The sequence below is a fragment of the Dickeya fangzhongdai genome (genome assembly GCF_002812485.1).
Taxonomy (GTDB): Bacteria; Pseudomonadota; Gammaproteobacteria; order Enterobacterales; family Enterobacteriaceae; genus Dickeya; species Dickeya fangzhongdai.
The window spans coordinates 747,137-804,807 of the sequence record NZ_CP025003.1 but is presented as its reverse complement, the minus strand read 5'-3'; the positions used below and the strand labels follow the sequence as shown (position 1 = coordinate 804,807).

52 protein-coding genes, 5 tRNA genes and 1 CRISPR repeat array (2 of these 58 running past the window's edge) are annotated in these 57,671 nt (G+C 57.9%); of the genes, 18 read left to right on the top strand and 39 right to left on the bottom strand.

Going from position 1 to position 57,671, the window contains the following annotated elements; all coding sequences use genetic code 11:
* The 3 genes from recJ to xerD all read right to left on the bottom strand — a co-directional run.
* On the bottom strand, positions 1–1,131 hold the 5' portion of the coding sequence (gene recJ, locus CVE23_RS03840) for a single-stranded-DNA-specific exonuclease RecJ (protein WP_100848935.1). It extends 600 nt beyond the left edge of the window; the window shows 1,131 of its 1,731 coding nt (coding positions 1–1,131); the start codon lies at positions 1,129–1,131; its stop codon lies off the left edge, out of view.
* 23 nt (positions 1,132–1,154) lie between these two features.
* On the bottom strand, positions 1,155–1,871 hold the full coding sequence (dsbC, locus tag CVE23_RS03835) for a bifunctional protein-disulfide isomerase/oxidoreductase DsbC (RefSeq protein WP_038917847.1): 717 nt from the start codon (positions 1,869–1,871) through the stop codon (positions 1,155–1,157).
* 88 nt (positions 1,872–1,959) lie between these two features.
* Complete coding sequence (gene xerD, locus CVE23_RS03830; RefSeq protein ID WP_038917846.1) at positions 1,960–2,859, bottom strand: site-specific tyrosine recombinase XerD; 900 nt, start codon at positions 2,857–2,859, stop codon at positions 1,960–1,962.
* A gap of 262 nt (positions 2,860–3,121) precedes the next feature.
* Between xerD and CVE23_RS03825 the strand changes: the two genes are divergently transcribed.
* Both CVE23_RS03825 and fldB read left to right on the top strand, forming a co-directional pair.
* Positions 3,122–4,447: an MFS transporter gene (locus CVE23_RS03825; protein ID WP_038662304.1), complete on the top strand. Its 1,326-nt coding sequence runs from the start codon at positions 3,122–3,124 to the stop codon at positions 4,445–4,447.
* A 128-nt stretch (positions 4,448–4,575) separates the two neighbouring features.
* Complete coding sequence (fldB, locus tag CVE23_RS03820) at positions 4,576–5,094, top strand: flavodoxin FldB (protein WP_038662307.1); 519 nt, start codon at positions 4,576–4,578, stop codon at positions 5,092–5,094.
* Between the two features lie 99 nt (positions 5,095–5,193).
* On the opposite strand, the gene CVE23_RS03815 is transcribed toward fldB, so the two are convergent.
* Both CVE23_RS03815 and sdhE read right to left on the bottom strand, forming a co-directional pair.
* On the bottom strand, positions 5,194–5,625 hold the full coding sequence (locus CVE23_RS03815) for a protein YgfX (protein WP_049854564.1): 432 nt from the start codon (positions 5,623–5,625) through the stop codon (positions 5,194–5,196).
* Positions 5,606–5,872, bottom strand: a complete 267-nt coding sequence (sdhE, locus tag CVE23_RS03810) for an FAD assembly factor SdhE (protein ID WP_023637600.1) — start codon at positions 5,870–5,872, stop codon at positions 5,606–5,608. The genes CVE23_RS03815 and sdhE overlap by 20 nt, the downstream gene beginning before the upstream one ends.
* A 310-nt stretch (positions 5,873–6,182) precedes the next feature.
* On the opposite strand from sdhE, the gene ygfZ reads away from it, so the two are divergent.
* A complete protein-coding gene (gene ygfZ, locus CVE23_RS03805) occupies positions 6,183–7,163 on the top strand; it encodes a tRNA-modifying protein YgfZ (protein ID WP_100848934.1) in 981 nt (326 codons plus the stop codon).
* A gap of 89 nt (positions 7,164–7,252) precedes the next feature.
* Here ygfZ and trhA read toward each other — a convergent pair whose 3' ends face one another.
* Positions 7,253–7,903: a PAQR family membrane homeostasis protein TrhA gene (trhA, locus tag CVE23_RS03800; protein WP_038917842.1), complete on the bottom strand. Its 651-nt coding sequence runs from the start codon at positions 7,901–7,903 to the stop codon at positions 7,253–7,255.
* Positions 7,904–8,113: 210 nt separating this feature from the next.
* Here trhA and CVE23_RS03795 point away from each other — a divergent pair, with 210 nt between their 5' ends.
* The gene (locus CVE23_RS03795) at positions 8,114–8,722 is read left to right on the top strand and encodes an HD domain-containing protein (protein WP_100848933.1); all 609 of its coding nucleotides are present in this window, start codon (positions 8,114–8,116) and stop codon (positions 8,720–8,722) included.
* Between the two features lie 70 nt (positions 8,723–8,792).
* Here CVE23_RS03795 and CVE23_RS03790 read toward each other — a convergent pair whose 3' ends face one another.
* The 4 genes from CVE23_RS03790 to gcvT form a co-directional block, all read right to left on the bottom strand.
* Entirely contained in the window at positions 8,793–9,443 is a 651-nt protein-coding gene (locus CVE23_RS03790; protein ID WP_038917839.1) for a LysE family translocator, read from the bottom strand.
* A gap of 177 nt (positions 9,444–9,620) precedes the next feature.
* Entirely contained in the window at positions 9,621–12,494 is a 2,874-nt protein-coding gene (gcvP, locus tag CVE23_RS03785) for an aminomethyl-transferring glycine dehydrogenase (protein WP_100848932.1), read from the bottom strand.
* A 169-nt stretch (positions 12,495–12,663) separates the two neighbouring features.
* On the bottom strand, positions 12,664–13,071 hold the full coding sequence (gene gcvH / locus CVE23_RS03780; protein WP_100848931.1) for a glycine cleavage system protein GcvH: 408 nt from the start codon (positions 13,069–13,071) through the stop codon (positions 12,664–12,666).
* 31 nt (positions 13,072–13,102) lie between these two features.
* Positions 13,103–14,203: a glycine cleavage system aminomethyltransferase GcvT gene (gene gcvT / locus CVE23_RS03775; protein ID WP_038917837.1), complete on the bottom strand. Its 1,101-nt coding sequence runs from the start codon at positions 14,201–14,203 to the stop codon at positions 13,103–13,105.
* Between the two features lie 652 nt (positions 14,204–14,855).
* Here gcvT and fucO point away from each other — a divergent pair.
* Positions 14,856–16,007 carry a lactaldehyde reductase gene (fucO, locus tag CVE23_RS03770; protein ID WP_100848930.1) on the top strand — a complete coding sequence of 384 codons (1,152 nt, stop codon included), beginning with the start codon at positions 14,856–14,858 and terminating at the stop codon, positions 16,005–16,007.
* 305 nt (positions 16,008–16,312) lie between these two features.
* Here fucO and alsS read toward each other — a convergent pair whose 3' ends face one another.
* Both alsS and budA read right to left on the bottom strand, forming a co-directional pair.
* Positions 16,313–17,992 carry an acetolactate synthase AlsS gene (gene alsS, locus CVE23_RS03765; RefSeq protein WP_100848929.1) on the bottom strand — a complete coding sequence of 560 codons (1,680 nt, stop codon included), beginning with the start codon at positions 17,990–17,992 and terminating at the stop codon, positions 16,313–16,315.
* Between the two features lie 55 nt (positions 17,993–18,047).
* Positions 18,048–18,836: an acetolactate decarboxylase gene (gene budA, locus CVE23_RS03760; RefSeq protein WP_087881257.1), complete on the bottom strand. Its 789-nt coding sequence runs from the start codon at positions 18,834–18,836 to the stop codon at positions 18,048–18,050.
* 111 nt (positions 18,837–18,947) lie between these two features.
* On the opposite strand from budA, the gene CVE23_RS03755 reads away from it, so the two are divergent.
* The gene (locus CVE23_RS03755; protein WP_038917832.1) at positions 18,948–19,841 is read left to right on the top strand and encodes a LysR family transcriptional regulator; all 894 of its coding nucleotides are present in this window, start codon (positions 18,948–18,950) and stop codon (positions 19,839–19,841) included.
* A 128-nt stretch (positions 19,842–19,969) separates the two neighbouring features.
* Complete coding sequence (locus CVE23_RS03750) at positions 19,970–20,254, top strand: DUF1435 domain-containing protein (RefSeq protein ID WP_013316348.1); 285 nt, start codon at positions 19,970–19,972, stop codon at positions 20,252–20,254.
* A gap of 116 nt (positions 20,255–20,370) precedes the next feature.
* On the opposite strand, the gene CVE23_RS03745 is transcribed toward CVE23_RS03750, so the two are convergent.
* From CVE23_RS03745 to CVE23_RS03730, 4 genes are all read right to left on the bottom strand, one after another.
* Positions 20,371–20,456, bottom strand: a tRNA-Leu gene (locus tag CVE23_RS03745).
* Between the two features lie 91 nt (positions 20,457–20,547).
* Positions 20,548–20,633 (bottom strand) — tRNA-Leu (locus CVE23_RS03740).
* A 32-nt stretch (positions 20,634–20,665) separates the two neighbouring features.
* Positions 20,666–20,751 (bottom strand) — tRNA-Leu (locus CVE23_RS03735).
* A 116-nt stretch (positions 20,752–20,867) separates the two neighbouring features.
* Entirely contained in the window at positions 20,868–21,773 is a 906-nt protein-coding gene (locus tag CVE23_RS03730) for a LysR family transcriptional regulator (protein WP_100850401.1), read from the bottom strand.
* Positions 21,774–21,885: 112 nt separating this feature from the next.
* Here CVE23_RS03730 and CVE23_RS03725 point away from each other — a divergent pair, with 112 nt between their 5' ends.
* Complete coding sequence (locus CVE23_RS03725; protein ID WP_100848928.1) at positions 21,886–22,881, top strand: aldo/keto reductase; 996 nt, start codon at positions 21,886–21,888, stop codon at positions 22,879–22,881.
* A gap of 37 nt (positions 22,882–22,918) precedes the next feature.
* Here CVE23_RS03725 and rsmC read toward each other — a convergent pair whose 3' ends face one another.
* On the bottom strand, positions 22,919–23,947 hold the full coding sequence (gene rsmC / locus CVE23_RS03720) for a 16S rRNA (guanine(1207)-N(2))-methyltransferase RsmC (RefSeq protein WP_038662357.1): 1,029 nt from the start codon (positions 23,945–23,947) through the stop codon (positions 22,919–22,921).
* A 162-nt stretch (positions 23,948–24,109) separates the two neighbouring features.
* Between rsmC and CVE23_RS03715 the strand changes: the two genes are divergently transcribed.
* From CVE23_RS03715 to CVE23_RS03690, 6 genes are all read left to right on the top strand, one after another.
* A complete protein-coding gene (locus CVE23_RS03715) occupies positions 24,110–24,523 on the top strand; it encodes a DNA polymerase III subunit psi (protein WP_100848927.1) in 414 nt (137 codons plus the stop codon).
* Complete coding sequence (rimI, locus tag CVE23_RS03710) at positions 24,492–24,935, top strand: ribosomal protein S18-alanine N-acetyltransferase (RefSeq protein WP_100848926.1); 444 nt, start codon at positions 24,492–24,494, stop codon at positions 24,933–24,935. Before CVE23_RS03715 ends, rimI begins: the two co-directional genes overlap by 32 nt.
* A 118-nt stretch (positions 24,936–25,053) precedes the next feature.
* Positions 25,054–25,593: a sigma-70 family RNA polymerase sigma factor gene (locus tag CVE23_RS03705; protein ID WP_100848925.1), complete on the top strand. Its 540-nt coding sequence runs from the start codon at positions 25,054–25,056 to the stop codon at positions 25,591–25,593.
* Complete coding sequence (locus tag CVE23_RS03700; protein WP_100848924.1) at positions 25,590–26,573, top strand: FecR domain-containing protein; 984 nt, start codon at positions 25,590–25,592, stop codon at positions 26,571–26,573. The genes CVE23_RS03705 and CVE23_RS03700 overlap by 4 nt, the downstream gene beginning before the upstream one ends.
* A gap of 93 nt (positions 26,574–26,666) precedes the next feature.
* On the top strand, positions 26,667–29,135 hold the full coding sequence (locus CVE23_RS03695) for a TonB-dependent siderophore receptor (protein WP_100848923.1): 2,469 nt from the start codon (positions 26,667–26,669) through the stop codon (positions 29,133–29,135).
* A 31-nt stretch (positions 29,136–29,166) separates the two neighbouring features.
* Positions 29,167–30,849, top strand: a complete 1,683-nt coding sequence (locus tag CVE23_RS03690) for an ABC transporter ATP-binding protein/permease (RefSeq protein ID WP_100848922.1) — start codon at positions 29,167–29,169, stop codon at positions 30,847–30,849.
* A gap of 70 nt (positions 30,850–30,919) precedes the next feature.
* Here CVE23_RS03690 and deoD read toward each other — a convergent pair whose 3' ends face one another.
* The 4 genes from deoD to deoC all read right to left on the bottom strand — a co-directional run bounded on the left by deoD (position 30,920) and on the right by deoC (position 35,359).
* A complete protein-coding gene (gene deoD / locus CVE23_RS03685; protein WP_038917824.1) occupies positions 30,920–31,645 on the bottom strand; it encodes a purine-nucleoside phosphorylase in 726 nt (241 codons plus the stop codon).
* Positions 31,646–31,747: 102 nt separating this feature from the next.
* A complete protein-coding gene (gene deoB / locus CVE23_RS03680; protein ID WP_038917821.1) occupies positions 31,748–32,971 on the bottom strand; it encodes a phosphopentomutase in 1,224 nt (407 codons plus the stop codon).
* Positions 32,972–33,143: 172 nt separating this feature from the next.
* Positions 33,144–34,517, bottom strand: a complete 1,374-nt coding sequence (gene deoA / locus CVE23_RS03675) for a thymidine phosphorylase (RefSeq protein ID WP_049854655.1) — start codon at positions 34,515–34,517, stop codon at positions 33,144–33,146.
* Between the two features lie 62 nt (positions 34,518–34,579).
* A complete protein-coding gene (deoC, locus tag CVE23_RS03670) occupies positions 34,580–35,359 on the bottom strand; it encodes a deoxyribose-phosphate aldolase (RefSeq protein WP_100848921.1) in 780 nt (259 codons plus the stop codon).
* Between the two features lie 183 nt (positions 35,360–35,542).
* A CRISPR array of direct repeats spans positions 35,543–36,610; the repeat unit is 29 nt; unit sequence CGGTTTATCCCCGCTGGCGCGGGGAACAC.
* A 205-nt stretch (positions 36,611–36,815) separates the two neighbouring features.
* Between deoC and CVE23_RS03665 the strand changes: the two genes are divergently transcribed.
* Positions 36,816–37,118, top strand: coding sequence for a GIY-YIG nuclease family protein (locus CVE23_RS03665; protein ID WP_038917819.1), 303 nt, complete (start codon positions 36,816–36,818; stop codon positions 37,116–37,118).
* Here CVE23_RS03665 and CVE23_RS03660 read toward each other — a convergent pair.
* Both CVE23_RS03660 and ubiT read right to left on the bottom strand, forming a co-directional pair.
* The gene (locus CVE23_RS03660) at positions 37,105–37,608 is read right to left on the bottom strand and encodes a GNAT family N-acetyltransferase (RefSeq protein ID WP_100848920.1); all 504 of its coding nucleotides are present in this window, start codon (positions 37,606–37,608) and stop codon (positions 37,105–37,107) included. The genes CVE23_RS03665 and CVE23_RS03660 overlap by 14 nt on opposite strands.
* Positions 37,602–38,126: a ubiquinone anaerobic biosynthesis accessory factor UbiT gene (gene ubiT / locus CVE23_RS03655; protein WP_038917817.1), complete on the bottom strand. Its 525-nt coding sequence runs from the start codon at positions 38,124–38,126 to the stop codon at positions 37,602–37,604. The genes CVE23_RS03660 and ubiT overlap by 7 nt, the downstream gene beginning before the upstream one ends.
* Before the next feature lie 319 nt (positions 38,127–38,445).
* Between ubiT and ubiU the strand changes: the two genes are divergently transcribed.
* The 3 genes from ubiU (at position 38,446) to CVE23_RS03640 (ending at position 41,479) form a co-directional block, all read left to right on the top strand.
* Positions 38,446–39,444, top strand: coding sequence for a ubiquinone anaerobic biosynthesis protein UbiU (ubiU, locus tag CVE23_RS03650; RefSeq protein ID WP_038917815.1), 999 nt, complete (start codon positions 38,446–38,448; stop codon positions 39,442–39,444).
* Positions 39,445–39,464: 20 nt separating this feature from the next.
* Positions 39,465–40,343, top strand: a complete 879-nt coding sequence (locus CVE23_RS03645; RefSeq protein WP_100848919.1) for a U32 family peptidase — start codon at positions 39,465–39,467, stop codon at positions 40,341–40,343.
* A 116-nt stretch (positions 40,344–40,459) separates the two neighbouring features.
* Entirely contained in the window at positions 40,460–41,479 is a 1,020-nt protein-coding gene (locus CVE23_RS03640; RefSeq protein ID WP_038917813.1) for a luciferase-like monooxygenase, read from the top strand.
* Positions 41,480–41,558: 79 nt separating this feature from the next.
* Here the strand turns inward: CVE23_RS03640 and CVE23_RS03635 are convergent, their stop codons facing one another.
* From CVE23_RS03635 to ftsH, 16 genes are all read right to left on the bottom strand, one after another.
* Positions 41,559–43,439 carry a DEAD/DEAH family ATP-dependent RNA helicase gene (locus CVE23_RS03635; protein ID WP_038917812.1) on the bottom strand — a complete coding sequence of 627 codons (1,881 nt, stop codon included), beginning with the start codon at positions 43,437–43,439 and terminating at the stop codon, positions 41,559–41,561.
* A gap of 12 nt (positions 43,440–43,451) precedes the next feature.
* Positions 43,452–43,511 (bottom strand): protein YrbN, encoded by a 60-nt coding sequence (gene yrbN / locus CVE23_RS23220; RefSeq protein ID WP_107760761.1) that lies wholly within the window; start codon positions 43,509–43,511, stop codon positions 43,452–43,454.
* A 108-nt stretch (positions 43,512–43,619) separates the two neighbouring features.
* Entirely contained in the window at positions 43,620–44,504 is an 885-nt protein-coding gene (gene nlpI / locus CVE23_RS03630; RefSeq protein ID WP_013316326.1) for a lipoprotein NlpI, read from the bottom strand.
* Between the two features lie 127 nt (positions 44,505–44,631).
* Positions 44,632–46,752, bottom strand: coding sequence for a polyribonucleotide nucleotidyltransferase (pnp, locus tag CVE23_RS03625; protein WP_049854582.1), 2,121 nt, complete (start codon positions 46,750–46,752; stop codon positions 44,632–44,634).
* Positions 46,753–47,002: 250 nt separating this feature from the next.
* Positions 47,003–47,272, bottom strand: a complete 270-nt coding sequence (gene rpsO / locus CVE23_RS03620) for a 30S ribosomal protein S15 (protein ID WP_012771120.1) — start codon at positions 47,270–47,272, stop codon at positions 47,003–47,005.
* Positions 47,273–47,379: 107 nt separating this feature from the next.
* Positions 47,380–48,336 (bottom strand): tRNA pseudouridine(55) synthase TruB, encoded by a 957-nt coding sequence (truB, locus tag CVE23_RS03615; RefSeq protein ID WP_100848918.1) that lies wholly within the window; start codon positions 48,334–48,336, stop codon positions 47,380–47,382.
* Positions 48,336–48,737 (bottom strand): 30S ribosome-binding factor RbfA, encoded by a 402-nt coding sequence (gene rbfA / locus CVE23_RS03610; protein WP_100848917.1) that lies wholly within the window; start codon positions 48,735–48,737, stop codon positions 48,336–48,338. Before rbfA ends, truB begins: the two co-directional genes overlap by 1 nt.
* A gap of 74 nt (positions 48,738–48,811) precedes the next feature.
* The gene (gene infB, locus CVE23_RS03605; RefSeq protein ID WP_038917810.1) at positions 48,812–51,526 is read right to left on the bottom strand and encodes a translation initiation factor IF-2; all 2,715 of its coding nucleotides are present in this window, start codon (positions 51,524–51,526) and stop codon (positions 48,812–48,814) included.
* A gap of 25 nt (positions 51,527–51,551) precedes the next feature.
* Entirely contained in the window at positions 51,552–53,042 is a 1,491-nt protein-coding gene (nusA, locus tag CVE23_RS03600) for a transcription termination factor NusA (RefSeq protein WP_038917809.1), read from the bottom strand.
* A gap of 21 nt (positions 53,043–53,063) precedes the next feature.
* A complete protein-coding gene (gene rimP / locus CVE23_RS03595; RefSeq protein WP_013316320.1) occupies positions 53,064–53,516 on the bottom strand; it encodes a ribosome maturation factor RimP in 453 nt (150 codons plus the stop codon).
* A gap of 218 nt (positions 53,517–53,734) precedes the next feature.
* Positions 53,735–53,811: transfer RNA gene (locus CVE23_RS03590), tRNA-Met, on the bottom strand.
* Between the two features lie 59 nt (positions 53,812–53,870).
* Positions 53,871–53,957 (bottom strand) — tRNA-Leu (locus CVE23_RS03585).
* Positions 53,958–54,012: 55 nt separating this feature from the next.
* Positions 54,013–54,348 carry a preprotein translocase subunit SecG gene (gene secG / locus CVE23_RS03580; RefSeq protein ID WP_038662423.1) on the bottom strand — a complete coding sequence of 112 codons (336 nt, stop codon included), beginning with the start codon at positions 54,346–54,348 and terminating at the stop codon, positions 54,013–54,015.
* Between the two features lie 299 nt (positions 54,349–54,647).
* The gene (gene glmM / locus CVE23_RS03575; RefSeq protein WP_100848916.1) at positions 54,648–55,985 is read right to left on the bottom strand and encodes a phosphoglucosamine mutase; all 1,338 of its coding nucleotides are present in this window, start codon (positions 55,983–55,985) and stop codon (positions 54,648–54,650) included.
* 8 nt (positions 55,986–55,993) lie between these two features.
* Positions 55,994–56,827: a dihydropteroate synthase gene (gene folP, locus CVE23_RS03570; protein WP_038917807.1), complete on the bottom strand. Its 834-nt coding sequence runs from the start codon at positions 56,825–56,827 to the stop codon at positions 55,994–55,996.
* 107 nt (positions 56,828–56,934) lie between these two features.
* Positions 56,935–57,671, bottom strand: the end of a protein-coding gene (gene ftsH / locus CVE23_RS03565) for an ATP-dependent zinc metalloprotease FtsH (RefSeq protein ID WP_071605151.1). 1,216 nt of this gene lie beyond the right edge of the window; only the last 737 of its 1,953 coding nucleotides appear in the window; the start codon falls outside the window, past its right edge — the gene reads right to left on this strand; its stop codon occupies positions 56,935–56,937.

Here is a 57,671-nt window from a genome sequence, read left to right as displayed (position 1 = left end):
CTTGATGCGCGACGCCAGAATCCCCACCACGCCCTGATGCCACTCCGGGTGGTACATCGCCAGCCCCAGCGGCAGCGTGTCGCGGCTGCGCTCCAGTTGTTCGCACAAATGCAGCGCTTCCACCTGCATGCCGGCTTCGATTTCACGGCGACTTTGGTTCAGCGCATCCAGATCGCTGGCCAGCATCCGCGCTTGCACGATGTCGTTGCATAACAACAGTTCTACGCCGACGGACATGTCGTCCAGCCGTCCCGCGGCATTAAGACGCGGCCCCAGCGCAAAGCCCAAATCGCTCGCCACCAGTTGAACGGCGTCGCGGTTGGACACTTCCAGCAGGGCGCGAATCCCCGGTCGGCATTTGCCGGCGCGAATCCGGCTTAATCCCTGCGAAACCAGAATACGGTTGTTGGCATCCAGCGGCACCACATCCGCCACCGTGCCCAGCGCCACCAGATCCAACAGTTCCGTCAAATTGGGGACGGCGAGACCGCGTTCGGCAAACCAGCCGGCGTCGCGCAGGCGCACGAACAGCGCCATCATTAAATAGAACGCCACCCCGACGCCCGCCAGCGCTTTCGACGGAAACGCGCAATCCGACAGGTTGGGGTTGATCATCGCCTCGGCCGCCGGCAGGGTTTCCCCCGGCAGATGGTGGTCGGTCACCACCACCGCGATGCCGCGCCGGTGCGCATCGTCCACCCCGGCGTGCGACGAAATGCCGTTATCGACGGTCACGATCAGCTCCGCGCCTTTGGCGGCGGCCTGCGCCACCACTTCCGGGCTGAGCCCGTAGCCGTCCTCAAACCGGTTGGGCACCAGATACTGAATCTCGCGGCCGCCCATGCTGCGCAGCGCCAGCACCGTAAGCGCGGTGCTGGTGGCGCCGTCGGCGTCGAAATCGCCGACGATCACGATGCGACGGTTGTCCGCCAGCGCCTGACGTAACACCTCTACCGCCTGCTCAATGCCGCCAAGCAGACGGTAATCCAGCAGACCGCGCAGACTGCGCTCAAGCTCCTGCATCTGTCGTACGCCGCGCTGGGCGTATAAACGACGCAGCAAAACGGGGAGGGAGTCGGGTAACTCTGTCTCCGTCGTCGGGCGACGACGGAGTTGGGTAACAACATTCACGCTTGATTAACCACTCGATTCAATTAACCGCCTGATTTCAGCGAGGCTTTGTGCGCATCCAGCATCGCCATCATCTCTTTTGGCGGCTGATACCCCGGCACCACCGTGCCGTCTTCCAGCACGATCGCCGGCGTACCCTGCACGCCAAACAGCACGCCCAGTTGATAATGGGCGCCGATGTCGGTTTTACAGGTGGCGGGCGACACGTCATCGCCTTTCATGGCGGCGTCAAACGCCTTGTTGCGATCCGCCACGCACCAAATCGACTGCATGTCTTTCGCCGCCTGAGAGTTCATGCCCTGACGGGGATACGCCAGATAACGCACGGTAATGCCGAGCGCGTTGTAGTCTTTCATCTGCTCGTGCAGTTTGTGGCAGTAACCGCAGGTGATGTCGGTAAACACGGTAATGACATGTTTTTCCTGCGGCGCTTTATAGACGATCATCTGGTCTTTTAACGCATCCAGACGCTCGTTCAGAATATGGTTGGTGACATTCACCGGGTTCTTGCCGCTGACGTCATACAGCGGCCCCTGCAGCAGGTGCTTGCCGTCTTCGGTGATGTAGAGCACGCCATTCTCGGTCAGCAGGGTTTTCATCCCGCTGATAGGGGAATCCTTCACTTCCGCGCTCTGCAAGCCCAGACGGTTTATGGTCTGCTTGATTGCGGCATCATCCGCGCGCGCCGCGCCGCTCAGGGCCAGAGTCAGCAATGAAAAGAGTACTACACGTTTTTTCATGGAATTATCCTGTTATCAGGGCGCAAGCGCCGTGCTTATCCATCATTGGCGGGGAACCCGCCATGACATCCTGTCAGCCCGCCGGACATCATGCCCGGGGATGGTGCTGTTGATGCAGCTGTCGCAGCCGCTCCGTCGCAACGTGGGTATAAATCTGCGTAGTGGACAGATCGCTGTGGCCCAATAACATCTGCACCACTCGCAAATCCGCACCGTGATTCAGCAGGTGGGTTGCAAAGGCATGACGCAAAACATGCGGAGAAAGTTTATTGCTGTCAATAGACGCCAGTGTCGCATAGTGCTTGATGCGGTGCCAGAACGTCTGGCGCGTCATCTGCTGGGCGCGGTTGCTTGGGAACAATACATCCAGCGTCTGGCCGTTCAGCAGCCAGGGGCGGCTGTACTCCAGATACTGCTCCAGCCAGTACACCGCCTCTTCTCCCAGCGGCACCAGCCGCTCCTTGTTGCCCTTACCTATCACGCGCACCACGCCCTGCCGCAGGCTGACATCGCTGATGGTCAGCCCCACCAGTTCCGATACGCGCAGGCCGGTGGCGTACAGCAGTTCCAGCATCGCTTTGTCGCGCAGTTCAAGCGGCTGATCGGTAACCGGCGCCGCCAGCAGTGCTTCCACCTGCGCTTCCGTCAGATCCTTCGGCAGCCGCTGCGGCAGTTTCGGCGACGACAGCGGCGCGCTCGGGTCGTCGGTTCGCTGCTTTTCCCGGTACAGGTACTGAAACAAGCGCCGCATCGCGCTCAGCAAACGAGCTGAACTGGTGGCCTTGTAGCCGCCTTCCAGGCGTTCAGCCAGAAAGTCCTGCAAATCCGACGGCTGCGCCTGCAACAGGCTACTGTCGTGATGAGCCAGCCAGTCCGCCAGCGAACGCAGGTCGTTGCGATAGGACGACAGCGTATTTTCCGCCAGATTGCGCTCCAGCCACAGGGCATCCAGAAACTGCTCGATTAACGTCTGATCCTGTTTCTGCATCACTCTCTCCCGTCATGCCGCCAACGGCTCCATCCCGCCATTATGCCTCACAGAGTATGTTCGGGGTACAATTCGGTAATCATTCTCAACTTCATCACATCCTGTGGCAAAACGAAGCGCGGAAGGGATTATATTTTCTTATTCCAGCGTATCCCGGAATGCCTTTGCCGCAAGGGCCGGCGTCAGTCGCGGCGCTGGTTTGAAAAGAACTTTTTTCTATGCATAGAATGCGGGTCCGTGTGTTACAAAAAAGCAAAAAACTATGCAAGCCTCCATCTCATCCACTATTGATAATCAAACACCAGATGCGCCGGTAAACTCGCGCAATAAAGTGGTGGTCGCCTCGCTGATCGGCACCGCCATCGAATTCTTCGATTTTTACATTTATGCTACCGCTGCCGTGCTGATCTTTCCGCACATTTTCTTCCCGCAGGGTGATGCTACCGCCGCTACGCTGCAATCGCTGGCGACCTTCGCCATCGCGTTTGTGGCGCGCCCGATCGGCTCCGCGCTATTCGGCCACTTCGGCGACCGTGTCGGCCGCAAAGTGACGCTGGTCGCGTCGCTGCTGACCATGGGTATTTCCACCGTCTTGATCGGCCTGCTGCCGAGCTATGAAACCATCGGCGTACTGGCTCCGCTGCTGTTGGCGCTGGCCCGCTTCGGCCAGGGGCTTGGCCTCGGCGGCGAATGGGGCGGCGCGGCGCTGCTGGCGACCGAAAACGCCCCGGCCAACAAACGCGCGCTGTACGGCTCCTTCCCGCAGTTGGGCGCGCCGATCGGCTTCTTCTTCGCCAACGGCACCTTCCTGCTGCTGTCCTGGGTGCTGACCAACGAGCAATTCATGAGCTGGGGATGGCGTGTGCCGTTCATCGCCTCCGCCGTGCTGGTGATCATCGGTCTGTACGTGCGCGTATCGCTGCACGAATCGCCGGTATTCGCCAAAGTCGCCAAAGAAGGGAAACAGGTGCGCGTGCCGCTGGGCACCCTGCTGAGCAAACACGTGAAAGCCACCGTTCTCGGCACCTTCATCATGCTGGCGACCTATACCCTGTTTTACATCATGACCGTCTACTCCATGACTTACGGCACCACCCCGGCGCCGGTCGGGCTTGGTATTCCACGCAACAACTTCCTGTGGATGCTGATGATGGCGGTGATTGGTTTCGGTCTGACGATTCCGGTGGCGGGCTATCTGGCTGACGCCTTCGGTCGTCGCAAGACCATGATCACCGTGACCTGCATCATGCTGGTGTTCGCGATGGCGTTCCCGTCTTTGCTGGGCTCCGGCAACCAGACGCTGATTATGGCGTTTCTGGTATGCGGCCTGAGCCTGATGGGGCTGACCTTCGGCCCGATGGGCGCGCTGCTGCCGGAACTGTTCCCGACCGAAGTGCGTTATACCGGCGCGTCGTTCTCCTATAACGTCTCTTCTATTTTGGGCGCGTCCGTGGCGCCGTACATCGCCGCCTGGCTGACCAGCCACTACGGGCTGTTCTACGTGGGCGTTTACCTCGCCGCGATGGCATCACTGACGCTGATTGCCTTGCTGCTGACGAAAGAAACCCGCCACCAGTCTCTCGGTTAAGTCTTTTAGGGATGAAGGCATCGCCTTCATCCCTTCTTCCGCTCCCGCCCTGTACGACCCTGTTATATTCCGTTAGGCTAAACGCTCTGCGATACCGCCTTTATTGATGCAATCACGATCAGACACTTATGAAGATAGGACTTTTTTACGGCACCAGCACCTGCTACACCGAAATGGCGGCGGAGAAAATCCGCGACATTCTGGGCGAGGAACTGGTAGACCTGCACAACGTGAAAGACGTTGCGCCCCAGGAAATGGAAAACTACGAGATGCTGATTCTTGGCATCCCCACCTGGGACTTCGGTGAAATTCAGGAAGACTGGGAAGCCGTCTGGGCGCAACTGTCGACGCTGAACCTGAAAGGCAAGATTGTCGCGCTGTATGGCATGGGCGACCAGTTGGGGTACGGCGAATGGTTTCTGGATGCGCTCGGCATGTTGCATGACCAGCTCAAGCCGCTGGGCGTGAGTTTTATCGGCTACTGGCCGACCGAAGGATACGATTTCACCAGCCCGAAACCGGTTACGGAAGACGGTAAGCACTTTGTTGGTCTGGCGCTGGATGAAGTGAATCAGTACGACATGAGCGACGAGCGGATTCAACAGTGGTGCGAGCAGATCCTGCACGAAATGGCGGAGTTACTCTGACGCGCTACGCCAGGGGCGGCGTTCAGGCGTTGCGTGCATGCCATTCGTGACATTAATGCAACGCCTGATGCCGATTCGATGCGGCTCCCGCCGGCAGCCTTAATGATGGCGGGAGGATTCCGTGCCCTGCAGCGGATGCTGCAGCAACAGTTGGCGCAACAGCCGCCACTCTTCATTGCCCATACTGTCTGACGCCAGCCACAAGCGCTGATGCCCTTTGCCGGTCGTCGCCCGCAACGACAGCAACACGCCGTTGCGCATCACCCACGGTCGCCGGGCTATCTGCCAGTCACGCTGTTGCCAGTGCAGTTGGTTTTCCCCATGCAGGGAAATTTCCCCCTGACGCGACTTGATGATGCGCTGACTGCGCACGAAACCGAACACCACCAGCGTCACCAACCCCAGCCACAGCGGCGCATAGCCGTCCGGCCAGGGAGCCAGCAGGATCATCAGCACCAGGAACCCGTGCGTCAGCAGAGAAAACAACTGCATGCGCCAGGATACACGCAAATCACATTGCCACTGGGCCACGGTCTTTATTTCGCGTCTGAATAAGGGAAACCATGCGCTTCAGCTCCGGATCCACCGGCTCGCCGTGGTTCATCAGCCAGTTGAACAAGTCGGGATCGTCGCACTGCAACAGACGGATGAAATGCTGCTTGTCGTCGTCGCTCAGCGTGTCGTACTCATGCTCGAAAAACGGCATGATGGAAATATCCAGTTCACGCATTCCGCGTCTGCACGCCCAGTGAATGCGTGATTTGTTATTGATGTCCATGTTCATTTCGCCCACTTCTCTGTATGGTTATCCGCGCAGGGTGATGATGACCGTCGGTGTAACCCTATTCTACCTGATGGCCTTCTACTAATAGTAACACTTTGACATATTTTCGCGTATTACCGCGTGTACTATTTCACGGATGCGCAGCATATCGCACGATTAGACTATCCTTTTGCCTTCTCGCCCCCGCCTTCTATTCCCCCCGTTCGCCGCCTTATGGCGGAACACAGCCTAAACTGCTTGCAAACCGTTGTCGCTCTTTTACCATTGGGTCATTCGCTGACATTACGCATCGCAGGATTGTAATATGGCTCATCCGTTTACCGCACAACCGCTGTTTTCTTCTGCTCAACTCCCCGCCACCCTGATAGCGCTGGATGACTGGGCGCTGGTCACCCTTACCGGCCCGGACACGGTCAAATACCTTCAGGGCCAGCTTACGGCCGACGTCGATGCCTTGCAGGCCGATCAGCACGTGCTCTGCGCCCACTGCGACGCCAAAGGGAAAATGTGGAGCAATGTGCGCCTGTTCCATTATGGCGACGGACTGGCTTATCTGGAGCGCCGCAGTGTGCGGGATAGCCAGTTGACTGAGCTGAAAAAATACGCGGTCTTCTCCAAAACCACCATCGCGGCCGACGACAACGTGGTGCTGTTGGGCGCCGCGGGCCTCGACATTCGTTCGCATCTGGCCCCCCTGTTCGATGTGCTGCCCGACGCCGATAACGCCGTGGTGCAGCAACCGGGAGCGACGCTGTTGCATCTGGCCCACCCCACCGAACGTTTCCTGCTGGTGCTGGATGCGCAACGCGCCGCCGCGCTCATTGAAACGCTGCAAGCCAGCGTCAAGCTCAACGACAGCCGCCAATGGCAAGCGCTGGATATCGCGGCCGGGCTGCCCATTATTGACAGCGCCAACAGCGCACAGTTCATTCCACAAGCCACCAATTTACAGGCGTTACAAGGCATTAGCTTCACCAAAGGGTGCTATGCCGGTCAGGAGATGGTCGCGCGCGCCAAATACCGCGGCGCCAACAAACGCGCGCTGTACTGGCTGGCGGGCACCGGTGCGCAGGCCTCCGCGGCAGGCGATGAGCTGGAACTGAAACTCGGCGATAACTGGCGCCGTACCGGCACCGTGCTGGCGGCCAGCCAGTTGCATGACGGCACGTTGTGGGTTCAGGCGGTGCTGAACAACGATCTGGAGGCTGACAGCGTGCTGCGGGTGCGCGACGACAGCGGCAGCCAGCTCGCCATTCAGCCATTGCCTTATTCTTTGGAAGAGTAACCGGTCTGGAAGAGTAACCGGTCCCGCAAAGCATCGGGGATGCCCCGGCTCCCTGATGCTTATCCGGCTGACGGCGATATCTGCACCGGTTATCCCACGTACAGATAGATCGCCAAAAAGTGGCACACACTGCCTCCCAGCACAAACCCATGCCAGATGGCGTGATTGAACGGTATACGCTTGCAGACGTAAAACACCACGCCCAACGTATATACCGCGCCGCCGATCGCCAGCAGCGTCACTCCGCCGACGGACAGTTTCATCGCCAGTTGGTAAATAACAATCAGCGATAGCCAGCCCATCACCAGATAGGTCATCAGCGACAGCATTTTAAACCGGTGCGCAAACGCCAGCTTGAATATGACGCCCAGCAGCGCCAGGCTCCAGATGGTGATCATCAGTCCGCGCGCCAGCGGCGAGTTAAGGCCCACCAGCAGAAAAGGCGTATAGGTTCCGGCAATCAGCAGATAGATGGCGCAGTGATCAAATTTCTTCAGCCAGCGTTTTGCGCGCTGATGAGGAATGGCGTGATACAACGTCGATGCGAGAAACAGTAAAATCAGGCTGCCGCCATACAGACTATAACTGGTGATAGCCAGAGACGTGGCGCCATTGTCCAGCGCCTGCACCAGTAATAACACCAGCCCGACAATCCCAAAGATAAAACCAATTCCATGGCTGATACTGTTGGCGACTTCTTCCGCCAGCGTATACCCCGATTCCCCCATTTTTTTCTTCATGCAAACCTCTTGTCCCACACTTACCCCTATGCTCGCACCGGCGGCCTTCCCTGCCACGCTGAGCAAGCTTTGAGCAGCTTAACTGAGAACAATTCCAGTGTACACCTGTACGCTAAAATAAAAATCAGCGGCTTTCAGACGGTATTCTTGCATGTTCATCTTATGGCGCATCCCCTACAATAGAGCCTCTTTATTGCAGGAGATTAACGGATGTCGTTCGCTTTACCCGTACTGGATTTCGGCCCCATGACCGATATCGTCCGGTTTCTGATGGAAATCGACAAACTCAAGAGCGTTCAGCGCCGTTCCAAGGTGATTGGCACCGATCGTCAGGAAGACTCTGCAGAGCACAGCTGGCATTTTGCGGTCGCGGTGATGAGCCTGGCGCCTTATGCCGATGACGGTATCGATATCACCCACGTGCTGAAAATGGCGCTGATTCACGACATCGTGGAGATCGACGCCGGAGACGTGCTGGTGTATGACCTGAAAGCCCGCGAAGCCATTCAGGAACAAGAGCAAGCCGCCGCGGCGCGCATTTTCGGCCTGCTGCCGCAACCGCAGCACGACCAGTTTCTGGCGTTATGGCACGAATACGAAGCCGGAGATACCGCCGAAGCACGTTTCGCGCTGATGATCGACCGTGTAATGCCGGTGCTGATGAACCTGCACAACGGCGGCCAAAGCTGGGTGGAACACGGTATCCGGCTGGAGCAGGTGTTGAGCCGCAACGCCTTTATCAGCGACGTCAACCCGGCGCTGTGGAGCTATCTGAAACAGCACCTGGAAGAGGCGCAGGCGAAGGGCTGGTTGAAATAGCCGACGATCGTCAACCGCATGAGCGGCGCCAGAGGCCGCTCATATCGGCGAACAAAAATGTCTGTATCGGTCAGTTTTTTGCCGTCATCGCCAGCTTCACGCCCAGTGAAATAAACAGCACGCCAATGGTTTTATTCAGCCAGAAGCGCACCATTTTGCTGACTTTCAGCTTGCTGCTGGCCAACGCGGTCGACGCGGCCAGAAAGTGACACCACAGCATGCCGTTGAAATTGAAGATCAATCCCAGAACGATAAACGCCAGCGCTTTCTGCGGCGCCTGCGGGTCAATGAACTGAGGCACGAACGCCAGAAAGAACAGCGCTACTTTCGGGTTTAACACGTTGGTGAGGAACCCCTGCCAGTAGATTTTCCGCATGGAAAGCACAGGCCGGTTGGCCGGCAGAGCACCGCTGTCGGCATTAGCGCGGTGAGCGGATTTATCCAGCAACGCTTGCACGCCCATATACACCAGATAGACAGCCCCCAGCACTTTCACCACCGTAAACGCGGTGGCCGAGGTAGCCAGAATGGCGGACAGCCCCAATGCCGCGGCCAGAACATGCACCAGCGTGCCGGAACCGATGCCCAGCGCCGCAGCCGAGCCCGCGCGCCATCCCTGCGACGAACTCTTGGTCATAATCAGCAACGAATCCGGTCCCGGCATGATGTTGAGCAAAATGCCGGACAGGATAAACAGTGAAATATCGTGAATGCCTAACATGATTTTCCCGCCATCTATTAATATTAATTCTGCTTCGGCTCCCGCTTCATTTTTCAGGGGGAGAAGCGACCACTCTACCACGCCGGACAAAAAAAACGGGTGCCGCTCACGCTGCACCCGTTTGTATCAGGAGGCTCTCGAACCACCTCCCAATTATTCACACTGTAAAAACCGCGCTTACTGATATTCGCTCATCGGCACGCAGGAGCAGAACAGATTACGGTCGCCGTACACGTCATCCAGACGTTTCACCGCCGGCCAGTATTTGTGGGTCTGTCCGGCCGGGAATACCGCCAGCTCGCGGCTGTACGGATGCGACCAGTCGGCTGCCAGCTCAGTCTGGGTGTGCGGCGCATTTACCAGCGGATTGTCTTCGTGCGGCCATTCGCCCGCCGCCACGCTGTCGATCTCGGCACGGATCGCCAGCATCGCGTCGATGAAACGGTCCAGTTCCACTTTGCTTTCCGACTCGGTCGGCTCGATCATCAACGTACCCGCCACCGGGAACGACATGGTCGGCGCATGGAAACCGTAGTCGATCAAACGCTTGGCGATATCCATCTCGCTGATGCCGGTGCTCTCTTTCAGCGGACGAATGTCCAGAATGCACTCGTGCGCCACGCGATCATCACGGCCGGTATACAACACCGGATAAGCGTCTTTCAGGCGCGTCGCCACGTAGTTGGCGTTCAGGATCGCCAACTGGCTGGCCTGTTTCAGCCCGTGCGCGCCCATCATGCGGATGTACATCCAGCTGATCGGCAGGATGGAAGCGCTGCCGAACGGCGCAGCGGAAACCGCGCCCTGACGAGTCAACACGCCGTCCATCGCCACCACCTGATGGCCCGGCACAAACGGCGCCAGATGCGCTTTCACGCCGATCGGTCCCATGCCTGGACCGCCGCCGCCGTGCGGAATGCAAAACGTTTTGTGCAAGTTGAGGTGCGACACGTCCGCGCCGATGTGACCCGGCGAGGTAATGCCTACCTGCGCGTTCATGTTGGCGCCGTCCAGATACACCTGGCCGCCGTACTGATGAACAATCTGGCACACTTCGCGGATAGTTTCTTCGTACACCCCGTGGGTGGACGGGTAAGTCACCATGATGCAGGAGAGCTTATCGCCGGCCTGCTGCGCTTTTTCCCGCAGGTCGTGCAGGTCGATGTTGCCCTGCTTGTCGCAGGCCACCACCACCACCTGCATCCCCGCCATCTGGGCGGAAGCCGGGTTGGTGCCGTGGGCGGAACTGGGGATCAGGCAGAGGTTGCGCTCGCCTTCGTTACGGCTTTCGTGATAACGGCGGATCGCCAGCAGACCGGCGTATTCGCCCTGAGCGCCGGAGTTCGGCTGCATACACACCGCGTCATAGCCGGTTAGTTGCACCAGCCAGTCGGACAGCTGCGTGATCAGTTGACGGTAACCCAGCGCCTGTTCGGTCGGGCAGAACGGATGCAGTTCGGCGAATTCCGGCCAGGTAATCGGCAGCATTTCCGCCACCGCGTTGAGCTTCATGGTGCAGGAGCCGAGCGGGATCATCGCCTGATTCAGCGCCAGATCCTTACTTTCCAGACGATGCAGATAGCGCATCATTTCGGTTTCGCTGTGGTACTGGTTGAATACCGGATGAGTCAGGATGTCGTCACTGCGCAGCAACGCCGCCGGGATTGACGCCGACCGGCTGCTGACCGCCGCATCCAGCGTATCGATATCCAACCCGTGATCGTCGCCCAGCAGCACGGCGAACAGCGCCAGCACGTCGTAGCGGCTGGTGGTTTCATCCAGCGCGATGCCGACCGCGCCATCCAGATCGGCGCGCAGGTTAATGCCGGCGCTCAGCGCGCGGCCCTGTACCGCCGCCTTATCGGCGACCTCAACGGTCAGGGTATCGAACCAGTGCTGATGACGCAGCGTCAGACCGCGTTGGGTCAGCCCGGCGGCCAAAATGTCGGCCAGACGGTGGATGCGCCCGGCAATGCGTTTCAGCCCCTGCGGCCCGTGATACACCGCGTACATGCCGGCAATGTTGGCCAGCAGTACCTGCGAGGTACAGATGTTGGAGTTGGCTTTTTCGCGGCGAATGTGCTGCTCGCGGGTCTGCATCGCCATGCGCAGCGCGGTGTTGCCGGCGGCATCGCGCGAAACGCCGATAATACGGCCCGGCATGGCGCGTTTGTATTCGTCGCGGCAGGCAAAAAACGCCGCGTGCGGGCCGCCGTAGCCCATCGGTACGCCGAAACGCTGGGCGGACCCCAGCACAATGTCGGCGCCCTGTTTGCCCGGCGCGTCCAGCAGCACCAGCGCCATGATGTCCGACACCACGCTGATGATCACTTTGCGGTTTTTCAGCTCAGACATCAGCGCGCGATAGTCATGCAGCTCGCCGGTGGTGCCTGTCTGTTGCAACAACACGCCGAAGACGTCGTCATACTTCACCGCGTCAGCCGCGTTGCCGGTAACAATGTCAAAGCCGAAGGTCTGAGCGCGGGTGCGCACCACGTCCAGCGTCTGCGGATGCACGTCGTCGGCGACGAAGAAACGGTTTGCCTGCTTGAGCTTGCTGACGCGTTTGGCCATCGCCATCGCTTCCGCGGCGGCGGTCGCTTCATCCAGCAACGAAGCGGAAGCCAGCTCCAGACCGGTCAGATCCTGCGTCACCTGCTGGAAATTCAGCAGCGCTTCCAGACGTCCCTGCGACACCTCCGGCTGATACGGCGTATAGGCGGTATACCAGCCCGGGTTTTCCAGCACGTTGCGCAGAATCACCGGCGGCGTCAGCACCGCGTGGTAGCCCATGCCGATGTAGCTTTTATAGCGCAGGTTGCGGCCGGCGATCGCCTTCAGCTCGGCCAACGCCTGATATTCGGTGGCGGCATCGCCTACCGCCGGCGGTTGGGGCAGTTGGATGTCGGCGGGTACGATCTGGCGGGTAAGGCCGTCCAGTGAATCCGCCCCGATAGCGGCCAGCATCTGTTGTTGCTGAGCGGCCGACGGGCCAATATGGCGCTCCGTGAAGGCGCTACCGTGTTCGAGCTGACTGAGAGTCTGGGTCATGTGGGGGAATTTCCTGCATTTAGCACAGTGATGTGCAGCACAATTAACTAATTCAGAAAACAAGCAAATCATTCAGAAAAACAAGCAAACAATTCACAAAACAAACAGATCACAAAAACAAGCGGACAATAAAAACGCCCCGTCGCGGGGAGCGAACGGGGCGTCAGGCTTATTCTTCGTCGTCGCCGTCTTCTTCTTCCAGCAGCGCCTGATAACCAGCGGCATCAAGCAATTCGTTCAGTTCGTCTTCATCAGACGCCTTGATGCGGAACAGCCAGCCTTCAGCATACGGCGCGCTGTTCACCAGTTCCGGTGCGCCTTCCAGTTCGTCGTTGATTTCCACCACTTCGCCGCTGATCGGCGCGTAGATGTCGGACGCGGCTTTGACGGACTCCGCCACGGCGCAGTCATCACCGGCGTTGACCGTGCTGCCGACTTCCGGCAGATCGACAAACACCATATCGCCCAGCAATTCCTGCGCGTGCTCGGTGATGCCCACGCTGTAAACGCCGTTGCCTTCCGCCATCACCCATTCATGGGACGAGGTATATTTCAATTCTGCCGGAACATTGCTCATTGCCACCTTCTCCTTCCATTAACGCCAAAAATTAAAACTGAACCAGCGCCTTGCCGGCGCGAACGAAATTGGGTTTGGTCACATGCACCGGCATCTCGCGATTACGAATCTGCACGATAGCCTGTTCGCCGATACCGGCGGGAACACGAGCCAGGGCGATGCTGACGCCCAGCGTGGGCGAAAACGACCCGCTGGTGATCACACCTTCCTGCATGACGCCATGATTATCGGTAAAGCGGACCGGCTGACCGTGACGCAGCACGCCTTTTTCGGTCATCACCAGGCCGACCAGTTGTTCGGTGCCTTCCGCCTGCTGACGCTCCAGCGCTTCACGGCCGATGAACTGGCGGTCTTCCGGCTGCCAGACGATGGTCCAGCCCATGTTGGCCGCCAGCGGCGAGATGGATTCATCCATGTCCTGACCGTACAGGTTCATGCCCGCTTCCAGACGCAGCGTGTCGCGCGCGCCCAGTCCGCAGGGTTTAACGCCGGCCGCCAGCAGTTGTTGCCAGAAACCGACCGCCTGTTCCTGCGGCAGCGCGATTTCATAGCCCGCTTCGCCAGTATAGCCAGTGGTGGCGATAAACAGGTCGCCCGCCTGTACGCCAAAGAAGGGTTTCATGCCGGCTACTTGCTCACGCTGGGCATCGTTCAGCAGACTGCGCACTTTTTCCTGCGCCTGCGGCCCTTGCACCGCGATCAGCGACAGATCCTCACGTTCGGTAATCTCCACCATGAACGGTTTGGCATGCTCGGTGATCCAGGCCAGATCCTTCTCGCGGGTGGCGGAGTTCACCACCAGCCGGAAATAGTCTTCGGTCTGGAAATAGACAATCAGATCGTCGATCACGCCGGCGGAGGGCGTCAGCATCGCGGTATAGAGCGCTTTACCGGGCTGGGTGAGTTTGGCGACATCATTCGCCAGCAGATAACGCAAAAATTCACGCACGCGGGCGCCGCGCAGATCCACGATGGTCATGTGCGACACATCAAACATGCCGGCGCTGTTGCGTACGATGTGATGTTCGTCCAGTTGAGAACCGTAGTGCAGCGGCATCATCCAGCCATGAAAGTCCACCATTTTGGCGCCATCGGCCAGATGCTGTTGATACAACGGAGTGTGGTTTGCCATTCTTTTCTCTCTACGTTAGCCGCGCGTTGTGACGCCAGGCCCCACGACGCAAACGTTTATCCTGCCCCAGAACTTACCACCGAAGCGCGCGTTCCACCACTCCCACAACCATAAGTTTATCTATATAAAAAGCCAAACCGGCATTGAATTACCCAACCACCCAATCAGGATATAAATCCGTAAAATTTCACAAATAAAAAACTTAACTCCAAATTAAAAAATAAAACCAATACCAAAAATTATTAATGCATGACTTTCTGGTTTTATTTCAAAAGAGACAACCACAAGTTAAATTAGATTAAGTAATGCGAAAAAACCCTAAAATTAGATTATTTCAGGTAAGGCCACGCCCGTTTTTCATTGTCTTCACACTCCGATTCTGTGATCACCGTCGTGGACACCTTCCCGTCAGCGACAGTACGACGCGGCTGATGGCAGCCGTAAGAAGGCAGCGAGTCCCGACCGGTTTCACACTGGGTTCATCGGCGGGTGATCCCTCTGACAAAGGTTTGACTTTTATCAACCGGAAGCGAGCTTTCGTCTCGCCCTGCGCGGTGCGCGACTAGATTAACTATTAACCACACCGGCTACTGGCGCAAATGGATAACCGATACGCCTCAATGATTAAAAATCAATGCGTTAAGGAGAAATCATGGCACACAGAATGATACTGAATGAAACGTCCTATTTTGGCGGCGGCGCCATCGCCCACCTGACCGAAGAGGTACAGCGACGCGGCTTTCGCAAGGCGCTGGTGGTGACGGACCAGGAACTGATGAAGTACGGCGTAGCGGGTAAAGTAACCACGCTGCTGGAAAAAGCAGGCCTGCCTTATGACATCTATGACGGCGTGATTCCCAACCCAACCATCGCCGTCGTCCGGCAGGGCGTCGAACGTTTTCAGGCATCTGGCGCCGACTACCTGATCGCGATTGGCGGCGGTTCGCCGCAGGACACCTGTAAAGCCATCGGCATCATCATCAACAACCCGGAATTCGCCGATGTGCGCAGCCTGGAAGGGGTCGCGGCCACCCGCAAACCCAGCGTGCCGATTTTCGCCATTCCTACCACCTCCGGCACCGCGGCGGAAGTCACCATCAACTACGTCATCACCGATGAAGAGAAACGGCGTAAATTCGTCTGCGTCGACCCGCACGATATCCCCATCGTGTCGTTTATCGACGCGGACATGATGTGCAGTATGCCCGCCTCACTCAAAGCCACCACCGGCATCGACGCCCTGACCCACGCCATCGAAGGGTTCACGACTCTGGGCGCCTGGGAATTGACCGACATGCTGCACCTCAAAGCCATCGAAATCATCAGCCGTTCGCTACGCGATTCGGTGGCCGGCAAACCGCAGGGCGTGGAAGCGATGGCGCTGGGGCAATATATCGCCGGTATGGGTTTTTCCAACGTCGGCCTGGGACTGGTGCACGGTATGGCGCATCCGCTGGGCGCGTTCTATAACACCCCGCACGGCGTCGCCAACGCGATTCTACTGCCCCATATCATGGCCTGGAACGCGGAATACACCGGCGAGAAATTCCGCGCCATCGCCGTGGCGATGGGGGTACAAGGCGCGGGCAACATGCCGCTGACGCAGGCGCGGAACGCGGCGATTCAGGCGGTGCGGCAGCTGGCGCAGGATGTGGATATTCCGGCGCAATTGCGTCAGGTCGGCGTTAAAGAGCAGGATATTCCGGCGCTGGCGCAGGCGGCATTCGACGATGTCTGCACCGGCGGCAACCCGCGCCCGGCCAGCGTGAAGGAGATTGAGGCGTTGTATCAGTCGATCTACTGATAATCAAACCTGACAATCAAACTGCGGATCGTGCGATTTGTCGATGCGTGACGGGAAGTGACAAAAAACGCGCGTCCTGCCAATGATGAACCGGAACCTGCCGCGTCAAACGCCGCGGCAGGCCGGTCAAGCCCGTATTACTATCGGGGCTTCAGGACGCGTGGAGCAACCAGCGCCTGTGACGAACATTCAGCATTCACAATGCAGCATTTACGCTGGAATATTCGTTACAGGCGAACACGGCTCAAAGGCTGCAAAGCCTTGCAGCAGGTAGGATCGTAGCATCTGAACCGAGCGTATCACGCTCAGATCAGGTGGCTGATATTCACGTTCTCCATCAGGTAATGGTTGTCGGAGTAATCCACCGGAATGGCAATCACCGCCGGGCCGTCCACATCCATCGCCTGCCAGAGCTTCGGCACCAGTTCGACGGCGGACTCCACGGCGAAACCTTTAGCGCCGAAGGCTTCCGCATAGGCTTTGAAGTCAATCGGCCCGAATTTGACGCCGGAAGCGCGGTGATATTTTTTCTCTTCCTGAATTTCCACCATGTTGTAGGCGTTATCCACCCAGATGATGTGCAGAATGTTGGATTTCAGCCGCACCGCGGTTTCCAGTTCCATACTGGACTGCATGAAACCGCCATCTCCGGACACCGACACCACTTTCTGTTGCGGATTCACCAGCGCGGCGGCGATCGCCCACGGCAACGCCACCCCCATAGTCTGCTGACCGTTGGTCATCAGCACCTGACGGGCGCGGAAGCTGTAGAGATAACGCGCCAGCCAGATATGGAAGCTGCCCATGTCCACGCACAGGGTCACGTCTTTATTGACCAGATCCTGCATTACCCGCACCAACCGCAGCGGATGAATAGCGAAGCCGTCCATGTTGATGGCGCGGGTCGCCAGTTCATGGCGCAGTTGACGACGCTCCTCCAGAATCGCCTCTGACTGGGACGACAGCACGATCGGCGAACTCAGTTGCTCATTGAGCGTATCAATGGTGATGCTGATGTCGCCAACCAGTTCCACATCCGGGCGGTAGGCGTTTTCCACTTCGGCGGGCAACACATCAATGTGCACCAGCGTGGCATTACCAGAATTCCACAGCGCCGGCGCATACTCCACCGGGCTGTAGCCGACCGTGACGATAAGGTCGGCCTGCTGTAGCAGCTTGTCGCCGGCCTGATTGTTAAACAACCCTACCCGTCCGGCGAAATGGTCAAAATGCTGTTGATCGATTACCCCGGCGGCCTGATAGGTACTGGTCACCGGCAGGCGGCTGTGATGCAGCAGGCGGCGCAGCGCCTCGGCATTTTTCGGCTGGCTGGCCATCAGCCCCAGCAACAGTATCGGGTTTTTGGCTTTCTTGATCAGCCCGACCACCCGTTCAACATCCGCACGCGGCGCGCTATTGAGGGTCGGCAGCGAGGTACGAGCCAGAATCGGGCTGTCTACCGGTTCATTGACAATATCTTCCGGCAGACTGATGAACGACGCGCCCGGCCGACCGAGCTCAGCAGCGCGAAAGGCGTTAGCCATCACTTCTGAAATGGCGGACGACACCGTGATTTCGGCGCTGTATTTGGTCACCGGCTGAAACAGGCTGACGGTATCCAGGCTCTGGTGGGTCAGTTTCAGGCGGTCGGCGCGTTTGACCGCACCTCCCAGCGCCACCAGCGGGTCGCCTTCCGCCGTCGCGGTCGCCAGCCCGGTCACCAGATTCGAACAGCCCGGCCCCGACGTCACCAGCGTCACGCCGGCCTTGCCGGTAAGACGGCCGACGGCGGCCGCCATAAAGGCGCCATTAGCCTCATGGCGCACGGGAATGGTTTGAATCGGCGAATCCACCAACGAATCAAACACGCGGTCTACTTTTGCACCAGGAATGCCGAAGACATAGTTGACGCCTTGCTGCTCAAGATGTTTTACGATCAGCTCCGCACCGCTAGACCAATGCTGTTGACCATCCCTATTTTCCATAATGTTTATCCTCTGCATAACAGTGTGCTTTTGCTTTCAGTACCTGCTCGATGCTTCAGCTCTCCACGGAGTGAATGACGCTATCGAGATTTTCAGGGGATAAATTGGCTTTCAGGAAATCCCTGTCGCGGGGAAGGTCAATAACCAGTTTGGCGATAGAGCCAAAGGTCAATACGCCTTCTTCCAGTCGATAATCAAGGATATGCCCGCCGCCTTTGCGGTCATCAGTGATGAAATGCTCGTGATAACCGGCAACATTAATCCCCTGAACATAGGCAGGACTACGGAAACCGATAACGCTGCCCTGACACTGTTCGAAACGGAACGTGGGTTGTTGGGCAATCGCTTCCAGCATCGGTTTATAAGGGCGTTCCTGGCGAGGTACCGTACGGGTTTCCACGTGGCTAAAGCGGCCATCTATCCGCAGGGCACAAAACAGATTATCTGTTGCAATCAAGTCATTAATGCGCTGATGAATCGCTTCGCGGCTGGTGGCCTGCCCGAAATGGATTTGCTCCGTCGGGCGGAAAAAGGTCATTACCGCGAAGGGAGTTTTTTGATACGGCAGCGCTGCTCGCGCGCTGCCATCCTCACGGAGCTGGAAGATACGGCTGTTAAGCGCCACCAGTTCACCGTCGAGATCATTAAACGTCCCTAATCCAAAATCGCCATGTTTCAGAAGTTCTTCCATGGTGATGTTACCTTCATAAACGCCATTAATAAGCCCGCTCATTAATGACGTCTGATAAATAACGCACTCTGGATGCTGTTTCTGATGATGAAGTGCAAAGCTGGCCAGTTCCCTGACACAGGAGTCGACGCAGTTAACATCTTTCATATCCATTCCCTTCTGACGATGATCAACTTAAATTTATTTAATGTTTCACTTGAATATTGACCTCCGTCACACCAAAGTTCCAATACAGAGATGTGGCCATTTGGAGATCGAAAATATATGGAATTACGTTACCTGCGCTATTTTGTCGCAGTGGCCTCAACCCGGCATTTCACCCGCGCGGCGGAAATTCTCGGCATATCACAGCCGCCGTTAAGCCAGCAGATTCAAAAACTTGAGCGGGAAATCGGGACGCCGTTGTTCAAGAGGCTGACCCGTGGCGTGGAGATGACGGAAGCTGGCGAAGCGCTATATCAGGACGCCAGCCATATTCTGGAACTGGCCGAATCGGCCGTGGAGAGAGTGCGCAGCATCGCCCGCGGGGAGAGCGGCGCGATCAACATCGGCTTCTCCTGTGCGGTGACGTTTCATCCCACGGTGCTGGCGCTGTTGCGCCGTTACCGGCAGCATTATCCCAGCGTCCAGCTGCGGCCGCGGGAAGAGCACATCAACGAGATTCTGGAGAGCCTGCGCAACCGCACCACCGACATCGCGTTTGTGCGCCTGCCATGCGATATCGGCGAGGAGTTCGAAGGCGAATTACTGGCGGACGAGCCGATGCGGCTGGTACTGCCGGAAAACCATCCGTTCAGCGATCAAACGCGAATCAATCTGGGACAGCTGCGGCAGGAACCGTTGATCATCTTTCCGCGCGAACTCTGCCCTAGTCTGCACGACCTGATTATCCGCGCCTGCTACCTGTCGGGCTACCAGCCAAAAATCAACCCGCTGGCGCCACATATCACCGCCACCATCAGCATGGTGGCGTCCGGTTTTGGCGTGACCTTTGTCCCTGAATCGCTGGCCAGCATCCAGACCGGCAATGTGACTTATCACGACACCAACACGCCGCACCTCACCACGCAGATTGCCGTTATCTGGCGCAAACATGACCGCTCCGCCACGCTGCTGAACATGCTGCAGCTGGTGCGCGACTATCTGCACAGCGCCTGATCGTTCTCAGGCATCCAAAAACCTGCCGTCGTCAAACGGCAGGTCACACAAAAATCATGCGGCATCGGTTGTATAGCGGCAAATCTTATATATGATATTAGTTATCATTATCAACAAGAGAAGCCACAATGCTGACCGCCATGATCGCCGCCTGCGGGCTATGGGGAATAAGCTGGTATTTTGGCAAGCGTCTGTCCAGCGCCTGGGGCGTTCTGCTGCCGGCGGCGCTGATGCCGTTGCTGGCCCTGCCGGAACTAAACCTGACCCACCTGAAGTACATCTGTGCGCTGGCGATGCTGCTCACGTTGAGCATGCTGTTTCATCGCCGTATGCGTCACTATCTGCTGCTGCCGTCCTGCATTGCGCTGGCAGGCGGCCTGGCGGCGCTGTCGCTTACGCTAAAGGGATGGTGATACCGACCCTGAACGGGCATAACGCACAAGATAAAGGAAGAAAACGCGCTGTTGATTTTATGAGCGAGAAGAATTGCTGTGCTGGAAAAAGACAAGAAAGATAAGGATGAGGAGAGTGGTGCGAAGAGAGGGACTTGAACCCTCACGTCCGAAGGACACTAACACCTGAAGCTAGCGCGTCTACCAATTCCGCCACCTTCGCACTGTTTTACTACGATACTATTTACTATTCACTACTTACTACGATTACTACTTACTACGATATTGCTGCTACATCTTGATTTGTATCCCAGTGGTGCGAAGAGAGGGACTTGAACCCTCACGTCCGAAGGACACTAACACCTGAAGCTAGCGCGTCTACCAATTCCGCCACCTTCGCAGGTACTGTGAAATACAAATCTGTGGTGATTTTGGTGCGAAGAGAGGGACTTGAACCCTCACGTCCGAAGGACACTAACACCTGAAGCTAGCGCGTCTACCAATTCCGCCACCTTCGCAAACCAAGCAACATTACGTCACACAATGTCACCACGGAGGCGAATTCTAGAGATTTTCGCACCAACGTCAATCATTATTTCCATGTCGTTACAGCGTTTGCTGTAAAAAACAGCATTCAGACAAACGGGGCCTGCTGGAAGCATTGTTGAAGCCACTCAATCACCACCCGGATGCGCGGCGCCAGAAAGCGCCCGGAGGGATACATCACATACAGCGGCATATCGGGCGGCGGTAACTGCGGCAGGATCTCCACCAGTTCCCCGCTCGCCAGCAACGGCGCCAGACCACCGTAGCGCGGCGCCTGAATAATCCCCATTCCGGCCTGGCAGGCGGCGATATAGGCATCGGCGCCGTTGATTTCTACCAGACTGGGCAGCGAGCGGGTAATGACTTGCCCCTGCTGCATAAATTCCAGCGGGTAACGCTGCGATGTGCGCAGCGAAAAATAGCTTACCATGCGGTGAGACGTCAGCGCCTCCAGCGTGTCGGGCACGCCGTATTCGGCGCAATAAGCCGCGGAAGCGCAGGTTATCTGCGGCAGCGACGGCAGCGAACGCGCCACCAGCGAATCATCATCCACCTGCCAGGCGCGCAGCACGCAGTCCACGCCTTCGCGCACCACATTAATCGCGGCATCGTTGGCGCTCAGCACCAGCGCAATCTGCGGATAGCGGCGGTAAAACGCGGGCAACGACGGGATCACCACCTGCCGGGCCAGCGAATGCGGCATGTCGATTCTCACCCGTCCGCTGGGCTGCTGGCGCTGACGGGAAAACAGCGCGTCCGTTTCCTCAATTTCCGCCAGCAACTGCACGCAGCGCTGGTAGTAAAGCAAACCTTCGTCCGTCACCTGCACCTGACGGGTGGTGCGTTGCAACAGACGCACCCCCAGCCGCAGCTCCAGCCGTTTCAGCGTCTGGCTGACGGTCGCCCGCGGCAGTCCCAGCTTTTCCGCCGCCCGGCTAAAGCTTTCCGCCTCCACAATGCGCACAAACACCCGCATCGCCTGAACCTGATCCATCACCGGCCCCATTGTTTGCATTTTACAAACAGTGTTGCATAAAACTGCGAATTTATCTTTTTGATTCAAACAACCACACTGAAAAACGCGGTTAATAACACGGAGCAATAACATGCAACAGCGAAAACTGGGCCCGCAGGGGCCAACGGTATCTGCACTGGGTCTCGGCTGTATGGGGATGAGCGATTTCTATTCCACCGGGCAGGACGAAAAAGAGGCTATCGCCACCCTGCATCGTGCGCTGGAACTGGGCGTCACCCTGCTGGATACCGCCGACATGTACGGCCCTTACACCAATGAAACGCTGGTGGGCAAAGCCATCAAAGGCAAACGGGATCAGGTATTTCTGGCTACCAAGTTTGGCATTCTGCGCGACCCGGCCAACCCGAACCTGCGTGGCGTCTGCGGCCGGCCGGAGTATATCCGTCAAGCGGTCGAAGGCAGCCTGAAACGTCTGGGCGTCGAGGTCATCGATCTTTATTACCAGCACCGCGTCGATCCGGCAGTGCCGATTGAGGACAGCGTCGGCGCGCTGGCCGATCTGGTTAAGGCAGGCAAGATTCGTTATATCGGCCTGAGCGAAGCCTCCGCCGCTACGCTGGAACGCGCGCACCGCGTTCACCCTATCACCGCGCTGCAAAGCGAATACTCATTGTGGACGCGGGATGTGGAAGCGGAGATCCTGCCCGCCTGCCGCCGTCTGGGCATCGGCTTCGTGCCTTACAGCCCGCTGGGACGTGGTTTTCTGACCGGTGCCATCAAACGACGGGACGATCTGGCCGCGGACGATTTCCGACGCGCCAACCCGCGCTTCAGCGATGAAAACTTTGCTAAAAACCTGCAACTGGTGGACAAAATCACGCAGCTGGCGCAGGAAAAATCGGTAACGCCATCGCAGCTGGCGCTGGCCTGGGTGCTGGCGCAGGGCGAGCACATCGTTCCGATTCCCGGCACCAAACGCCGTCGCTATCTGGAAGAAAATGTCGGCACGCTGTCGGTTTCGTTGACGCCGCGCGAGCAGGATGACATTAACGCCATCTTCCCGCCGGAGATCGCCGCAGGCGCGCGCTACGGACAGGAAGGCATGGCGACGCTCGATAACGCCTAAGCGTCGCATCGCGCCCGGCGAAAGCCGGGCGGCTCAGTTAACGTTTTTTATTGCGGCGCAGCACCGCGCGATAAACGCGGAAACGACCGGTCTGGGCGATAACTTCATGGCTGCCGAAGGTTTCGTCCAGCAGCGCCGGGTACGGCAGGAAAGCATTGGCGACAATGCGCAATTCGCCTTCCATATTCAGGTGCGAGGCGGCGCCGCGAATCATCACTTCCGCCGCGTGCAGGCTGGTCTGCATGCCGTCATGGAACGGCGGGTTGGAGATAATGAGGTCAAAACGCCCCTGAATATCCGAGTACGCGTTGCTGGCGATCACCTGCCCTTCCAGACCGTTGGCCGCCAGCGTCGACCGGCTCGCTTCCAGCGCGGCGGCGCCGACATCGCTGAGCGTCAGGCGGATTTTCGGCGATATGCGGGCAAACGACGCCGCCAGCACCCCAGCGCCGCAGGCGAGATCCAGCACCTTGCCTTTGCGATGCGGCTCCAGCGTCGAAAGCAGCAACTGGCTGCCGGTGTCCAGCCCCTCGCGGCTGAATACGCCCGGCAACGTGTGTACCGGCACGCCATCCACGTCATACTCCAGCCACCAGTCCTCCAGCGCAAAAGCAGACGGTGCTTCCAGACGACCGTGATACAGGCCGCAACGGCGGGCGCTGTCGATCTTGTTGATGGCGGCGATCGGCTCCAGAATGCCCTCGGCGCTGCGTACCCCGCTGCGGTTCTCGCCGACGACGAAAATGTCGCAACCCACCGGCAGCAGCGACAGCAGGTTGGACAGCTGGAACTGCGCTTCCTGTTTGCTTTTCGGCCAGTAGTAGATCAGGGTGTCGCACCCGGCTACGGTTTCCGCCTGTGCCAGCAGCGAAAAATGCACGTTGTCGCCCAGTACAGGCTGCAACTGCTGCCAGTGATGATACTGCGTGGTGTGCACGGTGACGGCGGCTGCGTCAAAATGAGCGGGCAGCGTATCTTGCAGATCGCCGGCAAACAGCACCCGGCGGGAAACAAATTCATCACTGTGGCGCAGTATCACTTCACTGGCGGGGGTTAATGCTGACATCAGGTCTGGCTCCTCAATAAACTGAGCGAGGATTATAGTGGTTTGTTGGCGCATGTTCAGCGATTTGTTAGCATAGCGCCGCACAATCGTGCGCCACTATTGTTTATCGCGATGATCATATCGCGGTTATCGTATCGCGGTTATCGCGCGCGGAGTTAAGGCATGACATCAAGACGGGACTGGCTGTTGCAGCAACTGGGGATCACCCAGTGGACTTTGCGTCGTCCGTCGGTGCTGAAAGGCGAAATCGCCGTCAACCTGCCGCCTGACGTCCGGCTGCTGATCATCGCCGATCCGCTGCCCGCCAGCGACGATCCGCTATTGCAGGATGTGGCGCGCAGCCTGAATCTCGCCCCGCAGCAGATAGTCAGCCTGACGCCGCGTCAGGCGCAGATGCTGCCGGAACACACTCGCTGCCACAGCTGGTGGCTGGGATTGCCCGCCACTGAGCTGCTGGACGGCGTGCAACTGACCAGCCCGGCCCTGGCCGAGCTTTATCACAACGCCGGGGCGAAACGCGCCCTGTGGCAACAGATTTGTCACCATGAACATGATTTCCACCCTGACCACGGCTGATCTGCCGCGGGCGTTTGAGATTGAATGCTTAAGCCACGCCTTCCCGTGGAGCGAAAAAACCTTCATCAGCAATCAGGGCGAGCGTTACCTCAACCTGAAACTGTGCCATGACCAGCAGTTGGTGGCCTACGCCATCACCCAGGTGGTGCTGGATGAAGCCACGCTGTTCAACATCGCCGTCGCCCCCGACCATCAGCGTCACGGCTACGGACGTCAGTTGCTGGAACACCTGATCGCCGAGCTGGAGCGCAGCGATGTGGTGACGCTGTGGCTGGAAGTACGTGCCTCCAACGCGCGCGCCATCGCGCTGTATCAGAGCATGGGATTCAACGAGGTGTCGGTGAGGCGGGATTATTACCCGACAGCCAACGGCCGGGAAGACGCCATTATTATGGCGCTGCCGCTGGGCTGACGGCGCGCTTTTCCCATCAGTCCGGCCGTTTCCTTCCGGTTGTCAATAATTTGAAATGGAAATCATTCTCAATTAATATGCGGCGATATTTTGCGCTTTCCGTTTTCAGGAACCCGTTATGTCCGCCGTCAACACCGCCAGCCCTTGCGACCTTCAGCAGCTTTATCAGCAGCATCACGGCTGGCTGCAGGGACTGCTGCGCAAACGGCTGGGCAATCTGTGCGACGCCGCCGATCTGGCGCACGATATTTTCGTACAGTTGCTGACCCGTCCGCGCCACTTCGACAGCCATGAAGGCGCGCGCGCCTACCTCAGCGTGATGGCGCAGGGCCTGTGCGTCGATCTGTGGCGCCGCCGGGCGCTGGAACAGGCCTGGCGGCAGTCGCTGAACGACTGCGAGCAAGTGCATGCGCTGTCTGCCGAGCAGCACACCATCATTCTGGAAACCCTGTATCAGGTCGACGCGATGTTGCGTCAGTTGCCGGACAACGTGCGCGTCGCCTTTATCCTGGCGCAGATTCAGGGACAGACCTACGCGCAGATCGCCGTCACGCTCGGCGTCAGTGAGCGGATGGTGAAAAAATACATGGCGCAGGCGATGCTGCACTGCATCCTGCTGGAAGCGGAGCATCACGGCCATGAGGCGATGCAGCGGTGAACCGACAGACGCCGGCGTCGCCACCGGATTATCAGGCGCTGCAACAGGCGGCCGACTGGTACGCCCAACTGCTGGATTCCGCCCACGACAGCGAGCTGCATGCCCGCTGGCAACAGTGGCTGTCGGCAAGCGACGCGCACCGTCTGGCCTGGCAATATGTGGAAACCGTCAGCCAACGCTTTCAGCCGTTGCGCGGTGACGTCACGCCGTTGACGGCGCAGACGCTGCTGCAACCGTCTACGCCGCTCACCCGCCGCCATACCCTGCGCCTTGGCGCACTGCTTGCTACCGGCTCGCTGCTGTCCTGGCTGACCTGGCGCCACACGCCGGTGCGCGAAAGCCTGCTGGCGCTGACAGCCGACTACCGCACCGGTACCGGCGAAATCCGCGACTTTACGCTCAGCGACGGTACCCGGCTCTGGCTTGATACCGCATCCGCGCTTGATGTCCGCTACACCGATACCCGTCGCCAGTTGAACCTGATCGCCGGCGAAGCGCTGATCGACACCGCCGCCGACAAGCGGCGACCGCTGTTTGTCGCCAGCCGGGAAGGCAGCATGCAGGCGCTCAGCACCCGCTTCAGCGTGCGCCAGTTGGCAGGCAGCACCCAACTGACCGTATACGCCGGCAGCGTGGCGGTCACGCCGCGGCAGACAGGCCCGCTGCGCCAGATCGACGCCGGTCGACAGTGGCGATTTGACGCCAGCGGCGCCGGGTTTGAAACGCGCATCGGCGCGCAGGATGCCGACTGGCGTCAGGGAATGCTGCACGCCAACGACGCCCCGCTGGGCGACGTGGTGGCGCGTCTGGCCCGCTACCGCCACGGTCATCTGGCCTGCGCGCCGGATGTCGCCGCGCTGCGCGTGGTCGGCACTTTCCCGCTGATGGACACCGATCGGGCGCTCGCCATGCTGAGCCGGGTGCTGCCGGTGCGCATCCACCGCCGTTTCGACTGGTGGATCACCGTCGAACCTGTCTGAAAAAAATTATCGCCCGCCGGTTCCCTTTTTGCGCCGCTCGTTCGATTCCCACTAAAAGCACGCTCTTTTACTCTGGGATACAAGGCATTCATCATGACATTCACTACACCTGCTCGCGCTGGCCTGCGCCAGATTCTCCGCCCACAAAAACCGCTGGTCGTCGCGCTGCGCCTCGCCCTGCTCAGCCTGTCGCTGCCGTACGCCATTCCAGCCAGCGCCGCGCAGGAAAGCCCGGCGACGCGCCATTACGCGCTCGCCGCCGGTCCGCTTGGCAACCAATTGAACCAGCTCGCCGGGCAGGCCGGCATCTATCTCGCCGCCGACGCCAGCCTGACGCAGGGGCTGAGCGGCCCGGCGTTGCAGGGCGATTACACGGTGGATGAGGCGTTACGTCGCCTGCTGAGCGGCAGCGGGCTGACCGCGTCACGCCAGCCGGACGGCAGCTACGTGCTGAGAAAGCCGGCGGACGGCGAAGAAATGTATGTTATCCGCCAACCCAGTCTGAACGGCCCGACCGAAGACACCGGCGCCTACACCACCCGCAATCTGAGCACCGCCACCCGGATGACGCTTTCGCCGCGCGAAACGCCGCAATCGGTCAGCGTGGTCACCCGCCAGCAGATGGACGACCAGCACATGACTTCGCTGGAAGACGCGATGGCCGTATCCACCGGCGTCACCGTGGTGAAAGAGAGCTCGTATCAGACCCGTTTCCAGTCCCGTGGCTTCATGATGGACAACGTGCAGGAAGACGGCTCCGGCAGCTCGTTCCAGAACAGCGTATCGGGCATGGGCTCGGCGGAATCCTCCAGCGAGTCGCCCGATCTGGCGATCTACGATCGGCTGGAAATTCTGCGCGGCGCGTCCGGGCTGTTGCAGGGCAACGGCGAGCCGGGCGGCACCGTCAATCTGGTGCGCAAAAAACCGACCTACGATTTTCGCAGTACGCTCAGCACCAGCGCAGGCAGTTGGGATCATTACCGTCAGGAAGCGGATGTGTCCGGCCCGCTCAATAGCGACGGTTCGCTGCGCGGCCGTTTTGTCGGCGTCACCCAGAAAAAAGGCAGCTTTGTCAACGAGGTACACAGCGAACGCCATGTCATGTACGGTACGCTGGCCTATGATCTCACCAGCGATACCACCGTCACCACCGGCGTCAACTGGCAGAAAACCCGCACCGTGCCGGATCTCTACGGCGTACCGATGTCCACCGATTACGCCAGCCTGAACCTGCCGCGATCCACCTTTCTGGGCGCCAGCTGGAACCGGATCGCCTTCGAGAAAATCAATGCGTTCGCCGAACTGGAACACCGCTTCAGCAGCGACTGGACGCTGAAAAGCGCGCTCAACTATACCCACTCCACCGCCGTCGGGCGCTTTACCGGTATTTTCGGCAACGGCACCAGCGGCGTCGGCAGCAACGGCACCGGGCGGCTCAACAACATGCTGGCGCGGGATAATCAGGCCGATCAATGGAGCTATAACCTGACGCTCAACGGGCCGTTCGAACTGCTCGGGCGTCGCCATGAGCTGGTGGTGGGCGGCGATTACCAGAAAGAAAACTTCGACAACCTGTTCGGCCGGGTGATCAACACCAACGTCGTGAACGTGTATAACTGGAACCCCGACGCGCTGGCCGAACCCGCCTGGCCCGCCTACAGCAACAATTACACCTACGATCTCTACCAGCGCGGCCTGTTCACCACCGCCCGCTTTACGCTGGCGGACGACTGGAAGCTGATTGTCGGCACCCGCTACAGCAACTTCAGCTATACCAACAACTTGCGTAATCTCAGCAGCGGCTCCGCCACCCAGACCCACTTTAAAGCCAACGAACAATGGACGCCGTACGGCGGCCTGCTGTGGGACTTCGCCGATCACTACACCTGGTATCTGAGCTACGCCGATATCTACAAGCCGCAGGAAAATATCGACAACCGCGGCAATCTGCTGCCTGCCGTCACCGGCAAAAACTACGAAACCGGGGTGAAAGGCGAGTTCTTCGGCGGCGCGTTGAACACCTCGGCAGCGCTATTTCGCATCGTGCAGGAAAACCGGGCGGTCGAAGATATCAACTGTCAGGTTTCCACCACCTGTTACCGCGCCGACGGCAAGGTGGAAAGTCAGGGACTGGAACTGGAAGCGGCCGGCAAACTGGCGACGGGCTGGCAGTTGTCCGCCGGTTATACGCTGACCAACAGCAAATACCTGAAATCCGATGAGGGCACGCAGGGGCGACGCTACAGCCTCAATACGCCGCAGCACCAGTTCAAGCTTTACACCAGCTATCAGTTGCCCGGCAGCCTGAATCAATGGACGGTAGGCGCCGGGCTGACCGCGCAAACCGACACCACCACCAGCCGGGGGGTGACGCAGGGCGGTTATACGCTGCTCAACGCCAACGTGAACTATCAGTACAACTCGCATCTCAGCTTCAACCTGGCCGGGTATAACCTGACCGACAAGGTGTACTACGTGAACGTGTCGAACCGTCATCGCGGCGGCAACAACTTCTACGGCGACCCGCGCAATGTGATGCTAACCGCCAAATGGGCCTTCTGATGGCGACGCTAAACCTTTGGCGCCGGGAGCCATGACCAGCCTGCGGCGTTTCTGCCGGCTAGCCGCGCCGCTGTGGCTAAGCCGCGGCGCGTTATGGTTATGGCTGCTGCTGTTTGCGGTTATCGGGCTGACGCTGTCGGTCGTGTGGATCAGCGTACAGTACAACAACTGGAGCAAAGTCTTCTACGATGCGCTGGCGGACTACTTCCGCCATGCGTCGATCCGCGCGCTGGCGCTGAGCTATCTCGGCTACACCGCGCTGTTTGTCGCGGTGGTGGTGTGCGGCAACTGGCTGAAAAAACTGCTGATGCTGCGCTGGCGCGAGCAGATGACGCGGCAGTTCGAACAGCAATGGTTGCAGCGCCACGCGCACTATCGGCTACAACTGATGCCCAACGGCGCGCCGGATCACCCCGACCAGCGCATCGCCGAGGATATCCGCCTGCTGACGGAGCAGAGCCTGACGCTGCTGCTGTCGTTGCTGAAAAACACCGCCCGGCTGTTCTCCTTCCTTGCCATCCTGTGGCAGATCTCCGGCGTGCAGACCATCACGCTGGGCGACTGGCGCCTGACCGTGCCGGGGTATCTGGTCTGGATTGCGCTGGGGTATGCGCTTTTCGGCAGCGCGGTCACACACTGGCTCGGCGCGCCGCTGCATCGCGTCAATGCCCGGCTACAACAGGTGGAAGCCGGCTATCGCGGCACGCTGTTGCGTATCCACGACCACAGCGAGCAAATCGCGTTTTATCAGGGACAGACGGCGGAACGCCAGCGGATGCAACGGCACTTCGGCGCGATCGTCGCCAACGCCTTTCAACTGATGGGGCGCGAGTTTCGGCTGGAGAGCTTCACCACCAGCTACTTCCGCCTGAGCCTGATGATTCCGGTGTTCGCGGTGCTGCCGCTTTACCTGCTGCAACAGATTTCGCTGGGCGCCATCATGCAGGCGCGCGCCGCCTTTGGCTACGTGCTGGACGCCTTTGGCTGGTTCATCGACAGCTACCGGGAACTGGCGCGCTGGTCGGCTACCGTCGACCGGCTGTGGGAACTGCAACAACAGTTGCAGCAGTTGCCGCCCTGCCCGGCCCCGCAGCGCCGGGGCGAGGCGCTTATCGCCGATCGCCTGCAACTGCGCTCTCCACAAGGGCATGCCTTACTGGAGCCGGTGTCGCTATGCCTACAACCGGCCAACTGGTGCCAGTTGCAGGGCGCGAGCGGCAGCGGCAAAACCACCCTGCTGCGGGCACTGGCCGGGTTATGGCCGTTCAGCGCCGGACCGGTGATCCACCCCGCCGGCGAAGTGCTGTTCTTGCCGCAAAAACCCTATCTGCCGCAGGGAACGCTACGCCAGCTGTTGAGCTATCCGTCGCCGAACACGCCGCACGATGATCAGTTGCAGGCCGTACTGCAACAGGTGCAGTTGCCTCATCTCGTGCCGTTGCTGGACTGCGAGCACCCCTGGTCGATGCGTCTGTCCGGCGGCGAGCAGCAGCGGCTGTCGCTGGCACGCGCCTTGTTACAAAAACCGGCGTTGTTGTGCCTGGATGAAGCCACCAGTCAGTTGGACGATGACAGCGCGTATCTGCTCATGCGGGAATTGCGTCATCAGTTGCCGCACGCCATCGTGCTGGCGGTGACGCATCAAACGGTGCTGGCGGAGCTGTTCGATACCACGCTGACCACAACGACAGCCGGGCGGGCGAACGCGGCCTGAGCGACAGGAAAAATACCGTCAGGAAAGAAACCAAAGAAAGCGGCCCGAAGATAGCGGGCCGCCAGAGGGATTAGGCGTCGGCTTTGTCGCCCAGCAGTACGGATTCGAGCGCGATCTCGATCATCTCGTTGAAGGTGGTCTGACGCTCGGCCGCGGTGGTCTGCTCGTGGGTACGGATATGGTCGGACACGGTGCAGATCGCCAGCGCTTTAGCGCCGAATTCCGCCGCCACGCCGTAGATACCGGCCGCTTCCATTTCCACGCCCAGAATGCCGTATTTTTCCATCACGTCGAACATTTGCGGGTCCGGCGTGTAGAACAGATCGGCGGAGAACAGGTTGCCGACGCGAGCGTCGATGCCGCGCGCTTTGGCTGCGTCCACCGCATGACGCAGCAGATCGAAATCGGCAATCGCCGAGAAGTCGTGATCTTTAAAGCGCATCCGGTTCACTTTGGAATCGGTGCAGGCGCCCATGCCGATCACCACGTCACGCAGTTTCACATCGGCGCGCACCGCGCCGCAGGAACCGACGCGGATAATTTTCTTCACGCCGTATTCGGTGATCAGCTCTTTGGTGTAAATGGAACAGGACGGAATGCCCATGCCGTGGCCCATTACGGAAATGCGGCGGCCTTTGTAGGTACCGGTGAAACCCAGCATACCGCGCACATTGTTCACTTCCACCGCGTTTTCCAGAAAGGTTTCCGCGATGTATTTGGCGCGCAGCGGGTCACCCGGCATCAGCACTACGTCGGCGAAGTCACCCATTTCTGCATTGATATGTGGCGTAGCCATGCTTTTTCTTCCTTTTCAAATTCAGTGTGAAATCATGATGATAAATTATAGCGCCCGTCACCGGTCCGTGTCACAGCATTGACCTGTCACAGAATAGTCCTGTCACAGAATAGACTGGCCGTAATCCATCGGCGACAGCCCGAAATAACCGGTAACCGTCTGGCCGATATCGGCAAAGGTGGTGCGGTGGCCGTAATCGCCCGGCTTAACGTTCGGCCCGTAAATCAGCACCGGCACATGCTCGCGGGTGTGATCGGTGCCGGGCCAGCTCGGGTCGCAGCCGTGGTCGGCGGTCAGGATCAGGATATCGTCGCCGGTCACGCGCGCCAGCATCTCCGGCAGACGGCGGTCAAACAGCTCCAGCGCCGCCGCATAGCCGGGCACATCACGGCGGTGGCCGTAGGAAGAGTCGAAATCGACAAAGTTGGTGAACACGATGGTGTCGTCGCCCGCCTGTTCCATCTCTTTCAACGTGGCGTCAAACAGCGCATCGATACCGGTGGCTTTCACCTTTTTGGTGATGCCGACGTTGGCGTAGATATCAGCGATTTTGCCCACTGACACCACGGTGCCATTTTTCTCGTCCACCAGCTTTTTCAGCATGGTCGGCGCCGGCGGTTCGACTGCCAGATCGTGGCGGTTGCCGGTGCGCTGGAACTGACCCGCTTTGTCGCCGACGAACGGACGGGCTATCACCCGGCCGATGTTGTAACCGCCGTCGGTCAGCTCTTCGCGGGCGATTTCACACAGCTCGTACAGTTTCTCCAGCCCGAAGGTTTCTTCATGGCAGGCAATCTGAAATACCGAGTCCGCCGAGGTATAGAAAATCGGTTTGCCGGTTTTCATGTGTTCCTCGCCGAGCTGGTCGAGGATCACGGTGCCGGAAGAATGGCAGTTGCCAAGATAACCCGGCAGCCCAGCGCGTTCGACCAGTCGGTCCAGCAGCGCCTGCGGGAAACTGTTGTGTTCGTCGAGGAAATAGCCCCAGTCGAACAGCACCGGCACCCCGGCGATTTCCCAGTGGCCGGACGGCGTGTCCTTGCCGGAGGAAATCTCGCTGGCGTACGCGTAGGCGCCGATGATATCGGCCTGTTCATCCAGCCCCGGCGGGAACTGCCCGGTGGAACCTTCCGCCGCCTTGCCCAGCCCCAGACGGCTCAGGTTCGGCAGCCGCAGCGGCCCTTGTCGGCCGACATCGGCCTTGCCTTGTGCGCAGGCTTGTGCGATATGGCCCAGCGTATCTGAACCTGCGTCGCCAAACCGTTCGGCATCAGCGGCGCTGCCAATCCCGAACGAGTCGAGAACCATAATAAATGCACGTTTCATGTAGTTATCTCCTGCGTCGTGCGTAAGGCACAGCTTATACGTAAAACGTAAAGCATCGGTGTACATAAGGCCGGGCGGCGACAATGCGGTTATACCCGTCATACTTCAAGTTGCAGGTGTGTTGGCTGCGTTCGTTCACCCGAATCACTTACCTGAGTAAGCTCATCGGGATTCACTCACTTGCCGCCTTCCTGCAACTCGAATTATTTTGGGTATAGATGTCCGTAGCGTCCAGACGACGATAAATCAGCGGACAAGGCGCAGGCGGTTGATCGTCAAGGCGAATCGCCTCGCGCAGCGCCTGCGCGGCCAGTTGCCAGTCCGACTCGGTTCTGGCGTGGACAACCGCCAGCGGACGCTGCGCATCCACCCGCTCGCCCAGACTGACCATGTCGCTCAGCCCGACACTGTGATCAATGATATCACTGGCCTGACGTCGACCACCACCCAACGCCACCACTACCATGCCCAACGCGCGCGCATCCATCGCGCCGACAAAGCCGTCGCGCCCGGCGAACACCGGTTTGCTGAGCGTGGCGGGCGACAAATAGCGATCGTAATGTTCGACAAAATCCGTCGGGCCGTGCTGGGCCGCCACCATACGGCCAAATACCTCCGCCGCCCGGCCGTTGTCCAGCACCGACTGCAGTTTCGCGCGCGCCTCGGCGGCATCGCGCGCCAGGTGGCCCGCCAGCAGCATGGATTCGCACAGCGCCATCGTCACCTCGAACAGACGCGGGTTACGCTGCTCGCCGGTCAGAAAGCGCACCGCTTCGCGCACTTCCAGCGCGTTACCGGCGCTGGAAGCCAGCACCTGACTCATGTCGGTCAACAGCGCGCTGGTGCGGCAGCCGGCATTATTGGCCACGCCGACAATCGCCTGCGCCAGTTGCTCCGACTGTTCATAGGTCGGCATAAACGCGCCGGAACCGACTTTGACGTCCATCACCAGCGCGTCCAGCCCTTCCGCCAGCTTTTTCGCCAGAATCGAGGCGGTGATCAGCGGGATGGAATCGACGGTGGCGGTGATATCGCGGGTGGCGTAAAAACGCTTGTCCGCCGGCGCCAGCGAGCTGGTCTGCCCGATAATCGCCACCCCAACCTGACGGATGATCTGCCGAAAGACGTCATCCTCCGGGAAGATGTCCAGCCCAGGAATCGACTCCAGCTTGTCCAGCGTACCGCCGGTGTGGCCCAGACCGCGGCCGGAAATCATCGGCACATAGCCGCCGCAGGCCGCCACCATCGGCCCCAGCATCAGCGACGTGACATCGCCGACGCCGCCGGTCGAGTGTTTGTCCACCAGCGGACCGTTCAGGTTTAGCCCGGACCAGTCCAGCACCGTGCCGGAATCGCGCATCGCCAGCGTCAACGCCACCCGTTCATCCATGTTCATATCGTGGAAGAAGATGGTCATCGCCAGCGCGGCGATCTGCCCTTCCGACACGGTGTTATCGCGCACACCGTTGATGAAAAAGCGAATTTCCTCCGCGCTGAGCGGATGCCCGTCGCGTTTTTTGCGGATAATTTCCTGAATCAGAAACAAGGTGCGTTCTCCTGCATAATCCATGAGTACCGATGTATCGCGCCCGTCAGGCGCGAACCGCATCAGTAGCCGCTGCGTGCCTGCCCGGCTTCGTGGCCCAGCGTGGTCAACAGGCTACCGAGCAAGCCGGACGCGCCAAATCGGAAATGGCGGGCATCCGCCCAACCGTCGCCCATGATAGCGTCGGCAAGTTGCAGATACTGCGCCGCATCTTCCGCTGTGCGCACGCCGCCGGCCGGTTTAAAACCGACGCGCTCACCCACGCCTTTATCGCGGATCACGCTCAGCATCACTTCGGCAGAATGCAGCGTAGCGTTCACCGCCACTTTGCCGGTCGAGGTTTTGATGAAATCCGCCCCGGCATCAATGGCAATTTCGCTGGCTTCGCGAATCAGTTCATCGCTTTTCAGCTCGCCGGTTTCAATGATTACTTTCAGCAGCACGCCCGCCGCGGCACAGGCCGCCTTACAGGCGCTCACCAGCTCGAAACCGACCTGACGGTTGCCGGCCATCAGCGCCCGATAGGGGAACACCACGTCCACGTCGTCGGCGCCGTAAGCGATAGCCGCATTGGTTTCCGCCAGCGCAATGTCAATGTCGTCGTTGCCGTGCGGGAAATTGGTCACGGTAGCGATGCGGACATCCGGCGTGCCCTGCTCGCGCAGCACCTTGCGCGCCAGCGGCACAAAACGCGGGTAAATACAAATGGCGGCGGTTTTTCCCGCCGGGCTGTTAGCCTGACGACACAGGGCGATCACCTTCTCATCGGTATCGTCGTCATTCAGGGTGGTTAAATCCATCAGTCCCAGCGCGCGTTGCGCCGCCGCAGTCAAATCACTCATACAACACTCCCGCTCTCAGCCACACTATTGCGTTTCCGGGCATTTCACCCTGATAACGCACTCTGTTATGTGATTTTATTCACATCAAAAAGAAATTAAATGCACATAAATCATCATTTGTGTGAATATTGTAACACCAAAGAAGGTAAGCACTGTATCGAATTATATGAAGCCTGATAATGCAGGCTTATCCCCGCTAGCGCGGGGAACACGTATCAGTTCAAGGCGCAGAAAATCGCGGTAGCGGTTTATCCCCGCTGGCGCGGGGAACACATTTTTCACCAGTTATAGCATCAGTTTATAGTCGATTTATCCCCGCTGGCGCGGGGAACACACAACTTTATTCTGATTCAGCGTCACAGCACGCGGTTTATCCCCGCTGGCGCGGGGAACACCGAGCTAATGCAACCGTTGGATTGGTCGCCATCGGTTTATCCCCGCTAGCGCGGGGAACACCTGAAGAGCATTGGAAAAAGCTGAGCGATGAGCGGTTTATCCCCGCTGGCGCGGGGAACACGGATAAAAATATTAAACCTACTGACGTTCAGAACGGTTTATCCCCGCTGGCGCGGGGAACACCTCCTGCTCTGTTGCGCTGGCATTATCAGTCCCGGTTTATCCCCGCTGGCGCGGGGAACACAGCGTGACATGGTTGCGCTCAACCTGTCAGAACGGTTTATCCCCGCTGGCGCGGGGAACACTCATTTTCGGATGCTGGCAACGGCATCCGAATCGGTTTATCCCCGCTGGCGCGGGGAACACTGATGAATAGTGATCGAAGATTATTCATTATTCGGTTTATCCCCGCTGGCGCGGGGAACACATTAATGTAATTACCTCATTCAAATTAACCCCCGGTTTATCCCCGCTGGCGCGGGGAACACGCCTGCAGGGCGATGAGTAAAGACGATCTCAGGCGGTTTATCCCCGCTGGCGCGGGGAACACATCTCACGAACAGCCTCGGTCACTTGAGCTACCGGTTTATCCCCGCTGGCGCGGGGAACACGACCAGAACTGTCAGCGTAATTTTCGACGAACCGGTTTATCCCCGCTGGCGCGGGGAACACTGTTGATGGATCACCAAAAAGAGCAATAACATCGGTTTATCCCCGCTGGCGCGGGGAACACACCATTTCCTCCGTGGGTTCTACGGGCACCAACGGTTTATCCCCGCTGGCGCGGGGAACACGCCACAGTACAGGCGGTGGTTCGGGTGTAACGCGGTTTATCCCCGCTGGCGCGGGGAACACTCTAAAACTATATACTTGTTTTTTAATGACTTTTAAAACCTGAAAAATTCCACCAACTTTTTTATGTTGTTAAAGAGCGCTAACTTATTGATAAATAAAAGCCTCAAATTTTTCCACCATCGGCCACCGACGAATACGGCAGCACAGGCAGCCTTTATCGAGATATCACCGTAAGATAAGCGCTGACCCACGAAAAGGAAATGACGTGAAAAACAGTGAGACCACATGGTTTCTGTACCTGCTGCGCACCGACAGCGGGCTGCTTTATACCGGCATCACCACCGACGTGACGCGGCGGCTGGCGCAGCATCAGGCCGGGAAAGGAGCGCGCGCGTTGCGCGGCAAAGGACCGCTGACGCTAGCGTATCACTGCGTGGCGGGCGATCGTTCCACCGCGCTGAAATGGGAATATCGCGTCAAACAGCTAAGCAAAATGCAAAAAGAAAGGCTGGTGCAGCACCAGCCTCCGACGCTTACCGATTTTATGCCCCTGTTCAGAAGCGATTGAACGGCGCGGCGTATTCCACCAGACCGCTGGCGCCCTGAAAGTGGTTGTCCGCCAGCGGGTAAACCTGAAAGGCCCGTTCGCTGCCCGGCCAGCGACAGCGCAATTGCTGCTCCTGCGCCGGCACAAAACCAAAACGAGCGTAATAATGCGGGTCGCCCAGCACCACCACTGCGGTGTAGCCAAATTCGTTGAGCGCATCCAGCCCTTCATACACCAGTTGCTCGCCGATCCCCTGGCGGCGCAGGCTTTCGTCTACGGCCAACGGCGCCAGCGCTACCCACTGCAGATCTTCGCCGCCCAGCGTCACCGGGCTGAACGCGGCATATCCCACCACGCCGCCTTCGTCGTCGGTAGCGACGATACCCAGCGTCAACTGGCCGTCCTCACGCAGCTGATGCACCAGCTCCGCTTCGGCCTCGCTGGAGAACGACCGCCGCAGCAAGGCGTCGATGCCCGGCGCATCAACCGGAATTTCAACACGAATCAGCATGACACTGGCGCGTGCGGACTGGCTTGCTCTGCGCCCTCCTGTAAACCGGCGGCCACGAACCCGGCCAGTTGCAGCAGCGCAACGCGCAGCGGCGCGGGCATACTTTCCAGCTCGATGGCGTCCATCAGGTTCTTGACGTACAGCCCCAGTTCGGTGTCCCCTTCAATACGCAGGCGGCGCTGGAAAAACAGCGTGTCCGGATCTTCACGGCGGGCGGCGATCAGGATCAGATCGTTGGCATCGGCGCTGAAGCTCACATCCGCCAGTTCGTTGTGACTGATTTCCAGCCGGTTATCCCGCAACGTGACAAACCACTGCAAACCGATATCGCGGACTTCGATCTGCAACCAACGCCCGTCAAGAAAATCCAGCTCGCCTTCTTCCAGCGCCTGACGGAACTGCCACCCCAGCAGTTGTTCCAGCACCCGGCGTTGCAGGAAGAAAGGCGTTAACGCTAACGGCTTACTCAGTAAACGTGGCCCTTGACGCACAATCTGCGCACGTAGTTTTTCCAACACTGGCGTACTCCTCATAAAGCGATGCTGCTTAACCGATATGGTCATTATTCTGCCACAGAACGGGAAACCGGCAGCAGGGGTCTACATCAATAAAAAACGCCAGACGCGTTTTTTAACATCGCGTAGCGACCCCCGCAGGCAAGTCGCTGGAATGTGACGAGTTAAATTTAGCCTGTTCTGCGCCAAATCACGACCGGTAAGCGCCAGCAATTCCCCGATATGCTGGTTTAAATCAAAGTCGCTGACAGCCGGGTTCACTAAGATTCCTTTTCATTGCAAACCGGCCCGCTGCGTCAGGCCGTGATGAAAGGACGTAAGAATGGAACTGCTTTGCCCCGCCGGTAATCTGCCGGCACTAAAAGCCGCCATCGACCATGGCGCCGACGCGGTGTACATCGGGCTGAAAGACGACACTAACGCCCGCCACTTCGCCGGCCTCAATTTCAACGACAAAAAACTGCAGGACGCCAGCGACTACGTGCATCGCCACCGCCGCAAACTGCATATCGCCATCAATACCTTCGCCCACCCGGACGGCTATCAGCGCTGGCAGCGGGCGGTGGACACCGCGGTGCAGACCGCCGGCGCCGATGCGCTGATTCTGGCGGATCTGGCGATGCTGGAATATGCCGCCGAGCGCTATCCGACGGTAGAGCGACACGTGTCGGTGCAGGCATCCGCCACCAACGAGGAAGCCATCCGTTTTTATCAGCGCCACTTCGATGTCGCCCGCATCGTGCTGCCGCGCGTGCTCTCCATTCATCAGGTCAAACAGCTTTCGCGCACCAGCCCGGTGCCGCTGGAAGTGTTCGCCTTCGGCAGCCTGTGCATCATGGCTGAAGGGCGCTGCTATCTGTCCTCCTACCTGACCGGCGAGTCGCCCAACACCGTAGGCGCCTGCTCGCCGGCACGTTTCGTGCGCTGGCAGCAAACGGAAAACGGCATGGAATCACGGCTGAACGATGTGTTGATCGATCGCTATCAGGACCATGAAAACGCCGGCTACCCGACCTTGTGCAAAGGCCGTTATCTGGTGGACGGCCAGCGTTATCACGCGCTGGAAGAACCCACCAGCCTGAATACGCTGGAACTGCTGCCGGAACTGATGGCGGCCAATATCGCCTCGGTGAAAATCGAAGGCCGTCAGCGCAGCCCGGCGTACGTCAGCCAGGTAACCCAGGTATGGCGGCAGGCGATCGACCGCTGCAAGGCCGATCCGGCGCATTTCACCCCTACCGCCGAGTGGATGGAGGCGCTGGGCGCCGTCGCCGAAGGTACGCAGACCACACTAGGCGCCTATCATCGCCAGTGGCAGTAGACAGGAGACATCGACACAACATGAAATATTCACTGGGCGCCCTGCTCTACTATTGGCCCAAAGCCGACATTGAAACGTTTTATCAGGCAGCGGCCGCCAGCAGCGCCGATATCATCTATCTGGGTGAAACCGTGTGCAGCAAGCGCCGGGGCATGAAAGTCAGCGACTGGCTTGACCTCGCGCGCGCGATCGCGGCCAGCGGCAAGCAGGTGGTGATCTCCACACTGTCGCTGCTACAGGCGCCTTCCGAACTGACCGAGCTGAAAAGGTATGTGGAGAACGGCGAATTCCTGCTGGAAGCCAACGATCTGGGCGCGGTCAACATGGCGGCGGATCGCGGCCTGCCGTTTGTCGCCGGCCACGCGCTCAACTGTTATAACGCCTACACCCTGCGGTTACTGCACAAACAGGGCATGATGCGCTGGTGTATGCCGGTGGAACTGTCGCGGGACTGGCTGCAACATCTGCTCAACCAGTGCGATGAGCTCGGTTTTCGCCATCAGTTTGAGGTGGAAGTGCTGAGTTATGGTCATCTGCCGCTGGCGTATTCCGCCCGCTGCTTTACCGCCCGTTCGGAAAACCGCCCCAAGGACGAATGCGAAACCTGTTGCATCAATTACCCGCAGGGGCGTCAGATGCTGTCGCAGGAAAACCAGCAGGTGTTTGTGCTTAACGGCATCCAGACCCAGAGCGGTTACTGCTATAACCTCGGCAACGATCTGGCGTCAATGGACGGGCTGGTGGATATCGTGCGCCTGTCGCCGCAAGGGCCGGATACGCTGGCGATGATCGATAATTTTCGCGCCAACCAGCACGGCGGACAGCCGCTGACGCTGGCAAACCAGCAGGATTGCAACGGCTACTGGCGACGGGTGGCCGGGCTGGAGCTGGTCGGTTAAATCAGTCGGGACGATGCGCACGCATCGTCCGTTGCAAATTGTTAAGATCGCGTAACATCTCATTTGTGTTTATTTGGGCTGGCACCGTCAGCCCCTCAACCCGATGAGTCACGCTTATGACAGCTACCGTTCCTTTCTCGCTGCTCGATCTGGCCCCTATCCCGCAAGGCAACACAGCCCGCGATGCGTTCCACCATTCTCTGAGTCTGGCGCAGCACGCGGAAAAATGGGGATATCAACGCTACTGGCTGGCGGAACATCACAACATGACCGGTATCGCCAGCGCGGCCACGTCGGTGCTGATCGGTTACATTGCCGGCGGTACGCAACGTATCAAGCTCGGTTCCGGCGGCGTCATGCTGCCAAACCATGCTCCGCTGGTGATTGCCGAACAATTCGGCACGCTCGAATCACTCTATCCCGGTCGGATTGAACTGGGTCTGGGACGCGCGCCGGGCACCGACCAACGTACTATGCAGGCGTTGCGCCGCCATCTGAACGCCGATATTGACGATTTTCCCCGTGATGTGCAGGAACTTCAGCGCTACTTCGCCCCTGCTCAGCCGGGACAGGCCGTGCAGGCGGTGCCGGGACAGGGGCTGAACGTCCCGATCTGGTTGCTTGGATCCAGCCTGTACAGCGCACAGTTGGCTGCATCGATGGGATTGCCGTTTGCCTTCGCCGCCCATTTCGCGCCGGACATGCTCCTGCAGGCATTGCAGCGCTATCGGGATAACTTTCAGCCATCCGCCCAGCTTGAAAAACCGTATGCCATGGTGTGCGTCAACGTGGTCGCCGCCGACAGCGAGCGGGACGCCCGTTTTCTGTTCACCTCGTTGCAGCAGCAGTTTATCAACCTGCGACGCGGCACGCCGGGACCGTTGCCTGCGCCGGTAACGTCGATGGAGGCGCACTGGTCCGCCGCGGAACAGTTTGCGGTAGAACAGACTTTACGACTGGCGGTGGTGGGCGATCCGGCCAAAGTGCGTCACGGCCTGCAAACCCTGTTGCGGGAAACCCAGGCGGACGAGCTGATGATTAACGGCCAGATATTCGACCATCAGGCGCGGCTGCGTTCATTTGAACTGGTGGCACAGCTGCAAGCGGAAATCGTGCGGGAACCGCGCATTCAGTGATCTAAAAACCATCACATAAAAATCGTGACATAAAAAAACCAGCCCGAGGGCTGGTTTTTCATATCAACGTCAGACGTTATCAGGCATTGCTGAAACGACGCGGCGCACGCTGACCGTCACGGCTGCCGCCACGACGTTCGCCGCCTTCACGACGTTCGCCATTGAACGGACGACCGCGGCCATTGCCGGCACCGGCGCGCTCGCCAAAGCTACGACCACCACGATCGCCGCGCTCGCCGCCTTCACGACGCTCACGGCGTTCATGCGGCTGAGCATCGCCCATCAGTTGCATATTCATCGGCTTGTTCAGAATACGCGTACGAGTGAAGTGCGACAGCAGATCGCCCGGCATGCCTTTCGGCAGCTCAATGGTGGAGTGCGAGGCAAACAGTTTGATGTTGCCGATGTAACGGCTGCTGATGTCGCCTTCGTTAGCAATCGCGCCCACGATATGACGCACTTCCACGCCGTCGTCGCGACCCACTTCGATCCGATACAGATCCATTTCGCCGACGTCACGACGCTCACGACGAGCCGGACGATCCTCGCCACGCGGGCCACGATCGTTACGGTCGCCACGACGTTCGAAGCGCTCGTCGCGTTCGCGGAATTCACGGCGCGGACGACGCTCAACCACCGGATCCGGCGGCAGAATCAGCGGACGTTCGCCCTGCGCCATCTTCAGCAGCGCGGCTGCCAGCGTTTCGATGTCCAGCTCTTCCTGCGGTTGCAGCTTGCTGAGCAGCGCACGGTACATGTCCAGATCGCTGCTTTCCAGTTGCTGCTGTACTTTAGCGGCAAACTGCGCCAGACGGCGCTGACCCAGCAGTTCGGCGTTCGGCAGATCCACTTCCGGAATCGTCAGCTTCATGGTGCGCTCAATGTTGCGCAGCAGGCGGCGTTCGCGGTTTTCCACGAACAGCAGCGCGCGTCCGGCACGGCCAGCACGACCGGTACGGCCGATACGGTGTACGTAGGACTCGGAATCCATCGGGATGTCGTAGTTCACTACCAGGCTGATACGATCAACATCCAGACCACGCGCGGCAACGTCGGTCGCGATCAGGATATCCAGACGACCGTCTTTCAGGCGCTCCAGCGTTTGTTCACGCAGCGCCTGATTCATGTCGCCGTTCAGCGCAGCGCTGTTGTAACCGCTGCGCTCCAGCGCTTCGGCCACTTCCAGCGTGGCGTTCTTGGTGCGCACGAAAATGATCGCCGCATCAAAATCTTCCGCTTCCAGGAAACGGATCAGCGCTTCATTTTTACGCATGCCGTATACCGTCCAGTAGCTCTGGCTGATATCCGGACGAGTGGTCACGCTGGACTGAATGCGGACTTCCTGCGGATCGTTCATGAAACGGCGGGTGATACGACGAATCGCTTCCGGCATGGTGGCGGAGAACAGCGCCGTCTGATGTTCAGCCGGGATCTGCGCCATGATGTTTTCCACATCTTCGATGAAGCCCATGCGCAGCATTTCGTCAGCTTCGTCCAGCACCAGACCGCTCAGGTTGGACAGATCCAGCGTACCGCGTTTCAGGTGGTCCAGCAGACGCCCCGGGGTACCGACGACAATCTGCGGTCCCTGACGCAGCGCGCGCAACTGCACGTCATAACGCTGGCCGCCATACAGAGCAACCACGTTGACGCCCTGCATATGTTTAGAAAATTCGTTACAGGCTTCAGCAACCTGCACCGCCAACTCACGAGTCGGCGCCAGCACCAGCAACTGCGGCGCTTTCAGGTCAGCCTTGATATTGTTCAGCAGCGGCAGGGAAAATGCCGCGGTCTTGCCGCTCCCGGTCTGCGCCATACCCAGTACGTCGCGCCCGTTGAGCAGATGAGGAATACATTCCGCCTGAATCGGGGACGGCTTTTCGTACCCCATCTCAGACAGTGCATTCAGAATCGGAGCGGACAGCCCCAGACTAGCAAAAGAGGTTTCAAACTCTGCCATGTAAACTTTGCCTCACTTCAAAATGGCGGCCAGTCTACATAACTTGTCGAGAAAATACTCAATCATTTTCATTGAAAAGTGTGAACCGGCTCAAATTGGATTAAAAAGCGAACAAAAAAGCCTCGCCCGTTAAGGCGATGAAGAAATCGTCATGATTTCAGGCTGAAAGGTGTTCGTCAGCTATTGCTGGTCCGATCCTGATAGGTCGTCTTGCTCTTGGCCTAACTGCGCCAATTCCAACAATGCATAGCGGTGCTCAACAAAGTTGTGAACATTGTTAGCAACCGTCAGCTTGAACAACGCCTCGGCGGTGTTCTTGTCCCCCAGACTTAGGTAGTGCTTACCTAAATAGAAGTCAGTTTCACTGAGATGCTCGGCGAGCGAAGTGTTATCCTTAGCTTCTTCCTGCACACGCTGCATCAACACTTTTTCGTTGATGTCGCCCAGGTAGAATTCGACAATCGTCCATCCCCACACACCTTTCTTTGCCCCTTCGTAGCGTTCTTTCAACGCTGATTTGGCCTTCTCGGGATTGATTTCTCTCTCCACCAGGTAAAGCCACAGGGAACGGAAAGGATCATTAGGATCGTCGCGATAAAACGCTAGCAGATCATCCTGCGCCAACAGGTAGCGACCGCCGTAGTACAAAGCGATGCCCCGATTCAAACGCGCATAATTGTAAGTTGGATCAAGCTCTAATACAGAATCAAACGCTTCATAGGCAGCATCAAAATTGCCTGCCTGCGTCAAGTAAATGCCGAGATAGTTAAATACTTCCGGCATATCGGGACGGATGGAAAGCGCTTGTGAAAAATCATTTCGCGCCAACGCCCGTAACCCGAGGCTATCATACAGCACTCCGCGCTCATATAACAGCTGTGCTCGTTCATCGGGAGTAATTGCCCGGCTCGCCAGGATCTGCTCCATGCGCGCCAGGATGACTTCCTGCTGCAGCGTTGGCTGCAACGGTACCGCCAGCAATGCATCTTTGCGCCAATCCGTGTTGCTGCATCCTGCCAGCATAATTGCTGTCGCAACATAACACCAGCGCAAGAAAGGCTTCATTTCCCACTCCCGAAGACAAACATTGGATGAACATCCTGTCCCCGACTGCTCAGCATAAGGATATCCGTTCCTTATAATACACGCAGCTCCTTCACATCGTAAGGAGCTGCCAATCGATTATCCGCTATTATTCTTCCTCGGAAACCGGAACAGTTTCCTGAGATTGAGCATTTGCTTCTTTTATGCTCAAACGGATACGACCCTGACGGTCCACTTCCAGTACCTTAACCGGCACTTCCTGGCCCATCTGCAGATAGTCGGTCACTTTCTCAACGCGCTTGTCGGCGATCTGAGAAATATGTACCAGACCTTCTTTACCGCCGCCGATGGCTACAAAGGCGCCAAAGTCAACGATACGGGTCACTTTGCCCTGATAGATACGGCCCACTTCGATTTCAGCCGTGATCTCTTCGATACGACGAATGGCATGTTTCGCTTTTTCGCCGTCGGTCGATGCGATTTTCACCGTGCCGTCATCTTCGATCTCGATGGTAGTACCGGTTTCTTCGGTCAACGCACGGATCACCGAACCACCTTTACCAATCACATCTTTGATCTTGTCGGTGCTGATCTTGATGGTGTGAATACGCGGTGCGAATTCGGAGATATCGCCACGCGGCGAGCTAATCGCCTGTTCCATCACGCCCAGAATGTGCAGACGCGCACCCTTGGCCTGATTCAGCGCCACCTGCATGATTTCGCGGGTGATACCTTCGATTTTGATGTCCATCTGCAGCGCGGTCACGCCTTCACGGCTACCAGCTACTTTGAAGTCCATGTCGCCCAGGTGGTCTTCGTCACCCAGAATGTCAGACAGAACCACGAAGTTGTCGCCTTCCTTCACCAGACCCATCGCGATACCGGCAACGGCAGCCTTGATCGGCACACCGGCATCCATCAGCGCCAGCGACGCGCCGCATACGGACGCCATAGAAGAAGAACCGTTGGACTCAGTGATTTCGGATACCACACGTACGGTGTACGGGAAGGCTTCCGGTTTCGGCATCACAGCCAGCACACCACGTTTAGCCAGACGACCGTGGCCGATTTCGCGGCGTTTCGGCGAACCGACCATACCGGTTTCGCCCACGGAGTACGGCGGGAAGTTGTAGTGCAGCAGGAAACGATCGGTACGTTCGCCGGTCAATTCGTCAATAATCTGCGCGTCGCGCTCGGTACCCAGCGTCGCGGTCACCAGCGCCTGAGTTTCACCACGGGTGAACAAAGCGGAACCGTGAGTACGCGGCAGTACGCCGGTACGAACGTCCAGACCACGTATCATGTCTTTTTCACGACCGTCGATACGCGGTTCGCCGCTCAGGACACGGCTACGCACCACATTCTTCTCGATGCTGCCGAGAATATCGCGCAGTTCATTCTCGTCCAGCGTGTCATCTTCCGCCAGCAACGCCGCAACCACGTCGGATTTGATGGTATCAACCTGAGCGTAACGCTCCTGTTTTTCGGTGATGCGATAGGCATCGCCCAGACGGACTTCAGACAGCGCCTGCACACGGTTGTGCAGTTCGACATTAACTTCCGGCGCCTGCCAGTTCCACTTCGGCTTGCCGGCTTCCGCCGTCAGCGACTTGATGTTTTCGATAACAATCTGCTGCTGATCGTGACCGAACACTACCGCGCCCAGCATCTGATCTTCGCTCAGCAGATCCGCTTCGGATTCAACCATCAGCACCGCGCCTTCGGTACCGGCAACCACCAGATCCAGACGGCTGGTTTTCAGTTCTTCGGTAGTCGGGTTCAGCACATACTGGTCGTTGATGTAACCAACGCGAGCCGCGCCAATCGGGCCGTTGAACGGAATGCCGGACAGACTCAGCGCAGCGGAAGCACCGATCATGGCGACGATATCCGGGTTAACCTGCGGATTAACGGAAACTACGGTGGCGATAACCTGCACTTCATTAACGAAACCATCCGGGAACAGCGGACGAATCGGACGGTCGATCAGACGGGAAATCAGAGTTTCGCCTTCGCTCGGACGGCCTTCGCGACGGAAGAAACCACCGGGGATGCGGCCAGCAGCGTAGGTACGCTCCTGATAGTTAACGGTCAGCGGGAAAAAGTCCTGACCCGGTTTGGCCTGTTTGGCACCTACCACGGTCACGAATACCGCGGTGTCATCCATGCTGACCATCACGGCGGCAGTTGCCTGACGAGCCATCATGCCGGTTTCCAGTGTCACGGTATGCTGACCGTACTGGAATTTACGAACGATCGGATTAAGCAAAATACTGTCCTTTACCAGAGGCGCGCGCCATATCCCTGATACGGCACACCAGTTAATACCCGACCCGCTCATTACATCCTCGCGACTAATGACAGTCCTCATCCGACGCCACAGATAAAGCCTCTCATTAGCCGCGCGAATCGCTGTAATAACGGATCATATTCACAACAGCAATACATTACTCTGTTTTGCTGGCACTTCCTAGAAGAAAGGGGCCCAAAGAGGCCCCTTTCTCCTGAAACTCGTCGAATTAGCGACGCAGACCCAGACGTTCAATCAGGGTGGTGTAGCGTGCCAGATCTTTACGCTTCAGGTAGTCCAGCAGCTTACGACGCTGAGAAACCATACGCAGCAGACCGCGGCGGCTGTGGTGATCTTTCTTGTGCTCGGCAAAGTGACCCTGCAGATGGTTAATCTGAGCAGTCAGCAGAGCAACCTGAACCTCGGTAGAACCGCTGTCATTCGTACCACGACCAAATTCCGCAACAATTTTCGCTTTCGCTTCAACGCTTAGAGACATGATTTACTCCAAAATATTATAGATAGAACAGGCGCCGATCTCTAATTCAGCCGCCCAGGATTTAAGCCGCGTCATTTTACTCTCAGCGCGATCTAATCGCAAGGCGCTCAGGCATCCGTCGGCACAGGGTTTTCTACTACCAGACGACGCGGCGCGACCCGACCTTCGTCATCGATTTCCCCCATACCGATAAACCGGCGCGCGTCACCCTCGGTAATGCGCACCATACCGTTAGCCGGCGTAGCGGCAGCACGCACCGCTTGCCCCAGCTTGAGATAACCCGCCACCACCGGCGACAGATTAACTTCCGGAAACGCCTGCACAGCGGTATCCATCGGCAACAGCAGCACATCCAGCAATTCGCCGATCGGCTGCTCCTGCGCTTCCGCCTGTTCACGCAACGCCTGCAACTGCTCCAGAGTCACCATCCGCTCGATCGGATAAGTCGCCACCTGCAACCGGCGCAGGTAAATCACATGGGCGCCACACCCCAGCTTCTCGCCCAGATCATCAATGATGGTGCGGATGTAAGTTCCCTTGGAACAATGGATTTCCAGTTCCAGCTCATCCCCTTCCCAGCGGATAAACTGCAACTCATACACCGTGATATCACGCGCTTCACGCGGCACGGTCAGCCCCTGACGCGCATATTCGTACAGCGGGCGACCCTGATATTTCAGCGCGGAATACATCGACGGCACCTGTTGGGTATCGCCGCGAAAGCTGTCCAGCGCCGGCATCAGCAGATCATGGGTAAAGGCTACCGGGCGCTCCTGAATCACATTGCCGTCGGCATCCGAAGTATCCGTACGCTGCCCCAGACGAGCTATCACTCGGTAGCGTTTATCGGCATCCAGCAGGTACTGGGAAAACTTGGTCGCCTCACCCAGACATATCGGCAACATGCCGGTTGCCAGCGGGTCCAGCGCGCCGGTATGCCCGGCTTTATTGGCATTAAAGAGGCGTTTTACCTTCTGCAGCACATCGTTGGACGATGCTCCTTGCGGTTTATCCAGCAGCAAAACGCCGTGGATATCCCGGCCGCGGCGACGAGGACGCGACATTACCCCTCCTGCTCATCATCTGCGGCAGGGGTACGACGTTCCGCATCACGTCTGACCACGTTGGTCACCAGATTGGACATCCGCATCCCTTCCACCAGGGAATTGTCATAGGAGAAGGTCAGTTCCGGCACTACGCGCAGACGCATGGCCTTGCCCAACAACATACGGATAAAACCGGACGCATCCTGCAACGCCTTCACTCCGGCTTTGACCTGCTCCGGTTCGTTGTCATTCAGAAAGGTCACAAATACTTTGGCGTAAGCCAAATCGCGCGACACTTCCACGCCGGATACCGTCGCCATGCCCACACGCGGATCTTTCACTTCACGCTGAATGATAATGGCGATTTCTTTTTGCATTTCCTGAGCCACACGCTGCGTGCGGCTGAATTCTTTTGCCATGATGAATCCTCAGAGAAAAATCGGGGGGCACTCGGCCCCCCAGCATGAAAACATCAGGTACGTTACTGCACGTATCAGTCGATGGTGCGTTTGATCTCAATGGTTTCAAACACTTCGATCACGTCGCCAGTGCGAACGTCATTGTAGTTCTTCACGCCGATACCACATTCCATACCGTTACGGACTTCGTTGACGTCGTCTTTGAAGCGGCGCAGGGATTCCAGCTCGCCTTCAAAGATAACCACGTTGTCACGCAGCACGCGGATTGGGTTGTGACGTTTCACCACCCCTTCGGTCACCATACAGCCGGCAATCGCGCCAAACTTCGGTGACTTGAACACATCGCGCACTTCCGCCAGGCCGATAATTTCCTGCTTGTACTCCGGCGCCAGCATACCGCTCATCGCCTGTTTCACTTCGTCGATCAGGTCATAGATGACGGAGTAGTAACGCAGATCCAGGCCTTCCGCCTCGACGATACGACGGGCAGAGGCATCCGCACGCACGTTAAAGCCAAGGATGATCGCGTTGGAGGCCGCGGCCAAGGTGGCATCGGTCTCGGTGATCCCACCCACGCCGGAACCCACAATCTTGACTTTGACTTCGTCGGTGGACAGTTTCTGCAACGAATCGGAAATCGCTTCCACAGACCCCTGAACATCGGCTTTCATCACAATGTTCAGCTCGGAAACTTCGCCCTCGGTCATGTTGGCGAACATGTTTTCCAGCTTGGACTTCTGCTGACGCGCCAGCTTCACTTCGCGGAACTTACCCTGACGGTAAAGCGCCACTTCACGAGCTTTCTTCTCGTCACGCACCACTGTCGCTTCGTCACCGGCCGCCGGTACGCCGGACAGACCCAGGATTTCCACCGGAATGGACGGACCCGCTTCGGTGATTTCGCGACCCAGTTCGTCACGCATGGCACGCACGCGGCCATATTCGAAACCACACAGTACGATGTCGCCCTTGTTCAGCGTACCTTCACGTACCAACACGCTCGCAACCGGGCCACGACCTTTGTCCAGGAAGGATTCGATCACCACGCCGCTGGCCATACCGCTGCGAATGGCTTTCAGTTCCAGAACTTCGGCCTGCAGCAAAATAGCTTCCAGCAGTTCATCGATGCCTTCGCCGCTTTTGGCGGATACATGCACAAACTGCGATTCACCGCCCCACTCTTCCGGCATGATGCCGTACTGAGACAGTTCGTTTTTGACACGATCCGGATCGGCTTCCGGTTTGTCGATTTTGTTGACGGCAACCACCACCGGTACCTTGGCGGCCTTGGCATGCTGAACAGCTTCGATGGTCTGAGGCATCACACCGTCATCAGCGGCCACAACCAGAACCACGATATCCGTAGCCTGTGCGCCACGCGCACGCATGGCGGTAAACGCGGCGTGCCCCGGCGTATCCAGGAAGGTAATCATGCCGTTGTCAGTTTCAACGTGATAGGCACCGATATGCTGGGTAATACCGCCAGCCTCGCCAGCCGCTACCTTGGTGGAGCGGATGTAGTCCAGCAACGAGGTCTTACCGTGGTCAACGTGGCCCATGATGGTCACTACCGGCGCGCGCGATTCGGCGGAGGACAAACCGGTATCGCGGTCGCTCATTACCGCTTCTTCCAGCTCGTTTTCACGGCGCAGGATCACTTTATGACCCATTTCTTCCGCTACCAGCTGCGCGGTTTCCTGATCGATAACCTGGTTGATGGTGGCCATCGCGCCCAGTTTCATCATGGCCTTGATGACCTGAGAACCTTTGACGGCCATCTTGTTCGCCAGCTCGGCCACAGTAATGGTTTCGCCAATCACCACGTCGCGGTTGACCGCCTGCACAGGCTTATTGAAGCCCTGCTGCAGGGTACTCGGCTTACGCTTGCCTTTACCGCCGCGAGTCACCGCACGGGCTTCTTCGCGATCGGCCTTCGATTCAGACAGACGGCTGCCTTTTTTCTGTTTGGTAACCTTGCTGCCGCGACCGCGACCGCGACGATCGCCTTCCACCTGACGATCATTCTCATCTTCCGCTTCACGCGCGTGATGGGAGGTGGTTACGTGGTAATCCGCGTCTTCGGTTTCATCGCCTTCTTTTTCCCAACGTCCGGCATTTTCTTCTGCCATCTGGCGAGCCTCTTCTGCGATACGACGAGCTTCTTCCTCGACCTTACGACGAGCCGATTCTTCCGCCTTACGCTTGAGCTCAGCCGCTTCCGCTTCGCGACGCGCTTTCTCAGCCTGAGCTGGTTTAGTCATACTATCGTTTTGTTGGTTGCTCACTTTCTCTTTTTCCGCTACGTCACGCTTAGCTTTTTCAGCGGCCTCACGTTTGGCTTGCTCTTCAGCAACAGCGCGCTTTGCCTTCTCTTCTTCCTCACGTTTGGCCTTTTCTTCGGCCTCGCGTTTGGCTTGATCTTCGGCTGCGCGTTGCGCCTGTTCTTCCGCTTCACGCCGTGCCTGCTCTTCCTCAGCCGCAGCCTGCTGCTCGTCGTGAGGATCGCGTTTTACATAGGTGCGCTTCTTGCGGACTTCGATCTGCACCGATTTACTCTTACCACCGGTGCTGGGGATATTTAAAGTGCTACGTGTTTTACGCTGCAGTGTCAATTTTCCCGGCGCGCCGCCGCGGTCGCGGTTCAGGTGCGCCAGCAGTGTTTCTTTTTCATTCTGAGTCACAGAGTCCGATGCAGACTTGGTGATTCCCGCATCAGCAAACTGCTGTATCAGGCGGTCAACCGGCGTCTGGATCTCTGCGGCCAGTGATTTTAGGGTTACATCTGTCATGCTGTTCCTTTCCTGCTACAGTTCGTTATTCGTTACTGCCACCAAACCAACAGATATTACGTGCAGCCATAATCAGCTCGCCGGCTTGTGTTTCATCAAGCCCTTCAATATCTGCCAGGTCGTCGACGCCCTGCTCAGCAAGATCTTCCAGCGTGCAAACACCGCGCGCGGCCAGTTTAAACGCCAGCTCGCGGGACAGACCAGATAAATTGAGCAAATCTTCCGCTGGCTGACCACTGCCGCGGTTTTCTTCATTCGCCAGAGCCAGCGTGGTCAGCGCCGCTTTTGCCCGTTCGCGCAGAGCTTCGATGGTTTCTTCATCCAGACCATCGATCTCCTGCAGCTCATGGATTGGCACATAAGCCAGTTCTTCCAGCGAAGAGAAGCCTTCTTCAACCAGCGCCGTCGCGAATTCTTCGTCAATATCCAGGTGCTTGGTGAAAATATCGATGGCGGCATGAGCCTCTGCCTGGTGTTTCGCCTGCAGATCTTCAATCGTCATCACGTTCAGTTCCCAACCGCTCAGTTGAGAAGCCAGACGAACGTTCTGACCGTTGCGACCGATAGCCTGCGCCAGATTGCCGGCTTCAACCGCGATGTCCATAGTGTGTTTGTCTTCATCAACTACAATGGACGCCACATCGGCCGGCGCCATGGCGTTAATGACAAACTGCGCCGGATTATCGTCCCACAGAACGATATCGATACGCTCGCCGCCCAGTTCGCTGGATACCGCCTGAACGCGCGCGCCGCGCATCCCCACGCATGCACCGACCGGATCAATACGCTTGTCGTTGGTTTTGACCGCGATCTTGGCGCGGGAACCCGGATCACGGGCTGCAGCTTTGATCTCAATAACTTCTTCGCCGATTTCCGGCACTTCGATACGGAACAATTCAATCAGCATTTCAGGGCGGGAACGGCTCACAAACAGCTGTGCCCCACGCGCTTCCGGACGAACGGCATACAGGACGCCGCGAATACGGTCGCCCGGGCGGAAGTTCTCACGCGGCAGCATGTCTTCACGGCCGATCACAGCTTCAGCATTGCTGCCCAAATCCAGCGTGATGTTATCGCGGTTAACTTTTTTGACCACGCCGGTGACGATCTCGCCTTCCTGTTCACGGAACTGGTCAACCACCATGGCGCGCTCGGCTTCACGCACTTTCTGCACGATAACCTGCTTGGCGGTCTGAGTGGTGATGCGGTCGAAAGTTACGGATTCGATCTGATCTTCGATGTAGCCACCCAGTTCCACGCTTGGCTCTTCAAATTGCGCCGCTTCCAGGGTGATTTCACGTGTCGGCTGGGTGACTTCGTTCACGACCTGCCAACGACGGAAGGTATCGAAATCGCCGGTTTTGCGATCGATACAGACACGAACATCAATTTCCTGCTCGTATTTTTTCTTGGTCGCTGTCGCCAGTGCAGTCTCCAGCGCTTCAAAAATCTTTTCACGCGGCACGGCTTTTTCATTGGAAACCGCTTCAACAACAGCCAGAATCTCTTTATTCATCCTAGTTGCCTCATCCAAACTTTAAAAGTGGGGTACCAGGTTCGCCTTCTGGATATTGCTCAGCGCGAACACTTCATCTTTGCCTTCCACTGTTACGGTGATCATCTCGCCTTCAACGGATTTGATGATGCCCTGCCACTTACGGCGATTCTGCACCGCCATGCGCAGCACCAGGCTAACTTCTTCACCCGCGAAACGCTCGTAATGCGCAGCGGTAAAGAGCGGCCGTTCCAGGCCCGGCGACGACACTTCCAGGTTATAGGCAACGGATATGGGATCCTCAACATCCAGTACCGCACTGACCTGGTGGCTAACATCAGCACAATCATCAACAGTGATGCCATCTTCACTATCAATATAGATTCGCAGTGTCGACTGGCGTCCCCGAATGAACTCAATGCCTACCAGCTCATAGCCCAGGGCTTCAACAGGTGCCGAAATCATCTCTGTTAACTTTTGTTCTAATGTGGACAAGCCCACCCCCAAGACATAAAAAAAGGGCTTAATAGCCCAGTAATTCTGCTGTCAGATAACAAAAAACCCCGATATATCGGGGCTTTGTGCAACTGGACCCTATTTACCGCAAACTACTGCGGCATAACTACCATCAAGTATTCTTTCAGAATTCACCGTAGATAATGCGCTTGATGCAATACAGTTTATTTGAAAAAAAACTTTTCTGGGAAGTTAAGTGGTTGCGGGGGCCGGATTTGAACCGACGACCTTCGGGTTATGAGCCCGACGAGCTACCAAGCTGCTCCACCCCGCGTCCGAAAACGTGGCAAATACTACGCTGACAACCGCAAAAATGCAAGTTATCTATAGGATTGGTACCGAGGACGGGACTTGAACCCGTAAGCCCAATCGGGCACTACCACCTCAAGGTAGCGTGTCTACCAATTCCACCACCTCGGCATCACAATTGCTTTTTATCATCAGCGGCGTTTACCCGCCGATGAAACGCCCGCGATTATTTAGGAATATCGCTTGACGGTGCAGTCGGTGCTTTTGACTGCTCTGCTTTTTCGGGCGCAGCTGGCTGACTCAGGTTTTCCCACTCGCTGCCTTTCTTGCTGTGGTCGGAACTCATGTTCCCCAGAATCAGGCTGAGTACGAAAAACAGCGTGGCAAACAGCGCCGTCATTCGGGTCATAAAATTGCCGGATCCGCTCGAACCAAACAAGGTAGCGGAAGCCCCTGCTCCGAACGACGCTCCCATATCAGCACCTTTACCTTGTTGCAGCATGATAAGACCAACCAGGCCAATCGCCACAATCAGGAAAATTACCAGAAGAGCTTCGTACATAGTCGTACCTGTTATTTATCCCCACCACCTGGTGAGGCATCGCTAATTCTTGCGGCTTACCCGCGACTACCCGCCAGGAGAGGTAACTCCCCTATAAAGCGGGTCTGAATACTAACTAAAGCATCGGGTGTACGCAAGGGTAATTTGGCGCCAACCCACTGATTGAGGAAAAAACCAGCGGCCGAAAAAGAAAGACCGGAAAATACTGGCTAGCCGACTGATTACATAGGCATTCACGCTATCACACCGTGTGACAGGCATTCGCAGCCTGCCACCACCGTCGGCACATTATTCTGCCCTTAACCGGCCGCTTTTACCGCATCGGCAATGCGATTTGCCATCTGCGTCACTGTCGCTTCGTCTTCCCCTTCCACCATGACCCGGATCAAGGGCTCTGTACCGGACTTACGCAGTAATACCCGGCCACGACCGGCCAATTGCTCTTCCACCGATTGCGTGGCCTGCTTCACCAGCTCGCTTTCCAGCGGATCTCCTTCTCCGGAGAAGTGCACATTGACCAGTATTTGCGGAAAGAGCTTCATGCCGCTGCACAGGTCATGCAGGCTCATATGGTTGCGGACCATGGCAGTCAGTACCTGTAAGCCTGCGATAACGCCATCACCGGTAGTGGTTTTATCCAACAGGATAACGTGGCCGGAGTTTTCAGCGCCCAGACGCCAGCCTTTCGACTGCATCAACTCCAACACGTAGCGGTCTCCCACCTTGGCACGAGCAAACGGGACACCTAACTGTTTTAGCGCCAGCTCCAGTCCCATGTTGCTCATCAATGTACCGACCGCACCACCGCGCAATTGCCCCTGACGCAGCGCTTCGCGCGCGATAATGTACAGGATCTGATCGCCATCGACTTTGTTGCCCTGGTGATCAACCATAATCAGGCGATCGCCATCACCATCAAACGCCAGACCGACATCCGCTTTTTCAGACAGCACCCGCGCCTGCAATTGCGTGACGTCAGTAGCTCCGCACTGTTCATTGATGTTCATACCATCGGGTTCACAACCAATGGCAATCACCCGTGCGCCTAACTCACGCAGCACGCTGGGTGCAATGTGGTAGGTAGCGCCATTGGCGCAATCCACCACGATTTTAAGTCCGCTGAGGCTCAGTTCACTGGGAAACGTGCCTTTACAAAATTCGATATAGCGCCCGGCAGCATCAACGATACGGTTCGCCTTGCCCAATTCGGCGGATTCGACGCAGGTCAATGGTTTTTCCATTTCTGCTTCGATCGCCTCCTCCACTTCGTCCGGCAACTTGGTGCCGTCAATCGAAAAGAACTTGATACCGTTGTCGTAGTAGGGGTTATGTGACGCCGAAATCACGATCCCGGCTTCAGCACGAAAGGTACGGGTCAGATAAGCCACCGCCGGAGTTGGCATAGGTCCGGTGAACGATGCGGACAAGCCAGCCGCCGCCAGCCCGGCCTCAAGCGCAGACTCCAGCATGTAGCCGGAAATACGGGTATCTTTGCCAATAATAATTTTTCTGGAACCATGACGCGCCAGAACTTTGCCGGCAGCCCATCCCAGCTTCAATACAAAATCAGGCGTAATCGGCAGATCGCCCACCTTGCCCCGAATACCGTCAGTGCCAAAATATTTGCGGCTACTCATAATTGTTGTTATTCCTTCGCTGATAGAGTTGCTTCGACTACACGTATTGCATCCACCGTCGCTTTCACATCATGGACACGGATAATATGGGCGCCCTTCATCGCGGCAATAACCGCCGCTGCTACACTGCCATAAACCCGTTCAAGCGGCGGAACACCCAGCAATTGCCCAATCATGGTTTTTCTGGACATACCAACCAGCAACGGCAAACCGAAGCGATGTAATTCTTCCAGGTTCCCCAGCAACCGATAATTATGCTGCAGATTCTTGCCGAAGCCGAACCCAGGATCCAGCAATAACTGGTCGCGCGGAATACCGGCGGCGACACAACGGGCAATATGATGCTCAAAAAATGCCGAAACCTCACCTACCACATCGTCATAATGCGGCGTATGTTGCATGGTTCTCGGCAATCCCTGCATATGCATCAGGCACACGGGAAGACCTGTTGCCGCCGCCGCCTCCAGCGCACCCGGCTCTCTAAGCGCCCGAATATCGTTGATCAGATGTGCGCCGGCCTGCGCACAGGCGGTAATCACTTCAGGCTTGGACGTATCCACCGAAATCCAGGTTTCAAAGCGTTGCGCCAGCGCTTCCACCACCGGCACAACCCGCTCCAACTCTTCATCGGTACTGACTTCGTCTGCGCCCGGTCGGGTAGACTCGCCCCCCACATCAATGAAAGTGGCGCCGGCAGAAATCATCTGCTCGGCATGGATCAAAGCCGTGTTCAGCGTGTTGTGTTTACCGCCGTCGGAGAAGGAATCCGGGGTGACATTCAAGATCCCCATAACCTGGGGACAGGAGAGATCCAGCGTCAATCCACGAGCGTTCAGTTTCATGTTTTGCTTCTCAAATTCGTCTAGCCAGCATGCCCTACCGGAGTAAAAAACCCCGGCAAGCCGGGGTTGGGGGGAAGCTGTGGCCCGCCAGGGGGGCCGTCATACCATTACTTGTCGTTCAAAGGCCCGGACATGGTATTGCCCGGTGTCGGCGCATGAGGTTCATCCGCCGGCGTCGGCGCCTTAGGAGCACCGCCATTGTCAGACGACGAAGAGTTATTGCCCGAAGTCGGTTCTTCCCAGCCGGCTGGCGGGCGAACGTCTTTACGCGACATCAGATCATCGATTTGCGGCGCATCGATAGTCTCATACTTCATCAGCGCGTCCTTCATCGAATGCAGAATGTCCATATTGGCCATCAGCAATTCGCGGGCACGCTGATAGTTACGCTCGATCAACGCCTTAACTTCCTGATCGATGATACGCGCCGTTTCATCCGACATATGCTTGGCTTTGGCTACAGAACGACCGAGGAACACTTCGCCTTCTTCTTCCGCATACAGCAAAGGCCCCAGCTTTTCCGAAAAGCCCCATTGCGTCACCATGTTGCGGGCGATGGACGTCGCCACTTTGATGTCGTTGGAAGCGCCGGTAGAAACATGCTCGGATCCGTAGATGATTTCTTCAGCCAGACGGCCGCCGTACAGCGTGGAAATCTGGCTTTCCAGTTTCTGACGGCTGGCGCTGATCGCATCACCCTCAGGCAGGAAGAAAGTCACACCCAGAGCACGACCGCGCGGGATAATCGTCACTTTGTGCACCGGATCGTGCTCCGGCACCAGACGGCCGATAATCGCATGACCCGCTTCGTGATAGGCGGTGGATTCTTTCTGCGCTTCGGTCA

Coding starts and splice junctions, on each gene's coding strand:
- dsbC (WP_038917847.1), bottom strand. CDS start 1,871: ATGAAAAAACGTGTAGTACTCTTTTCATTGCTGACTCTGGCCCTGAGC.
- xerD (WP_038917846.1), bottom strand. CDS start 2,859: ATGCAGAAACAGGATCAGACGTTAATCGAGCAGTTTCTGGATGCCCTG.
- CVE23_RS03825 (WP_038662304.1), top strand. CDS start 3,122: ATGCAAGCCTCCATCTCATCCACTATTGATAATCAAACACCAGATGCG.
- fldB (WP_038662307.1), top strand. CDS start 4,576: ATGAAGATAGGACTTTTTTACGGCACCAGCACCTGCTACACCGAAATG.
- sdhE (WP_023637600.1), bottom strand. CDS start 5,872: ATGGACATCAATAACAAATCACGCATTCACTGGGCGTGCAGACGCGGA.
- ygfZ (WP_100848934.1), top strand. CDS start 6,183: ATGGCTCATCCGTTTACCGCACAACCGCTGTTTTCTTCTGCTCAACTC.
- trhA (WP_038917842.1), bottom strand. CDS start 7,903: ATGAAGAAAAAAATGGGGGAATCGGGGTATACGCTGGCGGAAGAAGTC.
- CVE23_RS03795 (WP_100848933.1), top strand. CDS start 8,114: ATGTCGTTCGCTTTACCCGTACTGGATTTCGGCCCCATGACCGATATC.
- CVE23_RS03790 (WP_038917839.1), bottom strand. CDS start 9,443: ATGTTAGGCATTCACGATATTTCACTGTTTATCCTGTCCGGCATTTTG.
- gcvP (WP_100848932.1), bottom strand. CDS start 12,494: ATGACCCAGACTCTCAGTCAGCTCGAACACGGTAGCGCCTTCACGGAG.
- gcvH (WP_100848931.1), bottom strand. CDS start 13,071: ATGAGCAATGTTCCGGCAGAATTGAAATATACCTCGTCCCATGAATGG.
- gcvT (WP_038917837.1), bottom strand. CDS start 14,203: ATGGCAAACCACACTCCGTTGTATCAACAGCATCTGGCCGATGGCGCC.
- fucO (WP_100848930.1), top strand. CDS start 14,856: ATGGCACACAGAATGATACTGAATGAAACGTCCTATTTTGGCGGCGGC.
- alsS (WP_100848929.1), bottom strand. CDS start 17,992: ATGGAAAATAGGGATGGTCAACAGCATTGGTCTAGCGGTGCGGAGCTG.
- budA (WP_087881257.1), bottom strand. CDS start 18,836: ATGGATATGAAAGATGTTAACTGCGTCGACTCCTGTGTCAGGGAACTG.
- CVE23_RS03755 (WP_038917832.1), top strand. CDS start 18,948: ATGGAATTACGTTACCTGCGCTATTTTGTCGCAGTGGCCTCAACCCGG.
- CVE23_RS03750 (WP_013316348.1), top strand. CDS start 19,970: ATGCTGACCGCCATGATCGCCGCCTGCGGGCTATGGGGAATAAGCTGG.
- CVE23_RS03730 (WP_100850401.1), bottom strand. CDS start 21,773: ATGGATCAGGTTCAGGCGATGCGGGTGTTTGTGCGCATTGTGGAGGCG.
- CVE23_RS03725 (WP_100848928.1), top strand. CDS start 21,886: ATGCAACAGCGAAAACTGGGCCCGCAGGGGCCAACGGTATCTGCACTG.
- rsmC (WP_038662357.1), bottom strand. CDS start 23,947: ATGTCAGCATTAACCCCCGCCAGTGAAGTGATACTGCGCCACAGTGAT.
- CVE23_RS03715 (WP_100848927.1), top strand. CDS start 24,110: ATGACATCAAGACGGGACTGGCTGTTGCAGCAACTGGGGATCACCCAG.
- rimI (WP_100848926.1), top strand. CDS start 24,492: ATGAACATGATTTCCACCCTGACCACGGCTGATCTGCCGCGGGCGTTT.
- CVE23_RS03705 (WP_100848925.1), top strand. CDS start 25,054: ATGTCCGCCGTCAACACCGCCAGCCCTTGCGACCTTCAGCAGCTTTAT.
- CVE23_RS03695 (WP_100848923.1), top strand. CDS start 26,667: ATGACATTCACTACACCTGCTCGCGCTGGCCTGCGCCAGATTCTCCGC.
- CVE23_RS03690 (WP_100848922.1), top strand. CDS start 29,167: ATGACCAGCCTGCGGCGTTTCTGCCGGCTAGCCGCGCCGCTGTGGCTA.
- deoD (WP_038917824.1), bottom strand. CDS start 31,645: ATGGCTACGCCACATATCAATGCAGAAATGGGTGACTTCGCCGACGTA.
- deoB (WP_038917821.1), bottom strand. CDS start 32,971: ATGAAACGTGCATTTATTATGGTTCTCGACTCGTTCGGGATTGGCAGC.
- deoC (WP_100848921.1), bottom strand. CDS start 35,359: ATGAGTGATTTGACTGCGGCGGCGCAACGCGCGCTGGGACTGATGGAT.
- CVE23_RS03660 (WP_100848920.1), bottom strand. CDS start 37,608: ATGCTGATTCGTGTTGAAATTCCGGTTGATGCGCCGGGCATCGACGCC.
- ubiU (WP_038917815.1), top strand. CDS start 38,446: ATGGAACTGCTTTGCCCCGCCGGTAATCTGCCGGCACTAAAAGCCGCC.
- CVE23_RS03645 (WP_100848919.1), top strand. CDS start 39,465: ATGAAATATTCACTGGGCGCCCTGCTCTACTATTGGCCCAAAGCCGAC.
- CVE23_RS03640 (WP_038917813.1), top strand. CDS start 40,460: ATGACAGCTACCGTTCCTTTCTCGCTGCTCGATCTGGCCCCTATCCCG.
- CVE23_RS03635 (WP_038917812.1), bottom strand. CDS start 43,439: ATGGCAGAGTTTGAAACCTCTTTTGCTAGTCTGGGGCTGTCCGCTCCG.
- nlpI (WP_013316326.1), bottom strand. CDS start 44,504: ATGAAGCCTTTCTTGCGCTGGTGTTATGTTGCGACAGCAATTATGCTG.
- rpsO (WP_012771120.1), bottom strand. CDS start 47,272: ATGTCTCTAAGCGTTGAAGCGAAAGCGAAAATTGTTGCGGAATTTGGT.
- truB (WP_100848918.1), bottom strand. CDS start 48,336: ATGTCGCGTCCTCGTCGCCGCGGCCGGGATATCCACGGCGTTTTGCTG.
- rbfA (WP_100848917.1), bottom strand. CDS start 48,737: ATGGCAAAAGAATTCAGCCGCACGCAGCGTGTGGCTCAGGAAATGCAA.
- infB (WP_038917810.1), bottom strand. CDS start 51,526: ATGACAGATGTAACCCTAAAATCACTGGCCGCAGAGATCCAGACGCCG.
- nusA (WP_038917809.1), bottom strand. CDS start 53,042: ATGAATAAAGAGATTCTGGCTGTTGTTGAAGCGGTTTCCAATGAAAAA.
- secG (WP_038662423.1), bottom strand. CDS start 54,348: ATGTACGAAGCTCTTCTGGTAATTTTCCTGATTGTGGCGATTGGCCTG.
- glmM (WP_100848916.1), bottom strand. CDS start 55,985: ATGAGTAGCCGCAAATATTTTGGCACTGACGGTATTCGGGGCAAGGTG.
- folP (WP_038917807.1), bottom strand. CDS start 56,827: ATGAAACTGAACGCTCGTGGATTGACGCTGGATCTCTCCTGTCCCCAG.